The 56,901-nt window shown below is 61.3% G+C and carries 52 protein-coding genes (2 of these 52 only partly in view); 28 read left to right on the forward strand and 24 right to left on the reverse strand.

Going from position 1 to position 56,901, the window contains the following annotated elements:
• Together nagZ and psrA are read right to left on the reverse strand one after the other, a co-directional pair.
• Positions 1-892: the 5' portion of a beta-N-acetylhexosaminidase gene (nagZ, locus tag HX801_RS24355; protein WP_003218962.1), read on the reverse strand. Its footprint begins 119 nt before the window's first position; only the first 892 of its 1,011 coding nucleotides appear in the window; it begins with the start codon at positions 890-892; the stop codon falls past the left edge of the window.
• 170 nt (positions 893-1,062) lie between these two features.
• Entirely contained in the window at positions 1,063-1,770 is a 708-nt protein-coding gene (gene psrA / locus HX801_RS24360; protein ID WP_003218964.1) for a transcriptional regulator PsrA, read from the reverse strand.
• A gap of 262 nt (positions 1,771-2,032) precedes the next feature.
• Between psrA and lexA the strand changes: the two genes are divergently transcribed.
• Together lexA and sulA are read left to right on the forward strand one after the other, a co-directional pair.
• Entirely contained in the window at positions 2,033-2,641 is a 609-nt protein-coding gene (lexA, locus tag HX801_RS24365; protein WP_003172575.1) for a transcriptional repressor LexA, read from the forward strand.
• 10 nt (positions 2,642-2,651) lie between these two features.
• Positions 2,652-3,125: an SOS-induced cell division inhibitor SulA gene (sulA, locus tag HX801_RS24370; RefSeq protein ID WP_003218967.1), complete on the forward strand. Its 474-nt coding sequence runs from the start codon at positions 2,652-2,654 to the stop codon at positions 3,123-3,125.
• Positions 3,126-3,237: 112 nt separating this feature from the next.
• On the opposite strand, the gene HX801_RS24375 is transcribed toward sulA, so the two are convergent.
• The 7 genes from HX801_RS24375 to HX801_RS24405 form a co-directional block, all read right to left on the reverse strand.
• Entirely contained in the window at positions 3,238-3,471 is a 234-nt protein-coding gene (locus tag HX801_RS24375; RefSeq protein ID WP_003218969.1) for a hypothetical protein, read from the reverse strand.
• A gap of 188 nt (positions 3,472-3,659) precedes the next feature.
• Entirely contained in the window at positions 3,660-4,181 is a 522-nt protein-coding gene (locus tag HX801_RS24380) for a DUF6586 family protein (RefSeq protein WP_003218971.1), read from the reverse strand.
• Positions 4,182-4,307: 126 nt separating this feature from the next.
• Positions 4,308-6,929, reverse strand: coding sequence for a type I DNA topoisomerase (gene topA / locus HX801_RS24385; protein ID WP_003218973.1), 2,622 nt, complete (start codon positions 6,927-6,929; stop codon positions 4,308-4,310).
• A gap of 114 nt (positions 6,930-7,043) precedes the next feature.
• Complete coding sequence (locus tag HX801_RS24390) at positions 7,044-7,280, reverse strand: DUF1653 domain-containing protein (RefSeq protein WP_008437597.1); 237 nt, start codon at positions 7,278-7,280, stop codon at positions 7,044-7,046.
• Between the two features lie 96 nt (positions 7,281-7,376).
• Positions 7,377-8,552: an acetyl-CoA C-acyltransferase FadA gene (fadA, locus tag HX801_RS24395; RefSeq protein WP_003218978.1), complete on the reverse strand. Its 1,176-nt coding sequence runs from the start codon at positions 8,550-8,552 to the stop codon at positions 7,377-7,379.
• Between the two features lie 29 nt (positions 8,553-8,581).
• Positions 8,582-10,729 (reverse strand): fatty acid oxidation complex subunit alpha FadB, encoded by a 2,148-nt coding sequence (fadB, locus tag HX801_RS24400; protein ID WP_003218979.1) that lies wholly within the window; start codon positions 10,727-10,729, stop codon positions 8,582-8,584.
• Between the two features lie 452 nt (positions 10,730-11,181).
• On the reverse strand, positions 11,182-11,619 hold the full coding sequence (locus HX801_RS24405; protein WP_003218981.1) for a hypothetical protein: 438 nt from the start codon (positions 11,617-11,619) through the stop codon (positions 11,182-11,184).
• Between the two features lie 104 nt (positions 11,620-11,723).
• On the opposite strand from HX801_RS24405, the gene HX801_RS24410 reads away from it, so the two are divergent.
• The gene (locus tag HX801_RS24410) at positions 11,724-12,161 is read left to right on the forward strand and encodes a universal stress protein (RefSeq protein WP_003218985.1); all 438 of its coding nucleotides are present in this window, start codon (positions 11,724-11,726) and stop codon (positions 12,159-12,161) included.
• 198 nt (positions 12,162-12,359) lie between these two features.
• Here the strand turns inward: HX801_RS24410 and HX801_RS24415 are convergent, their stop codons facing one another.
• The gene (locus tag HX801_RS24415) at positions 12,360-14,279 is read right to left on the reverse strand and encodes an ATP-binding cassette domain-containing protein (RefSeq protein WP_003218986.1); all 1,920 of its coding nucleotides are present in this window, start codon (positions 14,277-14,279) and stop codon (positions 12,360-12,362) included.
• Positions 14,280-14,491: 212 nt separating this feature from the next.
• On the opposite strand from HX801_RS24415, the gene HX801_RS24420 reads away from it, so the two are divergent.
• Positions 14,492-16,420, forward strand: coding sequence for a transglycosylase SLT domain-containing protein (locus HX801_RS24420; protein ID WP_008437594.1), 1,929 nt, complete (start codon positions 14,492-14,494; stop codon positions 16,418-16,420).
• Positions 16,421-16,483: 63 nt separating this feature from the next.
• Here the strand turns inward: HX801_RS24420 and HX801_RS24425 are convergent, their stop codons facing one another.
• The gene (locus HX801_RS24425; RefSeq protein ID WP_177008120.1) at positions 16,484-18,292 is read right to left on the reverse strand and encodes an ABC transporter transmembrane domain-containing protein; all 1,809 of its coding nucleotides are present in this window, start codon (positions 18,290-18,292) and stop codon (positions 16,484-16,486) included.
• A 216-nt stretch (positions 18,293-18,508) separates the two neighbouring features.
• Between HX801_RS24425 and HX801_RS24430 the strand changes: the two genes are divergently transcribed.
• Positions 18,509-18,682: a PA1571 family protein gene (locus HX801_RS24430; RefSeq protein ID WP_003218992.1), complete on the forward strand. Its 174-nt coding sequence runs from the start codon at positions 18,509-18,511 to the stop codon at positions 18,680-18,682.
• A 51-nt stretch (positions 18,683-18,733) separates the two neighbouring features.
• On the opposite strand, the gene pdxB is transcribed toward HX801_RS24430, so the two are convergent.
• Positions 18,734-19,876, reverse strand: coding sequence for a 4-phosphoerythronate dehydrogenase PdxB (pdxB, locus tag HX801_RS24435; protein ID WP_008437589.1), 1,143 nt, complete (start codon positions 19,874-19,876; stop codon positions 18,734-18,736).
• Between the two features lie 327 nt (positions 19,877-20,203).
• Here pdxB and HX801_RS24440 point away from each other — a divergent pair, with 327 nt between their 5' ends.
• Positions 20,204-21,592, forward strand: coding sequence for an MATE family efflux transporter (locus tag HX801_RS24440; RefSeq protein ID WP_102368386.1), 1,389 nt, complete (start codon positions 20,204-20,206; stop codon positions 21,590-21,592).
• Here HX801_RS24440 and tusA read toward each other — a convergent pair.
• Positions 21,589-21,840, reverse strand: coding sequence for a sulfurtransferase TusA (tusA, locus tag HX801_RS24445; RefSeq protein ID WP_003218998.1), 252 nt, complete (start codon positions 21,838-21,840; stop codon positions 21,589-21,591). The two genes, HX801_RS24440 and tusA, sit on opposite strands and share 4 nt — an antisense overlap.
• A gap of 108 nt (positions 21,841-21,948) precedes the next feature.
• Positions 21,949-23,022: a 23S rRNA (cytidine(2498)-2'-O)-methyltransferase RlmM gene (rlmM, locus tag HX801_RS24450; protein ID WP_003219000.1), complete on the reverse strand. Its 1,074-nt coding sequence runs from the start codon at positions 23,020-23,022 to the stop codon at positions 21,949-21,951.
• Positions 23,023-23,213: 191 nt separating this feature from the next.
• Here rlmM and acnA point away from each other — a divergent pair, with 191 nt between their 5' ends.
• The 3 genes from acnA to HX801_RS24465 all read left to right on the forward strand — a co-directional run bounded on the left by acnA (position 23,214) and on the right by HX801_RS24465 (position 28,509).
• Positions 23,214-25,955: an aconitate hydratase AcnA gene (gene acnA / locus HX801_RS24455; RefSeq protein ID WP_177022898.1), complete on the forward strand. Its 2,742-nt coding sequence runs from the start codon at positions 23,214-23,216 to the stop codon at positions 25,953-25,955.
• A 111-nt stretch (positions 25,956-26,066) separates the two neighbouring features.
• The gene (locus tag HX801_RS24460; RefSeq protein WP_003219003.1) at positions 26,067-26,858 is read left to right on the forward strand and encodes a CPBP family intramembrane glutamic endopeptidase; all 792 of its coding nucleotides are present in this window, start codon (positions 26,067-26,069) and stop codon (positions 26,856-26,858) included.
• A gap of 85 nt (positions 26,859-26,943) precedes the next feature.
• Positions 26,944-28,509, forward strand: a complete 1,566-nt coding sequence (locus tag HX801_RS24465; RefSeq protein ID WP_003219005.1) for a PAS domain-containing methyl-accepting chemotaxis protein — start codon at positions 26,944-26,946, stop codon at positions 28,507-28,509.
• Positions 28,510-28,590: 81 nt separating this feature from the next.
• On the opposite strand, the gene HX801_RS24470 is transcribed toward HX801_RS24465, so the two are convergent.
• Complete coding sequence (locus HX801_RS24470) at positions 28,591-29,280, reverse strand: alpha/beta family hydrolase (protein WP_177022899.1); 690 nt, start codon at positions 29,278-29,280, stop codon at positions 28,591-28,593.
• A gap of 79 nt (positions 29,281-29,359) precedes the next feature.
• Here HX801_RS24470 and ccoN (HX801_RS24475) point away from each other — a divergent pair, with 79 nt between their 5' ends.
• From ccoN (HX801_RS24475) to ccoP (HX801_RS24510), 8 genes are all read left to right on the forward strand, one after another.
• Positions 29,360-30,784, forward strand: a complete 1,425-nt coding sequence (ccoN, locus tag HX801_RS24475; protein ID WP_003219009.1) for a cytochrome-c oxidase, cbb3-type subunit I — start codon at positions 29,360-29,362, stop codon at positions 30,782-30,784.
• A gap of 10 nt (positions 30,785-30,794) precedes the next feature.
• Positions 30,795-31,403 (forward strand): cytochrome-c oxidase, cbb3-type subunit II, encoded by a 609-nt coding sequence (ccoO, locus tag HX801_RS24480; RefSeq protein ID WP_003219010.1) that lies wholly within the window; start codon positions 30,795-30,797, stop codon positions 31,401-31,403.
• 3 nt (positions 31,404-31,406) lie between these two features.
• Positions 31,407-31,613 (forward strand): cbb3-type cytochrome c oxidase subunit 3, encoded by a 207-nt coding sequence (locus tag HX801_RS24485; RefSeq protein WP_003219012.1) that lies wholly within the window; start codon positions 31,407-31,409, stop codon positions 31,611-31,613.
• Entirely contained in the window at positions 31,610-32,557 is a 948-nt protein-coding gene (ccoP, locus tag HX801_RS24490; protein WP_003219014.1) for a cytochrome-c oxidase, cbb3-type subunit III, read from the forward strand. Before HX801_RS24485 ends, ccoP (HX801_RS24490) begins: the two co-directional genes overlap by 4 nt.
• A 472-nt stretch (positions 32,558-33,029) precedes the next feature.
• Positions 33,030-34,472 (forward strand): cytochrome-c oxidase, cbb3-type subunit I, encoded by a 1,443-nt coding sequence (gene ccoN, locus HX801_RS24495; RefSeq protein ID WP_003219015.1) that lies wholly within the window; start codon positions 33,030-33,032, stop codon positions 34,470-34,472.
• Complete coding sequence (gene ccoO, locus HX801_RS24500) at positions 34,472-35,080, forward strand: cytochrome-c oxidase, cbb3-type subunit II (RefSeq protein ID WP_003193167.1); 609 nt, start codon at positions 34,472-34,474, stop codon at positions 35,078-35,080. Before ccoN (HX801_RS24495) ends, ccoO (HX801_RS24500) begins: the two co-directional genes overlap by 1 nt.
• Before the next feature lie 5 nt (positions 35,081-35,085).
• A complete protein-coding gene (locus HX801_RS24505) occupies positions 35,086-35,271 on the forward strand; it encodes a CcoQ/FixQ family Cbb3-type cytochrome c oxidase assembly chaperone (RefSeq protein WP_008437575.1) in 186 nt (61 codons plus the stop codon).
• Positions 35,268-36,245 carry a cytochrome-c oxidase, cbb3-type subunit III gene (gene ccoP, locus HX801_RS24510; protein WP_003219020.1) on the forward strand — a complete coding sequence of 326 codons (978 nt, stop codon included), beginning with the start codon at positions 35,268-35,270 and terminating at the stop codon, positions 36,243-36,245. The genes HX801_RS24505 and ccoP (HX801_RS24510) overlap by 4 nt, the downstream gene beginning before the upstream one ends.
• A 93-nt stretch (positions 36,246-36,338) precedes the next feature.
• Here the strand turns inward: ccoP (HX801_RS24510) and HX801_RS24515 are convergent, their stop codons facing one another.
• A complete protein-coding gene (locus HX801_RS24515; protein ID WP_023659084.1) occupies positions 36,339-37,019 on the reverse strand; it encodes a hypothetical protein in 681 nt (226 codons plus the stop codon).
• A gap of 632 nt (positions 37,020-37,651) precedes the next feature.
• Here HX801_RS24515 and HX801_RS24520 point away from each other — a divergent pair.
• The 8 genes from HX801_RS24520 to hemN all read left to right on the forward strand — a co-directional run bounded on the left by HX801_RS24520 (position 37,652) and on the right by hemN (position 45,482).
• Positions 37,652-37,906 (forward strand): type II toxin-antitoxin system Phd/YefM family antitoxin, encoded by a 255-nt coding sequence (locus tag HX801_RS24520; protein WP_003219024.1) that lies wholly within the window; start codon positions 37,652-37,654, stop codon positions 37,904-37,906.
• Entirely contained in the window at positions 37,906-38,316 is a 411-nt protein-coding gene (locus HX801_RS24525) for a type II toxin-antitoxin system VapC family toxin (protein WP_102368383.1), read from the forward strand. The genes HX801_RS24520 and HX801_RS24525 overlap by 1 nt, the downstream gene beginning before the upstream one ends.
• A gap of 207 nt (positions 38,317-38,523) precedes the next feature.
• A complete protein-coding gene (gene ccoG / locus HX801_RS24530) occupies positions 38,524-39,939 on the forward strand; it encodes a cytochrome c oxidase accessory protein CcoG (protein WP_003219028.1) in 1,416 nt (471 codons plus the stop codon).
• Positions 39,940-39,953: 14 nt separating this feature from the next.
• A complete protein-coding gene (locus tag HX801_RS24535) occupies positions 39,954-40,493 on the forward strand; it encodes a FixH family protein (RefSeq protein WP_008437568.1) in 540 nt (179 codons plus the stop codon).
• 135 nt (positions 40,494-40,628) lie between these two features.
• A complete protein-coding gene (locus HX801_RS24540; protein ID WP_177022900.1) occupies positions 40,629-43,079 on the forward strand; it encodes a heavy metal translocating P-type ATPase in 2,451 nt (816 codons plus the stop codon).
• Between the two features lie 22 nt (positions 43,080-43,101).
• Positions 43,102-43,320 (forward strand): cbb3-type cytochrome oxidase assembly protein CcoS, encoded by a 219-nt coding sequence (gene ccoS / locus HX801_RS24545; RefSeq protein ID WP_003219033.1) that lies wholly within the window; start codon positions 43,102-43,104, stop codon positions 43,318-43,320.
• Positions 43,313-43,996 (forward strand): sulfite exporter TauE/SafE family protein, encoded by a 684-nt coding sequence (locus HX801_RS24550; protein WP_003219035.1) that lies wholly within the window; start codon positions 43,313-43,315, stop codon positions 43,994-43,996. The genes ccoS and HX801_RS24550 overlap by 8 nt, the downstream gene beginning before the upstream one ends.
• 103 nt (positions 43,997-44,099) lie before the next feature.
• Positions 44,100-45,482, forward strand: coding sequence for an oxygen-independent coproporphyrinogen III oxidase (gene hemN / locus HX801_RS24555; protein ID WP_003219038.1), 1,383 nt, complete (start codon positions 44,100-44,102; stop codon positions 45,480-45,482).
• 7 nt (positions 45,483-45,489) lie between these two features.
• Here hemN and HX801_RS24560 read toward each other — a convergent pair whose 3' ends face one another.
• Positions 45,490-45,966, reverse strand: coding sequence for a hypothetical protein (locus HX801_RS24560; protein ID WP_177022901.1), 477 nt, complete (start codon positions 45,964-45,966; stop codon positions 45,490-45,492).
• A 154-nt stretch (positions 45,967-46,120) separates the two neighbouring features.
• Here HX801_RS24560 and fnr point away from each other — a divergent pair, with 154 nt between their 5' ends.
• Both fnr and HX801_RS24570 read left to right on the forward strand, forming a co-directional pair.
• On the forward strand, positions 46,121-46,855 hold the full coding sequence (fnr, locus tag HX801_RS24565; RefSeq protein WP_003219044.1) for a fumarate/nitrate reduction transcriptional regulator Fnr: 735 nt from the start codon (positions 46,121-46,123) through the stop codon (positions 46,853-46,855).
• A gap of 80 nt (positions 46,856-46,935) precedes the next feature.
• Positions 46,936-47,484, forward strand: a complete 549-nt coding sequence (locus HX801_RS24570; protein WP_003219046.1) for an adenine phosphoribosyltransferase — start codon at positions 46,936-46,938, stop codon at positions 47,482-47,484.
• Between the two features lie 164 nt (positions 47,485-47,648).
• Here the strand turns inward: HX801_RS24570 and HX801_RS24575 are convergent, their stop codons facing one another.
• From HX801_RS24575 to dnaX, 5 genes are all read right to left on the reverse strand, one after another.
• On the reverse strand, positions 47,649-48,797 hold the full coding sequence (locus HX801_RS24575) for an acyl-CoA dehydrogenase family protein (protein ID WP_177022902.1): 1,149 nt from the start codon (positions 48,795-48,797) through the stop codon (positions 47,649-47,651).
• A gap of 200 nt (positions 48,798-48,997) precedes the next feature.
• Positions 48,998-49,600 carry a recombination mediator RecR gene (gene recR, locus HX801_RS24580; RefSeq protein ID WP_003219049.1) on the reverse strand — a complete coding sequence of 201 codons (603 nt, stop codon included), beginning with the start codon at positions 49,598-49,600 and terminating at the stop codon, positions 48,998-49,000.
• 65 nt (positions 49,601-49,665) lie between these two features.
• Positions 49,666-50,700, reverse strand: coding sequence for an NADP-dependent oxidoreductase (locus tag HX801_RS24585; RefSeq protein ID WP_003219050.1), 1,035 nt, complete (start codon positions 50,698-50,700; stop codon positions 49,666-49,668).
• Positions 50,701-50,887: 187 nt separating this feature from the next.
• On the reverse strand, positions 50,888-51,226 hold the full coding sequence (locus HX801_RS24590) for a YbaB/EbfC family nucleoid-associated protein (protein WP_003193199.1): 339 nt from the start codon (positions 51,224-51,226) through the stop codon (positions 50,888-50,890).
• A gap of 43 nt (positions 51,227-51,269) precedes the next feature.
• A complete protein-coding gene (dnaX, locus tag HX801_RS24595; RefSeq protein ID WP_177022903.1) occupies positions 51,270-53,333 on the reverse strand; it encodes a DNA polymerase III subunit gamma/tau in 2,064 nt (687 codons plus the stop codon).
• 133 nt (positions 53,334-53,466) lie between these two features.
• On the opposite strand from dnaX, the gene HX801_RS24600 reads away from it, so the two are divergent.
• Entirely contained in the window at positions 53,467-54,216 is a 750-nt protein-coding gene (locus HX801_RS24600) for an ABC transporter substrate-binding protein (protein WP_087694838.1), read from the forward strand.
• Between the two features lie 84 nt (positions 54,217-54,300).
• On the opposite strand, the gene HX801_RS24605 is transcribed toward HX801_RS24600, so the two are convergent.
• Both HX801_RS24605 and HX801_RS24610 read right to left on the reverse strand, forming a co-directional pair.
• Positions 54,301-55,992 (reverse strand): bifunctional diguanylate cyclase/phosphodiesterase, encoded by a 1,692-nt coding sequence (locus HX801_RS24605; protein ID WP_003219057.1) that lies wholly within the window; start codon positions 55,990-55,992, stop codon positions 54,301-54,303.
• Positions 55,993-56,010: 18 nt separating this feature from the next.
• Positions 56,011-56,901: the 3' portion of a PAS domain-containing methyl-accepting chemotaxis protein gene (locus HX801_RS24610; protein WP_177022904.1), read on the reverse strand. 675 nt of this gene lie beyond the right edge of the window; the window shows 891 of its 1,566 coding nt (coding positions 676-1,566); the start codon falls outside the window, past its right edge; it ends in the stop codon at positions 56,011-56,013.

A 56,901-nucleotide genomic window follows, 5' to 3' on the forward strand; every position in this document is an offset into this window, starting at 1 on the left:
TGACCTTCATGCGCTGGGCAGCACTCAGGGCCAGCTCGGCGGCGGCGCGGTCGTTGCACACCAGGCCCATGTCGCAACCGGCAGTCAACGCCGCTTCGATACGACTGGCAGCATCACCGACCACATGAGCCCCCGCCATCGACAGGTCGTCACTGAAGATCACCCCGTCGAACTGCAACTCGCCACGCAGGATGTCCTGCAACCAGCGCCGGGAGAAGCCGGCTGGTTGCGCGTCGACCTGTGGATAAATCACGTGGGCCGGCATGACGGCCGCCAACTGCTTGCTCAGGCGCGCGAAAGGCACCAGGTCATTGGCGCGAATCTGTTCCAGGCTGCGCTCGTCGTTGGGAATGGCGACGTGGGAATCGGCTTCGGCCCAGCCGTGGCCGGGGAAGTGCTTGCCGGTGGCCGCCATACCGGCGCTATTCATGCCACGGATGAAGGCGCCCGCGAGCACGGCGGCGCGCTCGGGGTCGCCTTCGAAGGCGCGAGTGCCCACAACGGCGCTGCGCTGGTAATCGAGGTCCAGCACCGGGGCGAAGCTCAGGTCCAGGCCAACCGCCAGCACTTCGGTTGCCATGATCCAACCGCACTGCTCGGCCAGTTGCTCCGCATTCGGGTTGTCGGCCAAGGCACGCATCGCCGGCAGGCGCACAAACCCCTGACGCAAGCGTTGCACTCGGCCGCCTTCCTGATCGACCGCCAGCAACAGGTCCGGGCGCACGGCGCGAATCGCCGCGCTCAATTCACGCACCTGCCGAGGATGCTCGATATTGCGTGCAAAAATGATCAGGCCGCCCACCTCGGGCTGACGCAACAAGTGGCGATCCTCAGCCGTCAGCCAGGTGCCGGCAACGTCCACCATCAAAGAGCCTTGCAGGGCTTGGGTCATATAGCTTCCTTAAATAACGCACGCAGCCCGAAGCCCCCGCGAGATCGCATCGCCAGGATTGAATCTGGAGACGGACGCTCAGCGAGCGCAACGGGCTGTGGATAGATAGCTGAAATCGGCATGGGCGGCTAGCTTAGCGGATGCAAGCGGCCGCGCACACCCGGGAGGGGTTAAACCTTGGCCGGGACCGGTACTGACTTGCTGCGCGGGCGCAATTGGGCGGCGGCCATGGCCTGGTCGGTGACGCCGGTTTCGGCACGCATGCCGGCGGCGAGAAACGGCACCATCAGGCGCATGACCTGCTCGATGGAGGTGTTGACGCCGAAGTCGGTCTCGGCAATCGCACGCAGTGCCTTGATCCCGGACATGCTGAATGCCGCGGCACCGAGCATGAAGTGCACGCGCCAGAACAGTTCGATTGGCGGGATACGCGGGGCGGCTTCGTTGACCAGCAACATATAGCGGCGGAACACCTTGCCGTACATGTCTTCCAGATAGCGGCGCAGGTGGCCCTGGCTCTGGCTGAACGCCAGGCCCAACAGGCGCATGAAGATCGACAGGTCGTTGCCGCTGCGTGGCTGAACCACCAGGGCTTGTTCGACGAGGATCTCCAGCAGGTCTTCCAGGCTTGGCTTGTTTTCAGGCTTGGCCTGGCGACGTTCCAGCTCACGGTCGAGGCTGATGCAGAAAGGCCCCAGGAAACGTGAGAACACGGCCTGGATCAGCGCCTTCTTGGAGCCGAAATGGTAGTTCACTGCCGCCAGGTTGACCCCGGCCTTGCTGGTAATCAGCCGCAATGAAGTTTCAGCAAATCCTTTTTCCGCGAACAACTGCTCGGCAGCATCGAGAATGCGTTCAACGGTTTCCGACTGGGCCATGGCTACTCCGCCTGACAAACACTTGTTTGAAACATACGTTTCAAGCTATGTCTTGTCAAGCCTGCAGGTCGGTTTGCGGCTGGCCGGTCAGCTATTTCATGGCCATTTAATCACATTCGCCAAGGTCTGTAGGCAGCGCTGTCTCCAGTGTGTAGGACAGGTGATAAATGACCGTCCAGCGGAGTGACTGAAAACGGTGATTGCCAAGCGCAGTCCACTGTATATAATCCCAGTCACTGTATAAAAAGACAGAGCGATCAACATGCTAAAACTGACGCCACGCCAAGCTGAGATTCTGGCTTTTATCAAGCGCTGCCTCGATGACAACGGCTACCCGCCGACCCGGGCGGAAATTGCGCTGGAACTGGGATTCAAGTCACCCAACGCCGCTGAAGAACACCTCAAGGCCCTCGCCCGCAAAGGCGCGATCGAGATGACCCCGGGTGCTTCCCGCGGTATTCGTATCCCTGGCTTCGAAGCCAAGGCCGACGAGTCGACACTGCCGATCATCGGCCGCGTCGCAGCCGGTGCGCCGATCCTGGCGCAACAGCACGTCGAGGAATCCTGCAACATCAACCCGACCTTCTTCCATCCCCGTGCCGACTACCTGTTGCGGGTCCATGGCATGAGCATGAAGGACGTGGGCATTTTCGACGGCGACCTGCTGGCCGTCCACACCACACGTGAAGCTCGCAATGGCCAGATCGTCGTCGCCCGTATCGGCGATGAAGTGACGGTCAAACGCTTCAAGCGCGAAGGCAGCAAGGTCTGGCTCCTGGCCGAGAACCCCGAATTCGCGCCGATTGAAGTGAACCTGAAGGATCAGGACCTGGTGATTGAAGGCTTGAGCGTCGGCGTTATTCGCCGCTAACGGAGGCATCATGCAGTTCCTACAGACCCCACAACACACTCAACTGTCGCTGTTTGAGGCCTTTATGGCCCAGCCCCTTGCGCCCATCCTCAAGGAAGTGGTCGAAGCGCCCTGGAGCGCCGAACCCGAGGCGTTCAGTGAACTGTCGTTGCGCGGTGCTGCCGGGAACTGCCTGAGCCTGTTGGCGCCGATCCTTCGCGAATTGAGCGAGGAACAGGACGCCCGCTGGCTGACGCTGATCGCCCCGCCGTCCAGCCTGACCCAGGCCTGGTTGCGGGATGCCGGCCTGAACCGCGAACGCATCCTGTTGCTGCAACCCCGTGGTGCTCAAAGCGCCCAGCAGTTGACCTGCGAAGCCTTGCGCCTGGGCCGTAGCCATACGGTGGTCAGCTGGCTGAACCCGCTGACCACAGCGGCCAGGCAGCAACTGATCAGCGCCGCCCGCACAGGTGATGCGCAAAGCTTGAACATTCGGTTGGGATAAAACGATACGCGGGTAACTGACAGCTGTCAGGATCCGCCATGACGCGAGGCTTCTTCAGAATTGAGAAGCCGATCTGCACAATTGAAGCCTGTAAAAAAGTCGACAGACGGATTCAGTGAAGAATCCGCGGGCCGTCTTCCTTTTCCGGTTCGCCTTCAGCCAGGCGCCCCGCCATCTGCACACCTACGCTCAACATGGCTTTTGCCACTTCCACGTGCTGGCCCTGCAGGAACGCTTTTGCGTCCTCGGAAAAATCCAAGATCACCAGAGAACCCTCGTCCTCAGCCCGGCGCAGCTCGATTCGGCCGTCGGGCAACTCAACAATTTCCAGAAAGGACGTTGGCATAAAAGTCTGTTCTCCACGAAAGGCCGGCATTATATCAGTCTTGTGGCGAGCGGGCTTGCCCGCATTGGGCTGAGCCGCGGCCCTCCGACAGCTGACACTGCCAGGCCTGAAAAGCCTTGGGGCTGCTTCGCAACCCAGCGGGAGCAAGCTCCCTCGCCACAAGAGCGGTAGTTGTCAGCGAAAAGCCTTCAGCACTCGTTCAATCCATCCCGAAACCGAATGGCCAACTTCTTCAGCTCCTGCCGCCAGCTTTCCAGCTCTTCCCGGCTCAACGGCTCGGGTCCTTCTTCGTCCAGGCTTACGGCCACGATCAGCGGCTGGGTCACATCGCCTTTGGGCGTGTGCTTCACCCGTGGAGGTTGGAACATCTCCGCGTGGGCTACCAGCAAGCGCGCCAGCCAACTGTCCGGGCTTTGCGCCATCTCCACCAGTTCGGCCAACTCCGGGATGGCCATGGACTCCAGCACATCCCGGTGGATGATCATTTCCGCACGCGGCGAGCCGGCCTGCGGCAGACGGTAGAACCCGGCGATCTCATGGCACAAGCCAAGCAAGGCGCCATAGAGGTGGAACAGCGCGGCTTCACGCCCGGCCTGTACCAGCGCGATAGCGTTCATCTCCTTCCCTTCCTCGGCACGGCCAAGGGCTTCCAGGGACAAACCCGCGAAGTAAATTTTCTGGTTGGTACGGGTATAGAGTTCGTTGGCCATGAAGGCAGTCTCCACAACGAATAAAGCGTGATGCTGGCTGAACAGTGTCACGGATCAGCCAAGGCCACTGCAAGCGCAAAAAAAGGCCGCCTATCAAGGCGGCCTTTGTGCATGTAGCTGATCGTATCAAGCGCCCTGGCGCTTGTCCTCGACCTTCCACTTGCCACCGTCGTAGAACGCTTTCCAGCCGGTAGGCTTGCCTTCCACTTCGGTCTGCACGTACTGCTCCTTGGTCTTGCGGCTGTAGCGGATTACGGACGGGCGACCGTCCGGGTCCTTCTTCGGCGCTTCGCAGAGGAAGTGGTACTTCGGATCGATCTCGTCCTTGTGGGGCACGATCTCCATCACCAGCGGTGCACGGGTCTCACGGTTTTTCGGGAACTGGCTGGCAGCCAGGAACAGCCCCGAAGCACCATCACGCAGGATGTAGGTGTCGTTGACCTTCTCGCACTTGAGCTCAGGCATCTTCACCGGGTCCATCTTCGGCGGCGCCGCGTCACCGCTTTTCAGCAGTTTGCGGGTGTTCTTGCACGTCGGGTTGGTGCAACCGAAGAACTTGCCGAAACGGCCGGTCTTGAGCTGCATCTCGCTGCCGCACTTGTCGCATTCCAGGCTCGGGCCTTCGTAGCCCTTGATGCGGTAAGTGCCTTCTTCGATCTCGTAGCCGTTGCAATCCGGGTTGTTACCGCAGATGTGCAGCTTGTGCTTCTCGTCCAGCAGGTAGGCATCCATTGCCGTGCTGCAGATCGGGCAACGGTGCTTGCCACGCAATACCAGAGACTCGGATTCACCCTCGTCATCGGCCGCGATTTCATCGCCCGGCACCAGGTTGACGGTGGCCTTGCAGCGCTCTTTCGGCGGCAGGCTGTAACCCGAGCAACCGAGGAATACACCGGTGGAGGCGGTACGAATCTGCATCGGGCGACCGCAAGTGAGGCACGGAATGTCCGTCATCACCGGCTGGTTGGCCCGCATGCCGTTCTCGGCGCTTTCAGCCACTTCAAGTTTCTTCTTGAAGTCGCCGTAGAACTCGTCGAGCACGTTTTTCCAGTCGCGTTCGCCCTGGGCCACGTCATCGAGGTTCTCTTCCATGCCGGCGGTGAAGCCGTAGTCCATCAGGTTGGAGAAGCTCTCGGACAGGCGCTCCGTGACGATGTCGCCCATCTTTTCCGAGTAGAAACGACGGTTGTGCAAGGCCACGTAGCCGCGGTCCTGGATGGTGGAGATGATCGCCGCATAGGTCGAAGGACGACCGATACCGCGCTTTTCCATCTCCTTGACCAGGCTGGCTTCCGAATAACGCGCCGGCGGCTTGGTGAAGTGCTGGGACGGGTCGAGCTTGATCAGCTTCAACACATCGCCCTGAGCCATGTCAGGCAGTACATCGTCGTCGCCCGGCTTGGCGATTTGCGGCATCACGCGGGTGTAACCGTCGAACTTGAGGATACGGCCCTTGGCACGCAGCTCGAAGTCACCAGCACCCACGCTGACAGTCGTCGACAGGTATTGCGCCGGCAGCATCTGGCACGCCAGGAACTGGCGCCAGATCAGCTCGTAGAGGCGCTCAGCGTCGCGCTCCATGCCGCTCAGCTTGCTTGGCTCGGTGTTGGCGTCGGAGGGACGAATCGCTTCGTGAGCCTCTTGTGCGCCTTCCTTGCTGCTGTAGACGTTCGGCTTCTCCGGCAGGTACTTCTTGCCGAATTCGCTTTCAATATAAGTGCGCGCCATCGCCACCGCGTCTTGCGACAGGTTGGTGGAGTCGGTACGCATATACGTGATGTAGCCCGCTTCATACAGGCGCTGGGCCATCATCATGGTCTTCTTCACCCCGAAGCCCAGGCGGTTGCTCGCAGCCTGTTGCAGGGTGGAGGTGATGAACGGCGCCGACGGCTTGCTGCTGGTGGGCTTGTCTTCACGCTTGACGATGCTGTAGCTGGAAGCCTTGAGCTTCTCCAGCGCGGCCATGGCCTGGGCTTCGTTGAGCGGCTTGAAGGCCTCGCCTTTCTCGCGGGCCACTTCAAAGCGTACGTTGTTGCCCTTGGCAGTGCCCAGGTCAGCGTGCACTTCCCAATATTCTTCAGGGTTGAACGCACGAATCTCGCGCTCACGCTCCACCACCAGCTTTACCGCAACCGATTGCACACGGCCGGCGGACAGGCCACGAGCGATTTTCGCCCACAGCAGCGGCGAGACCATGTAACCCACGACGCGGTCGAGGAAGCGACGGGCCTGCTGGGCATTGACGCGGTCAATGTCCAGTTCGCCCGGCTTGGAGAAGGCTTCCTGGATCGCCTTCTTGGTAATTTCGTTGAACACCACGCGCTTGTAGCGGCTGTCGTCACCCCCGATGGCTTCCCGCAGGTGCCAGGCAATAGCCTCCCCTTCGCGGTCCAAGTCGGTTGCGAGATAGATGGTGTCAGCATCCTTGGCGAGCCGGCGCAGCTCTTCGATGACCTTTTCCTTGCCCGGGAGGATCTCGTACTTGGCTTTCCAGCCATGATCGGGATCGACACCCATGCGCGAGACCAGCTGCTTGCGCGCTTTCTCTTTAGGCGTGAGCACCGGACCTTCGCCCGCAGCCGCCTTGCCACGCTTGGCGGCAGGCTCCTTGCTGGCGCTAGCCGAACCGCTGGTGGGCAGGTCTCGGATATGGCCGATACTCGACTTCACCACGTACTCGTTACCCAAGTACTTGTTGATGGTCTTGGCCTTAGCCGGGGATTCCACAATGACCAGCGATTTGCCCATGGATCGGAAAATTCCTGAATTCGAGAAGTGAAAGGCGGTTGGCGCCTGACGCGGCAACGCTATATATAGTGGCAACAAGGTGAGGTCAAGCGCAGCATTCTGCGCGGCCTGCCTTTATTGCACGGAAAAAAGGCTGGGTTCGGCCTGCATCAAAGCAAAGCGCGGGACCTGTTCGCCGTCAACTTCGACGGTCTCAAGGAACATGCTCAAGGGACGCACCCAAAAGCCGTAATCGCCATACAGTGCTTGGTAGAACACCACTTCCTCTTCGGTCTCGGAATGCCGCGCCACATTAAAAACGCGGTACTGCGGACCTTTATAATGCTGGTAGAGCCCTGGTTCGACTTTCATGCTCTGGCCCTCTTACAAAATTTGTTAAAAAAAATATAAAAAATTCCAAAAAACAAAAACCGGGGCACTGGGCCCCGGCTTCCGTCAACGAAACGTTTAGATACGTTCGAAGACGGTGGAGATGCCTTGGCCGAGGCCAATGCACATGGTTGCAACCCCAAGGTTGCCGCCATTTTGCTTCATCACGTTAAGCAACGTGCCGGAGATACGAGCGCCGGAACACCCAAACGGGTGACCCAAGGCAATCGCGCCGCCGTGCAGGTTAACCTTCTCGTTCATCTTGTCGAGCACTTTCAAATCTTTCAGCACTGGCAGGGCCTGTGCGGCGAAAGCTTCGTTGAGCTCGAAGAAGTCGATGTCGGAGATAGTCAGGCCTGCGCGCTTCAATGCTTTTTGTGTGGCCGGTACTGGACCATAGCCCATGATTGCCGGGTCCACACCTGCGACTGCCATCGAACGAATCACGGCCATCGGCTGGATACCCAGGTCCTGGGCACGCTGGGCCGACATCACGATCATGCACGAAGCACCGTCAGTGATCTGCGACGAAGTACCGGCTGTCACGGTGCCGCCCTTTGGATTGAAGGCCGGCTTCAGGGCCGCCAGGCTTTCCAGGGTGGTGTCCGGACGAATGGTTTCGTCGTAGTCGAACAGTTTCAGGAAACCGTTCTCGTCGTAGCCGTTCATCGGGATGATTTCATCCTTGAACTTGCCTTCCACGGTTGCCTTGTGGGCCAACTGGTGGGAACGCAGGCCGAATGCATCCTGGGCTTCGCGGGTAATGCCGTGCATTTTGCCGAGCATTTCAGCGGTGAGGCCCATCATGCCCGAGGCTTTCGCCGCGTACAGGGACATGTGCGGGTTCGGATCCACACCGTGCATCATGCTGACGTGGCCCATGTGCTCCACGCCGCCAACCACGAACACATCACCGTTACCGGTCATGATCGCTTGGGCAGCGGTGTGCAGCGCGCTCATGGACGAGCCACACAGGCGGCTGACGGTCTGGCCGGCAGCGGTGTGCGGGATCTGCGTCATCAGGGAAGCCATGCGGGCGATGTTCCAGCCCTGCTCCAGGGTCTGGTTGACGCAGCCCCAGATCACGTCTTCGACTTCGTTCGGGTCGACCTTGACGTTGCGTTCCAGCAATTTGCTGATCAGGTGCGCCGACATGTCTTCGGCACGGGTGTTGCGGTGCATGCCGCCCTTGGAGCGGCCCATCGGAGTACGACCGAAGTCGACAATCACGACGTCTCTTGGATTCAAGCTCATAAATATTCTCGCTCTAGTCGTCTGGGCACTTAACCGAAGAAGCTCTGGCCGTTCTTGGCCATCTCGCGCAGCTTCGCAGTCGGGTGGTACAGCGGGCCCAGATCAGCGTATTGATCAGCCAGGGCAACGAACTCGGCCACACCGATGGAATCGATGTAACGCAGCGCACCACCACGGAATGGAGGGAAACCAATACCGTAGACCAGGCCCATGTCGGCCTCGGCTGCGGTTTCAACGATGCCGTCTTCCAGGCAGCGCACGGTTTCCAGGCACAGGGCGATCATCATCCAGTTGACGATGTCCTCGTCGGACACTTCACGCTGTTCGTAGATGACCGGCGCGAGTACTTCGTGAACCGATGGGTCGGCCACTTTCTTCTGCTTGCCCTTCTTGTCGGTCTCGTAGGCGTAGAAGCCCTTGCCATTTTTCTGGCCCAGGCGCTTGGCTTCGTAGAGCGCGTCGATCGCCGAGCGGCGGTCGTCTTTCATGCGGTCCGGGAAGCCTTCAGCCATTACGTCGCGACCGTGGTGGCCGGTGTCGATGCCGACCACGTCCATCAGGTACGCCGGGCCCATTGGCCAGCCGAATTTTTCCATGACCTTGTCGATGCGCACGAAGTCCACACCGGCGCTGACCAGCTTGGCGAAACCGCCGAAGTACGGAAACAGTACGCGGTTGACCAGGAAGCCCGGGCAGTCATTGACGACGATCGGGTTCTTGCCCATTTTCTTGGCGTAGGCAACGGTGGTGGCAACGGCCAGCTCGCTGGACTTCTCGCCACGGATCACTTCCACCAGCGGCATCATGTGCACCGGGTTGAAGAAGTGCATGCCGACGAAGTTTTCCGGACGCTTGAGGGCCTTGGCCAGCAAGGTGATGGAAATGGTCGAGGTGTTGGACGCCAGGATCGTGTCTTCTTTCACCTGGGCTTCAACTTCAGCCAGTACCGCCTGCTTGACCTTCGGGTTCTCGACAACCGCTTCGACCACCAGGTCGACGTGGCCGAAATCACCGTAGGACAGGGTCGGACGAATGCCGTTAAGCACTTCAGCCATTTTCGCTGCAGTCATGCGGCCTTTATCAACGCGGCCTACCAGCAGCTTCGCGGCTTCTGCCAGACCCTGCTCGATGCCGTGCTCGTTGATGTCTTTCATCAGGATCGGCGTGCCTTTGGACGCCGACTGATAGGCGATACCGCCGCCCATGATACCGGCGCCGAGTACGGCAGCCTGTTTCACGTCGCGAGCGATTTCGTCGTAGGCCTTGGCCTTTTTCTTCAGTTCCTGATCGTTCAGGAACAGACCGATCAAGCTCTGCGCGGCAGAGGTCTTGGCCAGTTTGACGAAACCAGCGGCTTCGACTTCCAGGGCTTTGTCGCGACCGAAGTTCGCGGCCTTCTGGATGGTCTTGATCGCTTCAACCGGCGCCGGGTAGTTCGGGCCGGCCTGGCCAGCCACGAAACCCTTGGCGGTTTCGAACGACATCATCTGTTCGATGGCGTTGAGCTTGAGTTTTTCCAGCTTTGGCTGACGCTTGGCCTTGTAGTCAAATTCGCCGCTGATGGCGCCCTTGATCAGGTTCAGCGCGGCTTCTGCCAGCTTGTCGGGAGCCACCACAGCATCCACGGCGCCGACTTTCAGCGCGTCTTCAGCACGGTTTTCCTTGCCGGCGGCAATCCACTCGATGGCATTGTCGGCACCGATGATGCGCGGCAGGCGCACGGTACCGCCGAAGCCTGGGTAGATGCCCAGCTTGACTTCCGGCAGGCCGATTTTCGCGGTGGCCGACATCACGCGGAAGTCGGCGGCCAGGCACATTTCCAGACCGCCGCCCAGGGCGATGCCATTGATCGCGGCAACGGTCGGCACGTTGAGGTCTTCGAAATCGCTGAAAATCTTGTTGGCTTCGAGGTTGCCAGCCACAAGCTCGGCATCGGGCAGCTTGAAGTTGTCGACGAATTCGGTGATGTCAGCGCCGACGATGAACACGTCCTTGCCGCTGGAGACGATCACGCCCTTGACCGAAGCATCTGCTTTGATGGTGTCTACGGCCTGACGCAATTCATTCAGGGTTAGACGGTTGAACTTGTTGACGGACTCACCCTTGAGGTCGAATTTCAATTCGACGATGCCACTTTCAAGAGCCTTAACCGTGATGGCTTTACCTTCGTAAATCATCAACTGATCTCCACGATATGGAAGCTGAACAGTACACGTCGGACGCAGGATTCAGCGTAGGCACTGACGTTACCGTCGATGCTAACGCCAATTTGCCAGGCACACCCGCCAACGCGATAGTCGGGATTCTGTACGAACGGTCTGAAAGACAAACGCTCAATTCATACGCCCGTTTGATTTGGGTACGTCACCTTCAGCCAAATCCGAAGAATTGTCAATCGCTCGAAAGGGCCGCAAAAATGCGACTTTTCAGTCATTTCAGAACCCGGGGCAGCCGGCATCGCCCCGCCAATGTTTAATCATTCGCGAAATCAATAATGTGAATTTTGATTTAAAGGGCTGTACAGAACCGAATATGCGGCTAGGCTAGCGGCACGTAAAACGAATTACCGGCCTGCCTGGCCAACTCCAGCCCGATGATGCTTTCGGGCTTTTTAATGCCCGCAGGAATCTCAGGCCAGCGCCTTGAGCACCGCGTCAATGTCCTGCAACACGCTCAACTCGCCCTTCTCGCCCCAGTACAGGGTGATCATTTGCTTGTCGGCTTCGACTTTGTAGACGTTCGCAGGCAGCGTCGCAAAATGTGGCAACAACTTTTCATCGACGCAGGTTTCCTGCCACTGATTGACCCAAACCCCCGGCTCCAACTGCCAGTAACTCCAGGTCACCCGCGTGGTGCCACGCCGTGGCCGGTGATACTGGGCACACGGGCTTGGCGGCTCGTGCTTGAGCCAGTGCGGCCATTCCTGGGGCGTCAGTTGCATGGCCAGGCCAATGCGCCGCGCCTCCATGCGCAAAGCCATGCGCCCGCTCGAATGGCGCGAAGGACGCAGCCACGCCAGGGGGCTTAAAACCAGCGCAAGGATTGACACCACTATCCAGACCGTCATATGTGTACTCCCGAATTTCTTGATGAGCGGATTTGACCTGACGCAACCCCATCCGCTTGAAACCAGCCATACTGAACTTATCGCTTTCCCTTGGAGGACTCCTCATGCCCTACGAACATATTCTGGTCGCCGTGGACCTGACCGAAGAATGCGACCCCGTGATCAAGCGGGCCGTAGGCCTTGCAGGCGACTCGGTGAAGCTGTCCCTGGTGCATATCGTCGAACCGATGGCCATGGCCTTTGGCGGCGATGTGCCGATGGACCTTTCCCAACTGCAACAGCAGCAGTTCGACCAGGCCAAGGAACGCCTTGACCGGCTGATCAACAAATACCCTGCCCTGAAAAAAGACCAGAGCCACCTGACCTACGGCCAGCCGCGCCAGGAAATCCACCACCTGGCCAAGGAGCAAGGTTGCGACCTGATCGTGGTCGGCAGCCACGGCCGTCACGGCCTGGCCTTGCTGCTGGGCTCCACCGCCAATGACGTGCTGCACGGCGCACCTTGCGATGTGCTGGCCGTGAAACTGGTCAAGAGCTCGTAAGACCAACGGCAATCCAATGTGGGAGCGGGCTTGTGTGGGAGCGGGCTTGCTCGCGAAAGCGGTGGATCAGTCGACAAATATATGGACTGACACACCGCATTCGCGAGCAAGCCCGCTCCCACATCTGAACCGCGTTTCATACAAAAAACCCGGCGCTCATACAAATGAGCGCCGGGTTTTTTATTGCGCTTGAATCACTCAGGCATCCAGCTCGGCCCAGCGTTCAACCAGGGCTTCAAGCTCGCTGTTAAGCTGCTCGAGGGATGCAATCACCTTGGCGGTTTCTGCAGCCGGACGCAGGTAGAAACCCGCGTCAGCCATTTCAGCTTCAACGGCAGCAATCTGCTGTTCCTTGGCGTCGATATCACCCGGCAGTGCTTCCAGCTCACGTTGCAGCTTGTAGCTGAGCTTCTTCTTCGCAGCAGGTGCTTCCTGGGCTGGTGCCGGAGCAGCAGCCACTGGAGCAACCACGGCCGAGGTCAAGTCAGCCTTGCCGGACTTGCTCTCGGTCACGCCCAGCAGGCGCGGCGAGCCGCCCTGGCGCAGCCAGTCCTGGTAACCACCGACGTATTCACGCACCTTGCCTTCACCTTCGAAGACCAGGGTGCTGGTGACCACGTTATCGAGGAATGCCCGGTCGTGACTGACCATCAGCACGGTGCCGTTGAAGGTCAGCAGGACCTCTTCCAGCAGTTCCAGGGTTTCCACGTCGAGGTCGTTGGTCGGTTCGTCGAGTACCAGCAGGTTGGCTGGCTTGCTGAACAACTTGGCCAGCAGCAGGCGCGCACGCTCACCACCGGACAAGGCCTTGACCGGCGTACGTGCACGCTGCGGGCTGAACAGGAAGTCGCCCAGGTAGCTCAGCACGTGGCGGCTCTGGCCGTCGATGTCGATAAAGTCGCGACCTTCGGCGACGTTGTCGATCACGGTTTTTTCCAGGTCCAACTGGTGGCGCAACTGGTCGAAGTAGGCCACGTCGATGCGCGTGCCCTCTTCCACGGTACCGCTGGTGGGTTGCAGGCCGTTGAGCATCAGCTTGAGCAAGGTGGTCTTGCCGGTACCGTTGGCGCCGAGCAGGCCGATACGGTCGCCGCGCTGCAGGACCATGGAGAAGTCCTTGATCAGGAACGGGCCGTCCGGGTGATGGAAGCTGACGTTTTCCAGCACCATCACTTGCTTGCCCGACTTGTCGGCGGTGTCCAGCTGGATATTGGCCTTGCCGGTGCGTTCACGGCGCTCGCTGCGCTCGACACGCAGGGCTTTCAGGGCACGTACGCGGCCTTCGTTACGGGTGCGGCGGGCCTTGATGCCCTGGCGGATCCAGACTTCTTCCTGGGCCAATTTTTTGTCAAACAGCGCATTGGCGGTTTCTTCGGCGGACAGTGCAGCTTCTTTATGCACAAGGAAGCTGGCGTAGTCGCCATTCCAGTCGATCAGGCCGCCACGATCCAGTTCGAGGATGCGGGTTGCCAGGTTCTGCAGGAAGGAACGGTCGTGCGTGATGAACAGCACGGCGCCCTGGAAATCCTTGAGGGCTTCTTCAAGCCAGGCGATTGCGCCGATGTCCAGGTGGTTGGTCGGTTCGTCGAGCAGCAACAGATCCGGTTCGGAAACCAGGGCCTGGGCCAGCAGGACGCGGCGACGCCAGCCGCCGGACAATTCGGCGAGGGTCTTGTCGGCGGGCAGTTGCAGGCGGCTCAGGGTGCTGTCGACCAATTGCTGCAAGCGCCAGCCGTCGCGGGCTTCGAGGTCTTGCTGGACGTGCATCAGCTTGTCCAGGTCGGCTTCGGTGACGCAGTTCTGCGCCAGGTGATGGTATTCGGCGAGCAGTGCGCCCACGCCGTCGAGGCCTTCGGCAACCACGTCGAACACTGTCCGTCCGTCGGCCACCGGCAATTCTTGCGGCAATTCGCCAATCTTGAGGCCCGGGGCGCGCCAGACAGAGCCGTCATCGGGCTTCTGGTCGCCTTTTACCAGCTTCATCATGCTGGACTTGCCGGTGCCGTTGCGGCCGATGATGCACACCCGCTCACCACGGGCGATCTGCCAGGACACCTTGTCCAACAACGGCATAGCGCCGAAAGCAAGGGACACATCGCTGAATTTGAGCAGGGTCATACGCTTCTCCAAAAACTGGGCGCGCATTCTACCTGACTTAGGGCTCGAGGCGGCCGGCATTTTCGCCGCTGACACGTTCTGTTGGACATTTCAGATGAACTTGAACGAAGCGACCGGCAAAGCTTTCACCGGTTGCGGGCAAAAGGCTAAGCTAGGGGCAATCAGTGTCGGCGACGTCGGCACTAGTCCAGATTCCTCTGCACGGACGTCTCATGCGCAGTCGCCTTTTCAGCTTTTTATCTTGTCTGCTTCTTTCTGCCACCGCCGTTCAATCCGCCCAGGCCGTGGACCTCACCACCCAACGTCAATATTACGATGAAGCCAAACGAGCCCTCGCCAAAGGCGACAGCGGCCCGTATTTCCAATACAGCCAGGCCCTGGCCGACTACCCGTTGACGCCGTACCTCGCCTACGACGAGCTCACGGCGCGACTGAAAACCGCCAGCAACGAGGAGATCGAACAATTCCTCGCCAAGAACGGCGACCTGCCCCAGGCCAACTGGATGAAACTGCGCTGGTTGCGCTGGCTGGCCGACCGTGGCGACTGGCAAACCTTTGAAAAGTACTACGACGCCAAACTCAATTTCGTCGAACTGGACTGCCTCCATGGCCAATTCCAGCTGACCCACAACCAAAAAGCCGAAGGTTATAAAACCACCGAGAAGCTGTGGCTGACCGGTAAATCCCAGCCTGCGGCCTGTGATGCCACCTTTGGCCAGTGGGCCGCCGACGGCCAACTGACCGAACAGAAGATATGGGACCGCGCCAAGCTGGCCGCCGAAGCCCGCAACTATCCGTTGGCCAACAGCCTGGTGAAGACCCTGCCGACCCTCGGCGCCCAGGGCCGCCTGATGGTGGACGTGGCGCAGAAGCCCGACATGCTCGGCGACCCATCGCGCTTCCTGCCGGCCAACGAAGCCATGTCCGATGCCGTAGGCCTGGGCCTGCGCCGCCTGGCACGCCAGGACCCGGACAAGGCCATGGCCCTGCTCGACGGTTATGCCAGCAGCATGCACTTCTCTCGTGACGAAAAAGTGTCGATCGCCCGGGAAATCGGCCTGACCCTGGCGCGTCGCTACGACCCGCGCGCCCTCGACGTGATGACCAAATACGATCCGGAACTGCGGGACAACACCGTTTCCGAATGGCGCCTGCGCCTGCTGTTGCGCCTGGCCCGCTGGGAAGACGCCTACCAGTTGACCCGCAAGCTGCCCCAGGACCTGGCCACCACCAACCGCTGGCGCTACTGGCAGGCCCGCAGCCTGGAACTGGCAGAGCCGAAGAACCCGCAAGCCCTGGTGATGTACAAGGGCCTGGCCAAGGAACGAGACTTTTACGGTTTCCTGGCGGCGGATCGCTCCCAGTCCCCGTACCAACTGAACAACAAGCCACTGGTGATGAGCCAGGCGCTGATGAACAAGGTACGCAACACACCGGGCGTGCGCCGCGCCCTGGAGTTCTACGCCCGTGGCCAGATCGTTGATGGCCGCCGCGAGTGGTACCACGTCAGCCGGCATTTCAACCGCGACGAAATGGTCGCCCAGGCCAAGTTGGCCTACGACATGAAGTGGTACTTCCCGGCGATCCGCACCATCAGCCAGGCGCAGTACTGGGACGACCTGGACATCCGCTTCCCGATGGCCCACCGCGACACCCTGGTGCGCGAAGCCAAGGTCCGCGGCGTGCATTCCAGCTGGGTATTTGCGATCACCCGCCAGGAAAGCGCCTTCATGGACGACGCGCGCTCCGGCGTCGGCGCCACCGGCCTGATGCAACTGATGCCCGGCACCGCCAAGGAGACTGCGCGCAAGTTCAGCATCCCGCTGGCTTCGCAACAGCAGGTGCTCGACCCGGACAAGAACATCCAGCTCGGCGCCGCCTACCTGAGCCAGGTCCACGCCCAGTTCAACGGCAACCGCGTGCTCGCCACCGCCGCCTACAACGCCGGCCCGGGCCGTGTACGCCAATGGCTGCGCGGCGCCGATCACCTGAGTTTCGATGTGTGGGTGGAAAGCATCCCGTTCGACGAAACCCGCCAGTATGTGCAGAACGTGCTGTCTTATTCGGTGATCTACGGGCAGAAGCTCAATGCACCGCAGCCGCTGGTGGACTGGCATGAGCGGTATTTTGATGATCAGTAAGTAACGCTATCCCATAAAAAATGCCCGCATTGAGAGATGCGGGCATTTTTTGTGGGCGGTGAATCAGTGGGTGGTCGACTCACCATCACTGAACTGCAACGCCGCCAGCCGTGCATACAGCGGATTGCTGGCGATCAGTTGCTGATGCGTCCCCACCGCCACCAGCTTGCCCTGGTCCATCACGGCAATCCGGTCGGCATTCTTCACGGTGGCCAGCCGGTGGGCGATGACCAGGGTGGTGCGCCCTTCCATCAACTGCGGCAGCGCCTGCTGGATCAGGTGTTCGCTCTGGGCGTCCAGCGCGCTGGTGGCTTCGTCCAGCAGCAGGATCGGTGCATCCACCAACAAGGCCCGGGCGATGGCCAGGCGTTGGCGCTGGCCGCCGGAGAGGCCCATGCCGCCGTCGCCCAGGTGGGTCTGGTAGCCGTCGGGCATTTGCAAAATGAAGTCGTGAGCGTGGGCGATGCGCGCCGCCTCCTCGACCTGGGCAAAGGTGGCCGTCGGATTGCCGTAGCGGATGTTCTCCTCAACGCTGCCGAAAAACAGCGCCGGGCTCTGGGACACCAGGGCGAAACAGCGGCGCAGGTCCAGCGGATCCAGCTCGGTCAGCGGGTGGCCTTCAAGCAGGATGCGGCCTTGCTGGGGATCGTAGAAACGCAGCAACAGATCGAACATCGTCGATTTACCCGCACCGGACGGACCGACCAGGGCCAGGGTTTCGCCTGCATTGATGCTCAGGCTCAAGCCGTCGATAGCAAAACGATCCGGGCGCGACGGATAGGAGAAGCGCAAATCCTGGATTTCCAGGCGGCCGCTGACCCGCTCCGGCAACTTGATCACGTTGGCTTCGGGCGCCTTGATCTCATTGCTCGACTGCAGCAATTCGCCAATCCGCTCCGCCGCACCGGCGGCGCGCTGCAACTCGCCCAACACTTCACTCAAGGTACCGACGGCACTGCCGACGATCAGGCTGTAGAACACGAACGCCGCCAGCTCACCACCGGAAATGCGCCCGCCGATCACGTCCATGCCGCCGACCCAGAGCATCACGCCCACGGCGCCCAGCACCAGCATGATCACCAGGGTAATCAGCCAGGCGCGCTGCACGATGCGTTTGCGGGCGGTGGTGAACGCCTCTTCCACCGTCAGCGCGAAGCGCTGTTCGTCCTGGACCTGGTGGTTGTAGGCCTGCACGGTCTTGATCTGGCCGAGGGTCTCGGACACATAGCTGCCGACATCGGCGATGCGATCCTGGCTCTGGCGCGACAGGCTGCGCACCCGGCGGCCGAAGATCAGGATCGGCGCCAGCACCAGTGGCAGCGCTATCACGACGATGCTGGTGAGCTTGGGGTTGGTGACAAACAGCAGCACGATCCCGCCGATCACCATCAAGGCGTTGCGCAGGAATAGCGACAGCGAGGAGCCGATCACCGATTGCAGCAAGGTGGTGTCGGTGGTCAGCCGGGACTGGATTTCCGAGCTGCGATTGTTTTCGTAGAAGCCCGGATGCAGGTAGATCAAGTGGTTGAACACCTGCCGCCGGATGTCCGCCACCACCCGCTCGCCGATCCACGACACCAGGTAAAACCGCGCAAAGGTGCCCACCGCCAGGCCCAGCACCAGGATCATGAACAGACCGATGGATTGGTTGAGCAGGTGCGGCGACTGGGTCATGAACCCCTGGTCCACCAGCAGGCGAATACCCTGGCCCATGGACAAGGTAATGCCGGCGGTGACGATCAGCGCCAACAAGGCGCCCAGGGCCTGCCAGCGGTAGGGAGCGACGAAGCGACTGGCCAGGCGAATCGCGCGGCGTTGACGGGCTGAGAGCATGGAGGGTTTCACCTGAAGGTTGGAGACGGGAACCTGCATAGCTACATGGGGGGAACTTGAGCGAATCACAATGAGTCAGGTTAATTATGCTCACCGAACCTAGGCCCTAGAGGCTATCGGTCTAAGGACCGGCTGGAAATTTGTATCGGTTTCTGCTGGACTGGGCATTCGATCTGCGGGCCGCGCAAGGAGTTGTAACAACGCGGTCACGCGGGGGTTTTAAAGTAGGTACACAACCTGATGAGGAGACGGGCCATGTCCTTGCAAAACAGCAGCAACGCCAAAATTCAAGTGATCCGCCAACCGCAGCAATTGCCTTGCTCGTATATCGACGCTCAGGGCCGCGAAGTGCAAATCACCGAAGAAATGATCCAGAGCGCGTGCGCCGAACTGGAACAGAAATTGGTCAAGCCTGCCAAGCGAGGCTGATTCGCCCACGCTCTCTTAAACCCGGCCTTGATGGCCGGGTTTTTTGTGCCTTCAGATTGCCTGTGCGCCCAATGCTGCCACGATGCTCGACAAGGCGGCAGACTCGCCGTTGATCCGCACTTTCAAGCCGTCAATCTCACGCCGCTCGGGGTAGTGCTTGCGCAATAGGTCGAAGGCCTTGCGCTGCTCATCCACTGTGCCTACCAGGCTGCGGCGGAAATCCGCGTCATCACGGCGCGGGTCGTACACGCTGCGGCACAGGGTCGCCAGGGCCCAGGCCGGATCGGTATTGGCATTGAGGCTGACTTCGGCCAGCCACGGCTCCGGCAGCAAGTCGCTCAATTGAATCGTCGGGTCCTGACCAAGATGCCGGCAAAACGCCTGATAGATCTGCGCCGTGCCGCGCTGCTTGCCGTCCAGGCTGTAGCCGGCGATATGCGGGGTGGCCAGCACACACAGGTCGGCCAGGTCGACGTCCACCTGCGGCTCGCCTTCCCACACATCCAGCACGGCCTGCAGGTCTTCGCGCTCCAGCAGCACCTCCTTGAGGGCGGCGTTGTCCACCACCGGGCCGCGGCTGGCGTTGATCAGCCAGGCACCGGGCTTCAGCTGGTTGAGGCGCTCGCGGTCGAACAAGTGCCAGGTGGAGCCGTTGCCGGATTTGTTCAGCGGCGTGTGCAGACTGATCACATCGCACTGCTCGACGATCTGCTCCAGGCTGACGTAATCACCGTCCTCGGCGATCTGCCGGGGCGGGTCGCACACCAGCACGTTCCAGCCCAACGCCTTGAGCACCTTGACCAGACGCCCGCCGACTTCACCGGCACCCACCACACCGTAGGTGCGCTGGGCCAGGTCGGCGCCTTCGATCTCGGCCAGGGTCAGCAGGCTGCCCAGTACATAGTCGACCACGCCACGGGCATTGCAGCCGGGGGCGCTGGACCACTGGATGCCGGCGCGCTGGAAGTAATCGAGGTCGAGGTGATCAGTGCCGATGGTGCAGGTGCCGACAAACCGCACCGGCGTGCCTTCGAGCAAGGCCCGGTTGACGTTGGTCACTGAACGCACCAGCAGCACATCGGCCTGCTCGATCGTCGCGCGGTCAATGGACCGGCCCGGAACCCGGCGAATCTCGCCGAATCCTTCGAAGAATGCATCGAGCAGCGGGATATTTTCGTCGGCAACAATCAGCATGGCAGGCTCCTTTCACGGATCAGCAGTGTACAGCGGTTTTCCTTGTGGCGAGGGAGCTTGCTCCCGCTGGAGTGCGCAGCGCTCCCAAATGCAGCACCGTATTTTTTCAGGTACACATCGGTTGCCCGTTCTGGGGCTGCTGCGCAGCCCAGCGGGAGCAAGCTCCCTCGCCACAGCAAGCTCCCTCACCACAGCAAGCGCCCTCGCCACAAAACGCTGCATTTGCGCGGGGATGTGTTTACAAATCCACAACACAGGTTTTTTCCTGACCAACACGTCAAGGCGTAGAATGCGCCGTCCTGCGCTCCCCCTATCGGACATCCGTACGTGAACACTGCCACAACCACCACCGCCCTCTCCCGCCCCGCCCGCGTCAGCCTTGAAGTGCGCAATCTGCTGGCCCTGGCCCTGCCGATCATGATCGGGCAACTGGCGACCACCGCCATGGGGTTCGTCGATGCCGTGATGGCCGGGCGTGTCAGCTCCCGAGACCTGGCGGCAGTCGCCCTGGGCAACTCCATCTGGATCCCGGTGTACCTGCTGATGACCGGCACCCTGCTGGCCACCACGCCGAAAGTCGCCCAACGCTTCGGCGCCGGCACCCACGGTGAAATCGGCCCGCTGGTGCGCCAGTCGATGTGGCTGGCGCTGGTGGTGGGGATTACCGCGCTGCTGTTGCTGATCAGTGCCGAACCGATCCTGCATGTGATGAAGGTCGATCCCGAGCTGATCAAGCCGTGCATGGGCTACCTGCACGGCATCGCTTCGGGCATGCCGGCCATTGCGTTGTATTACGTGCTGCGCTGCTTCAGCGACGGGCTGGGCCGAACGCGGCCGAGCATGGTCATGGGCCTGTGCGGGCTGGCGCTGAATATTCCGTTGAACTATGTGTTCATCTACGGCCACTTCGGCGTGCCGGCCATGGGCGGCATCGGTTGCGGCTGGGCCACGGCGATCGTGATGTGGGTGATGATGCTCGGCCTGGCCGCCTGGACCCGCTGGGCGCCGGTGTATCAGAGCAGCGAGCTGTTCAAGCGCTTTGACTGGCCGCAATGGTCGGTGATCAAGCGTGTGTTGAGCATTGGCTTGCCCATCGGGATCGCGGTGTTCGCCGAGTCGAGCATTTTTGCGGTGATCGCGCTGCTGATCGGCAGCCTCGGCGCCACGGTGGTGGCCGGGCACCAGATCGCGCTGAACTTCAGTTCGCTGGTGTTCATGATTCCCTATTCCCTGAGCATGGCGGTCACCGTGCGCGTGGGCCAGGCCCTGGGCCGTGGCGAACCCCGTGAGGCGCGCTTTGCCGCAGGTGTCGGAATGGGCACCGCGTTGGTGTATGCCTGCCTGTCCTGCAGCCTGATGCTGCTGTTTCGCGAACAGATCGCCACCATCTACACCCAGGACCCGCTGGTGATCCAGGTGGCGGCGATGCTGATTGTGTTTGCGGCGCTGTTTCAGTTCTCGGACGCGATCCAGGTCACGGCCGCCGGCGCACTACGTGGTTACCAGGATACTCGGGTGACCATGGTGCTGACGTTGTTTGCGTATTGGGGCGTGGGCTTGCCGGTGGGCTACGCGCTGGGGCTGACCGAGTGGCTGGGCGACGCCCGCGGCCCGAGCGGCTTGTGGCAGGGGCTGATCGTGGGCCTGAGCTGTGCCGCGGCGATGTTGGTGATCCGCCTGGTGCGCAGCGCACGCAAGCGGATTCGCCGGGCTTAAGCCGATTTCTTGCGGATCCAGTATAGGTACGTACCGGCCTGCTCCTGCTGGTCCACCAGTTCATGGTCGAGAAACACGCAGAACTTGGGGATGTCGCGACGGGTCGACGGATCGGTCGCGATCACCTTGAGCAAGCCACCGGGCGCCAGGTCGCGGATGTGCTGGTGCAGCATCATCACCGGTTCCGGGCAGTTGAGGCCGGTGGCGTCGAGGACGGCATCGACGGGTAAATCAGGGGTCAGGCTCATGGTTTACTCCTAAACAGGCCGGCATTTTAACGGTAACGCGGGGCGCCAGGTAGCCAGCGGCGCCCTCGGTTTTTTCGCGAGCAAGCTCGCTCCTACATTGAGCAGCGTTTACCGGGCCTTTGGCTTCTTCACATCCAACCGGCGCAAATGGCAGGTCACTTCTTCACGGTCGTGGTACAGCTGCTTGCAGCCGATCTCCACCCGGATGCCACGTTCCTTGAAGCCTTCCGCGATGCGTTCAAGCAGGCGCTTCACTTCGGCATAACGCTGCTTCATCGGCAACTTCAGGTTGACCACTGCTTCGCGGCAATGTCCCTCGCCGATCCAGGTTTCCAACAGGGCCGCATTGCGCGCCGGTTTCTCGACGATGTCGCAGACCATCCAGTCCACCGGCTGCTTGGGGGTGTAGATGAAGCCGTCGGCCATCAAGTGCTGCACCAGCCCGGTGTCCATCAGGCTTTCGGCCATCGGGCCGTTGTCGATGGCGGTCACCAGCATGCCGCGGTTGACCAGTTGCCAGGTCCAGCCGCCAGGCGCTGCGCCGAGGTCGACGCCGGTCATGTCGCTGTGCAGGCGCTCGTCCCACTGATCACGGGGGATAAAGTGGTGCCAGGCCTCTTCCAGCTTCAAGGTCGAGCGGCTTGGCGCGTCCCGCGGGAATTTGAGGCGCGGGATGCCCATCGGCCACATGGCCGAGTTGTTTGACTCGGCCAGGCCCATGAACACTTCGCGGCCGCTCTTGAAGGTCAACAGCAGGCGCGGCTTGCTGGCGTCTTCCACCAGTTTGCCGGCGGCCATCAGCGCCTTGCGCAAGTGAACTTCGAATTTCTTGCAGAAGTTCGACAGCTCCTTGCCGTCATTGGTGTCGACCATTTCCAGCCACAGGCTGCCGCACACCGGGAAATCCCGCAGGTGCGCGAGGATCACGCTGATACGGTCGGTTTCCGGCAAGTCGATGAACACCCCGCGCGCCCACTGCCGCGGGAAGATCAGCTCGGCAAAGCGTTGGCCGCGCATCAGGCGCTGGGCGCCGTCTTCTTCGGTGCAGACAAATTCGGCGCAGGCGCTGCCGGTCTTGGCCTTGGCATAGCCCGAAACGTTCAGGCGTGCGGCGTGTTCCGCGATCTCGGAACAGACTTCGCCTTCAAAACCCGGGCGGCAGTGCATAAAAAGGGTGTTCATCAACTCTCCTGGATCACGGGCTTGCTATAGCGCAATGCCTGTCATGAAAACGCGCGCATGATAGCCGAGTTCGGAACCTTGGACTTATTGATAGAGTCCAGTAATTAGCCAGCTACTTAAAACAGGGCTAATTTGTAAGCTCTGTTCGTCCCGTCAGGTCCGTAGCCGTGCGGACCATAAGGAGTCATGTAATGTCATCCCTTGATAGTCTGAGAACCCTTAAAGCCTTACAGATCGACGACAAGACCTATCACTACTTCAGCCTGCCCGAAGCCGCCAAGAGCCTGGGTGATCTGGACAAGCTGCCGATGTCCCTCAAGGTGCTGCTGGAAAACCTGCTGCGCTGGGAGGACGAAAAGACCGTCACCGGCGCCGACCTCAAGGCCATTGCCGCCTGGCTCAAGGAGCGCCGCTCCGACCGCGAGATCCAATACCGCCCCGCCCGTGTGCTGATGCAAGACTTTACCGGCGTGCCCGCCGTGGTCGACCTGGCCGCCATGCGCGCCGCCGTGGCCAAGGCCGGCGGTGACCCGCAACGCATCAACCCGCTGTCACCGGTGGACCTGGTGATCGACCACTCGGTGATGGTCGACAAGTTCGCCACCACCGGCGCCTTCCAGGAAAACGTCGACATCGAAATGCAGCGCAACGGCGAACGCTACGCCTTCCTGCGCTGGGGCCAGAGCGCCTTCGACAACTTCAGCGTAGTGCCACCGGGCACCGGCATCTGTCACCAGGTCAACCTGGAATACCTCGGCCGCACCGTGTGGACCAAGGATGAAGACGGCCGCACCTACGCCTTCCCCGACACATTGGTAGGCACCGACTCCCACACCACCATGATCAACGGCCTTGGCGTACTGGGCTGGGGCGTGGGCGGGATCGAAGCAGAAGCCGCGATGCTCGGGCAGCCGGTGTCGATGCTGATCCCGGAAGTGATCGGCTTCAAGCTCACCGGCAAGCTGAAAGAAGGCATCACCGCCACCGACCTGGTGCTGACCGTCACCCAGATGTTGCGCAAAAAAGGCGTGGTCGGGAAATTCGTCGAATTCTATGGTGATGGCCTGGCTGACCTGCCCCTGGCAGACCGCGCCACCATCGCCAACATGGCCCCGGAATACGGCGCCACTTGCGGCTTCTTCCCGGTGGACGACGTGACTCTGGACTACCTGCGCCTGTCGGGCCGTCCTGCAGAAACCGTCAAACTGGTGGAGGCCTACACCAAGGCCCAGGGCCTGTGGCGCAATGCAGGTCAGGAGCCGATCTTTACCGACAGCCTGGCGCTGGACATGGCCAGCGTCGAAGCCAGCCTGGCCGGGCCTAAACGTCCGCAAGACCGTGTCTCACTGCCTAACGTCGGCCAGGCCTTCAGCGATTTCCTCGACCTGCAATTCAAACCCACCAACAAGGAAGAGGGCCGCCTGGAGAGCGAAGGCGGCGGCGGTGTTGCGGTGGGCAACGCCGACCTGATCGGTGAAGCCGACTACGACTTCGAAGGCCAGACCTATCGCCTGAAAAACGGCGCGGTGGTGATCGCGGCGATTACCTCCTGCACCAACACCTCCAACCCCAGCGTGATGATGGCGGCGGGCCTGGTGGCGAAAAAGGCCGTGGAGAAAGGACTGAAGAGCAAGCCCTGGGTGAAAACCTCCCTGGCGCCGGGCTCCAAAGTCGTGACTGATTACTACAAAGCGGCAGGCTTGACCCACTACCTCGACAAGCTGGGCTTCGACCTGGTGGGTTATGGCTGCACCACCTGTATCGGCAACTCCGGGCCGCTGCCCGAGCCGATCGAAAAAGCCATCCAGAAAGCCGACCTGGCCGTGGCCTCGGTGCTCTCGGGCAACCGTAACTTCGAAGGCCGGGTGCACCCCCTGGTGAAAACCAACTGGCTGGCCTCCCCGCCCCTCGTGGTGGCCTATGCCCTGGCCGGCACCGTGCGCATGGACATCAGCAGCGAACCACTGGGCACCGGCTCTGACGGAAAACCGGTGTACCTGCGGGACATCTGGCCCAGCAGCAAGGAAATCGCCGACGCCGTTGCACAAGTCAGCACCGGGATGTTCCACAAGGAATACGCCGAGGTGTTTGCCGGTGATGAACAGTGGCAGGCCATTGAAGTGCCGCAGGCTGCAACCTACGTGTGGCAGAAGGACTCCACCTACATCCAGCACCCACCGTTCTTCGACGACATCGGCGGCCCGCTGCCGGTGATCGAAGACGTCAAGGGCGCCAACGTGCTGGCATTGCTGGGGGACTCGGTGACCACCGACCACATCTCCCCTGCCGGCAACATCAAGACCGACAGCCCGGCCGGCAAATACCTGCGCGAGCAAGGCGTCGAACCGCGGGACTTCAACTCCTACGGCTCGCGTCGCGGCAACCATGAAGTGATGATGCGCGGCACCTTCGCCAACATCCGCATCCGCAACGAAATGCTCGGCGGCGAGGAAGGCGGCAATACGATCTACATCCCTACCGGCGAGAAAATGCCGATCTACGACGCGGCCATGAAGTACCAGGCCTCGGGCACCCCGCTGGTGGTGATCGCCGGCCAGGAATACGGCACCGGCTCAAGCCGTGACTGGGCGGCCAAGGGCACCAACCTGCTGGGGGTCAAGGCGGTGATCGCCGAGAGTTTCGAGCGGATTCACCGTTCCAACCTGGTGGGCATGGGCGTGCTGCCCCTGCAGTTCAAGCTGGACCAGAACCGCAAGGCACTCAAGCTGACCGGCAAGGAGAAGATCGACATCCTCGGGCTGACCAACGCCGAGATCGAGCCACGCATGAACCTGACGCTGGTGATCACCCGTGAGGATGGCAGCAGCGAGAAGGTCGAAGTGCTGTGCCGCATCGACACCCTCAATGAGGTCGAGTACTTCAAGGCCGGCGGGATCCTGCACTACGTGTTGCGGCAGTTGATTGCCTCGTAACTGACACGCGCTACCCAAAACACCGCCTTCCCTGGCGGTGTTTTCATTTTTACCGTCGGTGACGCTCGGTATACTGCCGCCCTCAGATTTTGACTGTCACAAGGATTCCCCATGCTTGCATTGCCATGGCTGTACCTGGCGCTTCTTTCCATCGGCTATGTACTTGCCTTGAGCTACGGGCAATTGGGGTTGATGGCGGCGCTTTCCGTCGCCATGCTGCTGTTGGCCGGGTTTGCCGTGCGGCAACAGCGAAACCCGTGGGTACGCTATCTGGGCCACGGGCTGTTTATCGTGCTGGCGCTGGGGCTGGCGATGCATTGGCTGCCGGGGTTCTACAACGGTCGCGGGATCGCCCCGCAGCGCTTTACGGACGACGCCGTGCCTTTCTCGATGTACCTGAACCAGGACAAACCGCTGATTGGCTTCTGGCTGCTGCTGGCCTGCCCGTGGATTGTTGCGCGCCGGTCCCTGCGCCTGTCGATCTACGCCACCGCCCTGGCGTTGACACTGACGGCGATTGCCGCCCTGGGCGGCGCTGCGTTGCTGGGCGTCATCAGTTGGGCCCCGAAGTGGCCGGAGCAGGCCTGGCTGTGGGTGTTGAATAACCTGCTGCTGGTGACCCTGGTGGAGGAAGCGCTGTTCCGCGGTTATATCCAGGGCGGCCTGAGCCGACGGTTCAAGCAATTGCCCTATGGTGAAAACCTCGCATTGCTGTTGGCCGCCCTGTTGTTCGGCCTGGTACACCTGGGCGCAGGCTGGCAGTGGACCCTGCTGGCGACCATCGCAGGCCTGGGCTACGGCCTGGCGTATCGCTTTGGCGGATTGGGCGCGGCGATCGTTACGCACTTCGGGCTGAACCTGCTGCATTTCGGGTTGTTTACCTATCCGATGCTGGCGGGCTGAGGCTGCGCCGATTGTTGCAAAAAATAAGTTAAATAAAACCCCGCGACGGTCGACAACCTGTCAAAGCCTTGCGGATTGAACAATCATGCGTAATAACCAACCCGTTACCCAGCGCGAACGTACCTTCCCCGCTCAGCAACGGTTGATCTCCACCACGGATGCCAAAGGCGTGATCACCTACTGCAACGACGCCTTCGTCGAGATCAGTGGGTTTTCCCATGACGAACTGCTGCGTGCCCCGCACAACCTGGTTCGTCATCCGGATGTGCCGGCGGCAGTGTTCGCACACATGTGGTCCACGCTCAAACAAGGCTTGCCATGGATGGGCATCGTCAAGAACCGCTGCAAGAGCGGTGATCACTATTGGGTCAACGCCTATGTGACACCGGTCTTCGACGGCAACCAGGTGATCGGCTACGAGTCGGTGCGGGTCAAGCCCACCGCCGAGCAGATCCGCCGTGCCGAAGCGCTTTACCAGCGCATCAACCAGGGCAAGCCGGCCATCCCGCGCCGCGACAAGTGGCTGCCGGTGTTGCAGGACTGGCTGCCGTTTATCCTGGTCAGCCAGTTGAGCTTCCTGATTGGCGTGTGGCTCAATTCCCACTGGGGCTTTGCCCTGGCAGCGGCGCTGTCGGTACCGCTGGGCCTGTTGGGCCTGAGCTGGCAACAACGCGGGCTCAAGCGCTTGCTGCGCCTGGCCGAACAGACCACCTCAGACCCGCTGATCGCGCAGATGTACACCGACAGCCGCGGCGCCCAGGCGCGCCTGGAAATGTCGATCCTCAGCCAGGAGGCGCGCCTGAAGACGTGCCTTACCCGTTTGCAGGACACGGCTGAACACCTCAACTCCCAGGCGGCGCAGTCCAATACCCTGGCGCATAACAGCTCCAGCGGTCTTGAACGCCAGCGCGTGGAAACCGAACAGGTGGCCACCGCGGTCAACCAGATGGCCGCGACGACTCAGGAAGTCGCCAGCCATGTGCAACGCACCGCCGATGCCACCCAGGAAGCCAATCGCCTGACCGGGCGTGGCCGTGATATCGCCGGCGAAACCCGCGAGGCGATTCAGCGCCTGTCGGTGGCCGTGGGCGAGACCGGCGTGACCGTGACCCAACTGGCCAAGGACAGTGACGAAATCGGTGGCGTGGTGGATGTGATCAAAGGCATCGCCGACCAGACCAACCTGCTGGCGCTGAACGCGGCCATCGAAGCGGCCCGTGCCGGGGAGATGGGTCGCGGCTTTGCGGTGGTGGCCGACGAAGTGCGGCAACTGGCCCAGCGCACCAGCGAGTCCACCGGGCAGATTCATGCGCTGATCGCCAAGCTGCAACAGACCGCCAGCGCGGCCGTACAAACCATGGACGCCGGGCATCGCCAGGCGGAAGAAGGTGTGGCACGGGTGATGGAAGCGGATCAGGCGCTGATCGGGATCAGCGAGGCGGTGGCGCACATCACTGATATGACGGCGCAGATTGCGGCGGCGACCGAAGAGCAGAGCTCGGTGGCGGAAGAGATCAGCCGTAACATCAGCACCATTGCGCTGCTGGCGGACCAGACGTCGGAACAGGCGTTGAATTCGGCGCAGTTGAGTGAAGAGCTGACGCATACCGCCAATACTCAGTATTCGCTGGTAGAACGCTTTAACCGGTAAACCGCTTTCGCGAGCAAGCCCGCTCCCACATTTGGAATGCATTTCAAATGTGGGAGCGGGCTTGCTCGCGAAAGGGCCCTATCAGGCGCCGAGAAACCCGGCCACCTTCACCGCCGCAGCCTCCAGATGCTGCTCATGACTAAACCCCGAAGCCTTCAACGGCTTCAAATCATGATCCCCCGCCACCAGCCACATCACCTCGATGCTCGGCGACAACACATACCCTTCCACCGCCGCCCGATTGCCCAACGCATCCCGCTCGCCCTGCACAATCAACGTCGGCGTCTTCAGTCCGGCCAGATGCTCGGTCCGGGGTTTCTCCGGTTTGCCCACCGCATAGAACGGATAACCCAGGCACACCAGCGCGTCCGAGCCCAATTCATCCGCCAATAGACTGGCCATCCGCCCGCCCATCGACTTGCCGCCCACCGCCAGTTTCCCAGCGACATGACGTCGCACCTCGGCATACACCTCACGCCAGCATTCCAGCAGCTTCGGCGCCGGGTTCGGCGGACGTTTACCGCCATCCACACGGCGCTGGGCCATGTACGGAAACTCGAAGCGCAACACGTTCACGCCATGCCCGGCAAGGCGTGCAGCCATGTCGCTCATGAAGCCCGAGTCCATCGGCGCGCCCGCGCCGTGGGCCAGGATCAGCGTCGCGGGCGTACGCGCGATAGACCCTGTCGCGGCATTCCACAACCAGCCGCGTTCCCGCACACACTGCGCCCATTGATCCCCGTCAATACTGGCCTTGTGCTCTTTGCCCATGCTTGCCTCGCTTTTTAGTCTGCCTATAACTCCAGCCCAAGTGCCGCATTTGCTTGGGTTGAACCGTGGATGGGGAACCATGAACACTACTTTAAGTACCGCCTATAACTACAAGGTGGTCCGCCAATTCGCCATTATGACGGTGGTGTGGGGCATCGTCGGCATGGGGCTCGGGGTTTTTCTCGCTGCCCAGTTGGTATGGCCCGAACTCAACTTCAATTTGCCCTGGACCAGTTTCGGCCGCTTGCGCCCGCTGCACACCAACGCGGTGATCTTTGCCTTTGGCGGTTGCGCGCTGTTTGCCAGCTCCTTCTACTCGGTGCAACGCACCTGCCAGACCCAATTGTTCGCGCCAAAGATCGCGCAGTTCTGCTTCTGGGGCTGGCAGCTGGTGATTGTGCTGGCCGCGATCACCTTGCCGCTGGGCTACACCAGCTCCAAGGAATACGCCGAGCTGGAATGGCCGATCGACATCCTGATCACCATCGTCTGGGTGGCCTATGCCATCGTGTTCTTCGGCACGGTGATGAAGCGCAACACCAAGCATATCTACGTCGGTAACTGGTTCTTCGGTGCGTTCATCATCACTGTGGCCATCCTGCATATCGTCAACAACCTGGAAATCCCGGTCAGCCTGACCAAGTCCTACTCGCTGTACGGCGGTGCGACGGATGCCATGGTGCAGTGGTGGTACGGGCATAACGCGGTAGGCTTTTTCCTCACCGCCGGCTTCCTCGGGATGATGTACTACTTCGTGCCGAAACAGGCCGAACGTCCGGTGTATTCCTATCGCCTGTCCATCGTGCACTTCTGGGCCCTGATCACCCTGTACATCTGGGCCGGCCCGCACCACTTGCACTACACCGCGCTGCCGGACTGGGCACAGTCCCTGGGCATGGTGATGTCGCTGGTACTGCTGGCACCGAGTTGGGGCGGGATGATCAACGGGATGATGACCCTGTCGGGCGCCTGGCATAAGTTGCGCAGCGACCCGATCCTGCGATTCCTGGTGGTTTCCCTGGCCTTCTACGGCATGTCGACCTTCGAAGGGCCGATGATGGCGATCAAGACGGTCAATGCCCTCTCCCACTACACCGACTGGACCATCGGCCACGTACACGCCGGGGCGCTGGGTTGGGTAGCGATGATCTCCATCGGCGCGCTGTATCACATGATCCCGAAAATCTTCGGTCGCGAGCAGATGTACAGCCTCGGCCTGATCAACGCGCACTTCTGGCTGGCCACCATCGGCACCGTGCTCTACATCGCCTCGATGTGGGTCAACGGCATCGCCCAGGGCCTGATGTGGCGTGCAGTCAACGAAGACGGCACCTTGACCTACTCCTTCGTCGAAACCCTGGTGGCCAGCCACCCAGGCTTCATCGTGCGACTGGTGGGCGGGGCGATCTTCCTCAGCGGCATGTTCCTGATGGCTTACAACACTTGGCGCACCGTGCGTTCGGCACAACCCGCCGAAGTCGCCGCTGCGGCGCAGATGGCCTGAGGAGTCGATGATGAAACACGAAACCATTGAAAAGAACGTCGGCCTGCTGATGCTGCTGATGGTGCTCGCCGTGAGTATCGGCGGCCTGACCCAGATTGTGCCGCTGTTCTTCCAGGATGTGACCAACAAGCCGGTGGAAGGCATGAAGCCCTACACCGCGCTGCAACTGGAAGGTCGCGACATCTATATCCGCGAAGGCTGCGTACAGTGCCATTCGCAGATGATCCGCCCGTTCCGCGCCGAAACCGAGCGTTATGGCCACTACTCGGTGGCCGGTGAAAGCGTGTGGGATCACCCGTTCCTGTGGGGCTCCAAGCGTACCGGGCCGGACCTGGCCCGCGTCGGCGCGCGCTACTCGGACGACTGGCACCGCGCGCACTTGTACAACCCGCGCAACGTGGTACCGGAATCGAAGATGCCGGCGTACCCATGGCTGGTCACCGCCCCGGTCGACAGCAGCCACACCGAGACCAAGCTCAAGGTGATGCGCACCCTCGGCGTGCCGTACACCGACGACGACATCGCCGGGGCCGTGGCCTCCCTCAAGGGCAAGACCGAGATGGACGCGCTGGTTTCGTACCTGCAAGTGCTCGGCACTGCCATCAAGAGCAAGAGGTGAGCCATGGGATTTGAATTCGATGCTGGAACCATCCGCGGCCTTGGCACGCTGGTCGTGGCCATCGCCTTCATCGGCCTGTCGCTGTGGGTGTTCAACTCCCGGCGCAACGCAGAGTTCGCCGAAGCCTGCCTGCTGCCGTTTGCCGATGAACCGCTACCGCCAACCCCCGACGCTCAAGAAGAGCCTGCAACAAGGAGCAACCGGCCATGACTACCTTCTGGAGTACATGGATCTGTGTACTGACCCTCGGCAGCCTGATCGGCCTGACCTGGCTGTTGATCGGCACCCGCAAGGGCGAGACCAAGGGCAGCGTGGACCAGACCATGGGCCACGCCTTCGACGGGATCGAGGAGTACGACAACCCGCTGCCGCAATGGTGGTTCATGCTGTTCGCCGGCACCCTGGTGTTTGCCGTCGGCTACCTGATCCTCTACCCGGGCCTGGGCAACTGGAAAGGCGTATTGCCGGGCTATGAAGATGGCTGGACCCAGACCAAGGAATGGGACAAGGAGATGGCCAAGGCCGACGCCAAATTCGGGCCGATCTTCGCCAAATTCGCGGCCATGCCGGTGGAAGAAGTCGCCAAGGACCCACAGGCGCTGAAAATGGGCGGCCGCCTGTTCGCCTCCAACTGCGCGGTGTGCCATGGCTCGGACGCCAAGGGCGCCTACGGCTTCCCGAACCTTGCAGACAACATCTGGCGCTGGGGCGGTTCGGCGGATGCAATCAAGATGACCATCATGAATGGCCGTCATGCCGCGATGCCGGCCTGGGGTGAAGTGCTGGGTGAGGACGGTGTGAAGAACGTCGCAGCCTATGTGCGCCATGAATTGGCAGGCCTGCCGCTGCCGGCGGACAGCACCGCGGATGTCGCCGCGGGCCAAGTGGCATTCAGCACCACCTGTGTCGCCTGCCACGGGCCGGAAGGCCATGGCGTGGAAGCCATGGGCGCGCCGAACCTGACGCAGCCAGGTGGCTTTATCTACGGCACCAGCCTGGCGCAGTTGCAGCAGACCATTCGCCACGGCCGCCAGGGCCAGATGCCTGCGCAGGAAGTACTGCAAGGCAATGACAAGGTGCACCTGCTGGCCGCCTATGTTTACAGCCTGTCCCACAATGCTGATGGCGCAACGCCTGACAGCCAACCCGAGTAATCCTGCACCACCCAAAAGCCGCGCCTGATTCAGGCGCGGCTTTTTTGCGACCCATTGTCGCACCCTTCCGATCGCTGACTTTCCCCTCCTGCCATTCGGGTCTACGCTTGTTTGCACAGTGGACTGGCATTGGCCGGTCGACGGCCGACTTGCACTCGATGGGTTGAAACATTTCTGCTCGATGACAGGCGCAAAGGCTGGTACCTACCGGCTGTCGTGCCACTGGCCATTCGTCACCCGAGCTGCTTGTTTACACACACTCAGTTACAAGTACCTTCGACCCGTTTAAAATCCTGTCCAAGTCGTCAGCTTTTAACCCTGAATTTTGTCCTTACGCCAAACATGGAAAGGGCGCAGAATCTGGTTTGGAACGCATTGACGCAGGTCACCTTGCGTTGCAATGGAATCTTGCTTTCTCCATACTTGCGACCGATTTTTACCCTATAAAAAAACTAAACCGTGGAACCTTAGAATGAGCACAGCAATCAGTCCGACTGCTTATAACTATAAGGTAGTCCGCCAGTTCGCCATCATGACGGTGGTCTGGGGGATCCTTGGCATGGGGCTCGGCGTTTTCATTGCCTCGCAACTGGTTTGGCCAGAGTTGAATTTTGGCCTGCCATGGACGACATTTGGACGCCTGCGCCCGTTGCACACCAACCTGGTGATTTTCGCCTTCGGTGGATGTGCACTGTTTGCCACTTCTTACTACGTCGTGCAGCGAACCTGCCAAACGCGACTGATTTCCGATGCACTGGCGGCCTTTACCTTCTGGGGTTGGCAAGCGGTCATCGTGGGCGCGATCGTCACCCTGCCGCTGGGCTACACCACCACCAAGGAATACGCCGAGCTGGAATGGCCGATCGCCATTTTGCTGGCGATTGTCTGGGTGACCTACGCAGTGGTGTTCTTCGGCACCATCGTCAAGCGCAAGACCAAGCACATCTATGTCGGCAACTGGTTCTACGGGGCATTTATCCTGGTGACGGCGATGCTGCATATCGTCAACCATGCGTCCTTGCCGGTCAGCTTCTTCAAGTCCTACTCGGCCTACGCCGGTGCGACGGACGCAATGATCCAGTGGTGGTACGGCCACAACGCCGTAGGTTTCTTCCTCACCACCGGCTTCCTGGGGATGATGTACTACTTCGTGCCGAAACAGGCCGAGCGTCCGATCTACTCCTATCGCCTGTCCATCGTGCACTTCTGGGCCCTGATCACCCTGTACATCTGGGCAGGTCCGCACCACCTGCACTACACCGCATTGCCGGACTGGGCCCAGTCCCTGGGCATGGCGATGTCGATCATCCTGCTCGCGCCAAGCTGGGGCGGCATGATCAACGGCATGATGACCCTGTCGGGCGCCTGGCATAAATTGCGCACCGACCCGATCCTGCGGTTCCTGGTGGTTTCCCTGGCGTTCTACGGCATGTCGACCTTCGAAGGCCCGATGATGGCCATCAAGACGGTCAACTCGCTGTCCCACTACACCGACTGGACCATCGGCCACGTACACGCCGGCGCCCTCGGTTGGGTAGCGATGATTTCCATCGGCGCGCTGTACCACATGATCCCGAAACTGTTCGGCCGTGCGCAGATGCACAGCGTCAGCCTGATCAACACCCACTTCTGGCTGGCCACCATCGGTACCGTGCTCTACATCGCCTCGATGTGGGTCAACGGCATCACCCAGGGCCTGATGTGGCGTGCAATCAACGATGACGGCACCCTTACCTACTCCTTCGTCGAAGGGCTGCAAGCCAGCCATCCGGGTTACATCGTGCGCGCCCTGGGCGGTGCGATCTTTGCCAGCGGCATGCTGTTCATGGCCTACAACGTGTGGCGCACCGTGCGTGCCTCCGACCCTGTAGAAGCCGAAGCCGCTACCAAGATCGCCGTTGTGGGAGCTCACTGATGAAGCATGAAGTAGTCGAGAAGAATATCGGCCTGCTGGCCTTCTTCATGGTCATCGCCGTGAGTATCGGCGGCCTGACCCAGATCGTTCCGCTGTTTTTCCAGGACGTGACCAACAAGCCGGTGGAAGGCATGAAGCCGCGCACCGCCCTTGAACTGGAAGGCCGCGACGTCTACATCGCCAACGGTTGTGTCGGCTGCCACTCGCAGATGATCCGCCCGTTCCGTGCCGAAACCGAACGCTACGGCCACTACTCGGTCGCCGGTGAAAGCGTGTGGGACCACCCATTCCTGTGGGGTTCCAAGCGTACCGGCCCGGACCTGGCCCGGGTCGGCGGTCGTTACTCCGATGACTGGCAGCGTGCGCACTTGTACAACCCGCGCAACGTGGTGCCCGAATCGAAAATGCCGGCGTACCCGTTCCTGGTCGAAAACAAACTCGACGGCAAGGACACCGCCAAGAAGATGGAAGTCTTGCGCACCCTGGGCGTGCCCTACACCGACGAAGACATCGCCGGCGCGGCAGCGGCCGTGAAGGGCAAGACCGAAATGGACGCACTGGTGGCCTACTTGCAAGGCCTTGGCACCATCATCAAAAGCAAACGGTGATCTGGATGGATATCGGGATGATTCGAGGCCTGGGCACCGTTGTCGTGATGGTGGCCTTTATCGGCCTGGCCTTGTGGGTGTTCAGCCCCAAGCGCAAGTCGGAGTTTGAAGACGCGACGTTGCTGCCCTTCGCGGATGATCCCGAAGCCATCAAGCACGTCGTGGAAGCGTCTAGGAGTAACAAAGAATGACTACGTTCTGGAGTCTGTACGTCACAGTCCTCAGTCTGGGTACCATTTTCGCCCTGACCTGGCTGCTGCTGTCGACCCGCAAGGGCCAGCGCGCCGAGCAAACCGATGAAACCGTCGGCCACTCGTTCGACGGCATCGAGGAGTACGACAACCCGCTGCCCAAATGGTGGTTCATGCTGTTCGTCGGCACCATCATCTTCGCCCTCGGTTACCTGGCGCTGTACCCTGGCCTGGGCAACTGGAAAGGCCTGCTGCCGGGCTACAACTACCTCGACAACGACAAGCAAACCCCGTTTGCCAATGGCCAGACCGGCTGGACCGGCGTGCACGAATGGGAAAAGGAAATGGCCAAGTCGGACGCCCGGTTCGGGCCGATCTTCGCCAAGTTCGCCGCCATGCCGATCGAAGAAGTGGCCAAGGACCCGCAAGCCTTGAAGATGGGTGGCCGCCTGTTCGCCTCCAACTGCTCGGTGTGCCACGGTTCCGACGCCAAGGGTGCCTACGGCTTCCCCAACCTGACCGACGCCGACTGGCGCTGGGGCGGCGACCCGGCCACCATCAAGGAAACCATCATGAAGGGCCGCCACGCGGTGATGCCGGCGTGGGCCGAAGTCATTGGCGAGCAAGGCGTGGCCGATGTGGCCGGCTTTGTGGTGACCAACCTCGATGGCCGCAAATTGCCGGAAGGCGCGAAGGCAGACGTGGCCAACGGCGAGAAACTCTTCGCCGCCAACTGCGTGGCGTGCCACGGTCCCGCCGGTAAAGGTACACCCGCCATGGGCGCGCCTGACCTGACCCACCCTGGCGCGTTCATCTACGGTTCAAGCTTCGCGCAACTGCAGCAGACCATCCGTTATGGCCGTCAAGGCCAGATGCCTGCGCAGGAGCAGTTGCAGGGCAATGACAAGGTGCACTTGCTGGCGGCCTATGTTTACAGCCTGTCCCATGGAGACAAGGCAGCTGAGGAGCAGTAAGCATTAAAACCAAAAAGCCCCGCGCAGCCAATGATGCGCGGGGCTTTGGTAATGGGGCATTGGTGGAACTCAACTTACCCCGAGGACGAGGCGTTACCGTTCTTCATGCACTTGGTCCATTCTTTTAATAGCAGCGTTGATCGCCCCCCGATCAGCCGATTTAGACCAATCCGTCAGTCCTAACTGTGCCACTAACTCAGGACGACTCAAGATTTCCCGCGCGACCATCGCTTCATCTGGGCCGCGATCATGACGCGTCCCATCCGCGATGTTCTTCAGTGAAGCGTAAGTCACACCCTCCCTGCGATCAATTCCACCCCAACCGCGCTCCGGGTAATAGGTGTCATATTCATTCAGGAGCTTTTGCGCCAGTTCTTTATCACTCATCGTGGCCAGGGGAAACCCCATATTCTGACCCACGGTTATGATACTTTCACGATCGATTTTGCCATCGTGCTTATGCTTTCCGTACCCATCGAGTTTCTCCATGAGTACAGGATTTTCCAGCAGCGAACGGGCAAAATTCATGTCGTCACTGCTGTAGCCACTCTGCGCAGAGGCATACGCAACCTGTCGTAGAGAGTCGCGGGTGATGTAGTCTGGTTGCGCAGGGTCGGCATACTTATCAAAGTTTCTGAGTAGACGGTCGGCCACCCGATAATCATTCCAACTACTGAATTGCTCTACGCTGATGCCAGAGGATACTGGCAGCGTCGAAGCCGATGGTGGAACGGCTCCAACATTATGCGTGTCATTAGCACGTTGAATGGTCATTGGTTTCCTCGATTTGAATAACGTCAAAACAAAATAAATTTATCGGCGCGCAAGAGACCTAGGCATAACGTTCAACAATTGCTCATCAAAGGTTTCATCGTGGTAAGCCGCGCGCTGCTACAAAACATTGCCGAACACTGATCCAGACTTGATCTCAACGTCGGCATTTCCTGCGTGGCAATAACGCGATCAGCGTTCCTACAACAAACGTTTCATTCTGTGTAAACAAAGGCTCGTTTGGGCCTAAGAACTGTTATCGCAGAAGCGTCAGCTTCCTAACCAATCGTTGTAGGTTATTTAACAGCGCAAAAAGCAGTTATAAAAACGCCACCACACCGGCCCGTAGACCACTCCTGATTTACTTACTCACCACCAGGAAGTCGCAAGGGAAACGGCAAGGTGCACTTGCTGGCGGCGTATGTTTCGGACTGTCCCATGGGAACAAGCCGCCAGACGTCGTGTGAGGAAAAGCGATAAAAAAAACGGCCCCGCCAGTGGAGATTGGCGGGGCCGTTTTGTTTTCAAGTCGAAAAAGTCGTCACCGCCAGCAACGCATCTACATTTGAGATTGATCAAGAAAACCGCAGGTAGTAACGTGACTACATTCGTACTCCATACGGAGGTTAGCCCCCATGACTATCACCACCATTTCCAGCCGTGAATTCAATCAAGACACAAGCGGTGCCAAAAAAGCCGCCCGCCAAGGCCCGGTTTTTATCACTGACCGGGGCAAGCCTGCCCATGTACTGCTAAGTATTGAGGACTACCAAAAACTGACAGGCCTCAATGCCGACATCGTTGACCTGTTGGTGATGCCTGAAGCGGCAGATATCGAGTTCGAAACCGAACGCGCCGTGATCACTCATCGACCCGTGGACTTCACTTGATGTATCTACTCGACACCAACGTCATCTCTGAACTGCGCAAACCCCAGGCCGATGCCAAGGTCGTCGCCTGGGCCAAAAGTGTCATCGCGCCACGGATGTATATTTCAGCCATTACCTTGAAGGAACTGGAAACAGGAGTCCTGCGAATGGAGCGGCGTGATCCCGCCCAGGGGAAGGTTTTGCGCACATGGCTCAAGCGCCATGTCATGCCGGCGTTTGATGCCAGAATCCTGCCGATTGATGCAGCAGTTGCCCTGCGCTGTGCCAGCTTGCATGTGCCAGACCAAGCCAACGAAAGTGACGCGCTGATCGCTGCAACCGCGCTGGTTCATGGGCTGACAGTGGTCACCCGCAACATCGGCGACTTTCAATCCAGCGGCGTCGCGCTGATCAATCCATGGGACGAATGACCGGTAAGGCTGCGAAAACCGTCCATACTTCACAAGTCAATTGACCCAGATCACGTACACCATCAATTGATTTCCCCCAACGCGACCAAAGGTCGCACCCGTCGAAGGGTATCAGGGGCGTATCATTAGGCCACTGCAACACCCCTATTTTGACCCCGGCTGGCACGTACTGGCCGAGGCAAATCTCCACTGCCGTGGGATGCAATGATGAGCAACCAGATTCCGGTACATGACGTTACTCCGCCTGCCAAAAATTCGAATAACACCGTCGATCTCTACGCATCGCGGGAGAAAATCTACACCCGTGCCTTCACCGGCTTGTTCCGCAATCTGCGGATGCTCGGGGGTGCCGGTTTGTTCCTGCTCTACTTCGGCACCGTGTGGCTGAACTGGGGTGGCCACCAGGCTGTCTGGTGGAACCTGCCGGAACGTAAATTCTTCATTTTTGGCGCGACTTTCTGGCCCCAGGATTTCATCCTGCTGTCGGGCATCCTGATCGTGGCGGCGTTTGGCCTGTTCTTCATCACCGTGTATGCCGGCCGCGTCTGGTGCGGCTACACCTGCCCGCAAAGCGTGTGGACCTGGATCTTCATGTGGTGCGAAAAGGTCACCGAAGGCGACCGCAACCAGCGCATCAAGCTGGACAAGGCGCCGATGAGCGCCAACAAGTTCCTGCGCAAGTTCGGCAAGCACAGCCTGTGGCTGATCATCGGCTTCGTCACCGGCATGACCTTTGTCGGCTACTTCTCGCCGATCCGTGAACTGGTGTTCGATTTCTTCACCGGCCAGGCGGATGGCTGGTCGTATTTCTGGGTCGGCTTCTTCACCCTCGCCACCTACGGCAACGCCGGCTGGCTGCGCGAGCAGGTGTGCATCTACATGTGCCCGTATGCGCGTTTCCAGAGCGTGATGTTCGACAAGGACACGATGATCGTTTCCTACGACCCGCGCCGTGGCGAAGTCCGTGGGCCGCGCAAAAAAGGTATCGACTACAAGGCCCAGGGCTTGGGGGACTGCATCGATTGCACGATGTGCGTGCAGGTGTGCCCTACCGGCATCGACATCCGTGACGGCCTGCAGATTGAATGCATCGGCTGCGCGGCCTGCATCGACGCCTGCGACAACATCATGGACAAGATGGAATACCCGCGCGGGCTGATCAGCTACACCACCGAGCACAACCTGTCCGGGCAGAAAACCCATAAGCTGCGCCCGCGCCTGATCGGTTATGCCCTGGTGCTGCTGGCGATGATCAGCCTGTTGGTGGCCGCCTTCTTCGTGCGCTCGCTGGTGGGTTTCGATGTCAGCAAGGACCGCGTGCTGTACCGCGAAAACGCCGAGGGCCGGATCGAAAACGTCTACAGCCTGAAGATCATGAACAAGGACCAGCGCGACCACACCTACGTGCTTGACGCCGCAGGCCTGCCAGACCTCAAGCTGCAAGGCCGGCGCGAGATCAAGGTAGCGGCCGGGGAAATCTTCAGCATGCCGGTGGAGTTGTCGAGCGCACCGGAACAACTGCCGTCGAGCACCAACGAGGTGAAATTCATCCTCAGGGATGCCGATGACGACAGCGTCCACATTGAAGCCAAGAGCCGATTCATCGGCCCACAAGTCCGTTAATAGAGAGCCGAACAATGCCCGCAGCTACTGCCGCAAGCCCCTGGTACAAGCACCTCTGGCCCTGGATCATCATTGGGATCCTGACCTGCTCGGTGACATTGACCTTGTCCATGGTGACCATCGCGGTGAACAACCCCGACAACCTGGTCAACGACAACTATTACGAGGCCGGCAAAGGCATCAACCGTTCCCTGGACCGCGAACTGCTGGCCCAGACTCTGCAACTGCGGGCCAAGGTGCACCTGGACGAGTTGACCGGCGAAGTCGAATTGCACCTGACCGGCAACAGCGGGCCCGGCACCCTGGAGCTGAACCTGATTTCGCCGACCCAGCCGGAGAAGGATCGCAAGATCATCCTGACCCGCAGCGACAGCGAACCCGGCCGCTACATCGGCCAGGTGACCGACAAGGTCGAAGGCCGCCGCTTCGTCGAGCTGCTGGGGGTGGAAGGCGACCGGACCTGGCGTATGTTTGAAGAAGAACAGGTCAGCCATGACAAGGACTTGCTGCTGGGCGACGAGCCGCTGCAGGGTGCTGAAGACCTGAAAAAATAGAGCGTCACCTGTTTGATCGTTCCCACGCTCTGCGTGGGAATGCATCCCGTGACGCTCCGCGTCACAAGAGCGGACGCGGAGCGTCCAGCGAAGCGTTCCCACGCAGAGCGTGGGAACGATCATCGGAACTGAGCCATGACCACCCCAATCCCCTGCTACCACTGCGCCCTGCCCGTGCCGCCCGGCAGCCGGTTCACTGCCGTGATCCTCGGCGAGCCCCGCGAGCTGTGCTGCCCGGGCTGCCAGGCGGTGGCCGAGGCGATTGTCGCCGGTGGCCTGGAAAGCTATTACCAGCACCGCAGCGAAGCCTCGGCCAACCCCGAGGCGCTGCCGGTGCAACTGGTGGACGAGCTGGCGCTGTATGACCGTGCCGATGTGCAAAAGCCTTTCGTGCGCCACGACGGTGACCTGTCGCAAGCCACACTGTTGATGGAAGGCATCAGTTGCGCCGCCTGTGGCTGGCTGATCGAAAAACACCTGCGCAGCCTGCCCGCCGTGGCCGAGGCGCGGCTGAACCTGTCCAACCACCGCCTGCACGTGCGTTGGGCCGATGGGCAACTGCCACTGAGCCAACTGCTCGGCGAGTTGCGCTACATCGGCTACGCCGCCCACCCGTATCAAGCCGACCGTGCCGCTGAACAACTGGCCAGCGAAAACCGCCTGGCCCTGCGTCAACTGGGGGTGGCCGGGCTGCTGTGGTTCCAGGCGATGATGGCGACGATGGCCACCTGGCCGGAATTCAATATCGACCTGAGCCCGGAGCTGCACGTGATCCTGCGCTGGGTCGCGATGTTTCTGACAACGCCCATCGTGTTCTACAGCTGCGCACCGTTTTTCAAGGGGGCGATGCGCGACCTGCGCACCCGCCACCTGACCATGGATGTTTCGGTGTCCCTGGCCATTGGCGGTGCCTACCTGGCCGGAATCTGGACCGCCATCACCGGCACCGGCGAACTGTATTTCGATGCAGTCGGCATGTTTGCCCTGTTCCTGCTGGCTGGGCGCTACCTGGAGCGTCGCGCCCGGGAACGTACGGCGGCAGCCACCGCGCAGTTGGTCAACCTGTTGCCAGCCTCGTGCCTGCGCATGAGTGCCGACGGGCAAAGTGAACGGATCCTGCTCAGCGAACTGGCCCTGGGCGACCGGGTACTGGTGCATCCGGGGGCGGTGCTGCCGGCAGACGGCATCATCCTCGACGGCCAGTCGAGCATCGACGAATCGCTGCTGACCGGCGAGTACCTGCCGCAACCACGCCAGGTCGGCGATGCCGTCACTGCCGGCACCCTCAACGTCGAAGGTGCGCTGACCGTCGAAGTCCGCGCCCTGGGCCACGACACGCGCCTGTCGGCCATCGTGCGCCTGCTGGAGCGGGCCCAGGCGGAGAAACCCCGGCTGGCGGAGATCGCCGACCGCGCCGCCCAATGGTTCCTGTTGTGCTCGTTGGTCGCCGCTGCGGTCATCGGCCTGGTGTGGTGGGAGCTGGATTCGTCACGGGCGTTCTGGATCGTCCTGGCGATGCTGGTTGCGACCTGCCCTTGCGCCCTCTCACTGGCAACACCCACCGCCCTGACGGCAGCCACCGGCACCCTGCACAAACTCGGGCTGCTGCTGACCCGCGGCCACGTGCTGGAAGGCCTGAACCAGATCGACACGGTGATTTTCGACAAGACCGGCACCCTTACCGAAGGTCGCCTGGCGTTGCGCGCGATCCGCCCGTTGAGCCTGCTGGGCAGCGACGAGTGCCTGAGCCTTGCGGCGGCGCTGGAGCAACGTTCGGAACATCCGATCGCCCGCGCATTCGGCCGCGCGCCGTTGGCGGCGGATGAAGTGCTCAGCACGCCGGGCCTGGGCCTGGAAGGCCGCGTCGGTGACCGCCGGTTGCGCATTGGCCAGCCGGGTTTTGTCTGCGAACTGAGCGGCTGCGCCCTCCCCGCCTCGCCGAAGGAAGCCGGCCAATGGCTGCTGCTGGGCGACACCGGCGGCGCCCTGGCCTGGTTTGTCCTGGATGACCGCCTGCGCAGCGACGCGCCCGCCTTGCTCGCCGCCTGCAAGGCACGCGGCTGGCGCACGTTGCTGCTGTCGGGAGACAGCTCGCCGATGGTTGCCAGTGTCGCCGCCGAGCTGGGCATCGACGAAGCCCATGGCGGCCTGCGCCCCGATGACAAGCTGCAAATGCTGCAACAGCTGCACAAGGAAGGCCGCAAGGTGCTGATGCTCGGCGATGGCGTCAACGATGTGCCGGTGCTGGCCGCCGCCGATATCAGCGTGGCCATGGGCTCGGCCACCGACCTGGCCAAGACCAGCGCCGACGCGGTGTTGCTGTCGAACCGCCTCGACGCCCTGGTACAAGCCTTTACCCTGGCCCGGCGCACCCGCCGGGTAATCATTGAAAACCTGCTGTGGGCCGGGCTGTACAATGGCCTGATGTTGCCGTTTGCCGCCCTCGGCTGGATCACTCCCATCTGGGCGGCGATCGGCATGTCCCTCAGTTCGTTGACCGTGGTGCTCAATGCCCTGCGCCTGACTCGCATGCCGAGCACGCCAGCCGTGAGCCCCGCCCCCGTAACCCGCCCGCTGCCGGCATGAGCCGCGCGGGCATGGAGTGCAGATGCCAGCTCTTTACGTGATGATCCCGGCGGCGCTGTTGATCGTGGCCATCGCCATTTACATCTTCTTCTGGGCGGTGGACAGCGGCCAGTACGACGACCTCGATGGCCCGGCCCACAGCGTGCTGTTCGATGACCAGGACCCGAACCACCTGGCGGCCGTCGATGAAGCCAACGGCCCTGAACAACCGCCCAAGCCGAAAGATCCGCCCCATGCTTGAACTGGCGCCCCTGCTGGTCTCGGCGGTGATCCTCGGCCTGCTGGGCGGCGGCCATTGCCTGGGTATGTGTGGCGGCCTGATGGGCGCGCTGACCCTGGCGATTCCCAAGGAGCAACGCAGTCGGCGCTTTCGCCTGCTGCTGGCCTACAACCTGGGGCGCATCCTCAGCTACGCCACCGCCGGCTTGCTGATCGGCCTGGCCGGCTGGGCCGTGGCCAACAGTCCGGCAGCGATGTTCATGCGCATCCTCGCCGGGCTGTTGCTGATCTGCATGGGCTTGTACCTGGCCGGCTGGTGGAGCGGCCTGACCCGTATCGAAAGCCTCGGGCGCGGCCTGTGGCGGCATATCCAGCCGGTTGCCAACCGTTTGCTGCCGGTGTCCAGCCTGCCCCGGGCGTTGCTGCTGGGTGCGCTCTGGGGCTGGTTGCCGTGCGGGTTGGTCTACAGCACGTTGCTGTGGGCGGCCAGCCAGGGCAATGCGCTGGACAGTGCGGTGCTGATGCTCGCGTTTGGCCTTGGCACCTGGCCGGTACTGCTGGCCACGGGCTTAGCCGCTGATCGAGTCACCGCGTTATTGCGCAAACGCAGCGTGCGGATGGCCGGTGGCCTGCTGGTCATGCTGTTCGGCATCTGGACCTTGCCCGGGCCGCACCAGCACTGGCTGATGGGCCACTAGATCGCCATGTGGCATAGCGCCGCTCCCCGTTGATGCAAATCAAGATGGCTTCCCCACCCAGCCCCTAGACTCGGCCCACTAGCCTATCCGGGGGAACGCCCGCATGCTCGACGCCATTCGTTGGGACACTGATCTGATTCACCGCTACGACCTGGCGGGGCCACGCTATACCTCGTACCCCACCGCCGTACAATTCGACAGCCAGGTCGGCACCTTCGACCTGCTCCACGCCCTGCGCGACAGCCGCAAGGCCGTACGGCCCCTGTCGCTGTATGTGCATGTGCCGTTTTGCGCCAACATTTGCTACTACTGCGCCTGCAACAAGGTCATCACCAAGGATCGCGGCCGGGCTCACGCCTATCTGCAACGCCTGGAGCAGGAAATCCAGTTGGTGGCGTGCCACCTCGACCCCAAACAGCCGGTGGAGCAGCTGCACTTCGGCGGCGGCACCCCGACCTTTCTCAGCCATGACGAGCTGCGTCAGGTCATGGGCCGCCTGCGCCAGCACTTCAACCTGCTGGACGATGACTCCGGCGACTACGGGATTGAAATCGACCCGCGGGAAGCCGATTGGGCGACCATGGGCCTGCTGCGTGAACTGGGGTTCAACCGCGTCAGTATCGGCCTGCAGGACCTGGACCCCGAAGTGCAGCGTGCGGTGAACCGCCTGCAAAGCCTGGAAGAAACCCGCGCAGTGATCGACGCAGCGCGCACCCTGCAGTTTCGTTCGATCAATATCGACCTGATCTACGGTTTGCCCAAGCAGACACCGCTGAATTTCGCACGCACCGTGGAAGAAGTCATCAGCCTGCAACCGGACCGCCTCTCGGTGTTCAACTACGCACACCTGCCGGAACGGTTCATGCCCCAGCGACGGATCAACACCGACGACCTGCCCTCCCCGGCGGAAAAACTGCTGATGCTGCAAACCACCATCGAGCAGTTGACCCGGGCGGGCTACCGCTACATCGGCATGGACCACTTTGCCCTGCCGGACGACGAATTGGCCGTCGCCCAGGAAGAAGGCACGCTGCAACGCAACTTCCAGGGCTACACCACCCATGGGCATTGCGATTTGATCGGGCTTGGGGTGTCGGCGATCAGCCAGATCGGCGACCTGTACTGCCAGAACAGCAGCGACCTGAACCACTACCAGAACGCCCTCGCCGGCGCGCAACTGGCCACCAGCCGTGGGTTGTTATGCACCACGGATGACCGGCTGCGACGGGAAGTGATCCAGCAGTTGATCTGCACGTTCAGCCTGAATTTCGAGAAGATCGAACAGGCTTTCAACATCGATTTTCGCGGCTATTTCGACGAACTCTGGCCGCAACTGGAGGCGATGACCGAGGACGGACTGATCGAACTCGACCCACAGGGCATCCGCGTATTGCCGGCGGGGCGCCTGCTGGTACGCTCGGTGTGCATGGTGTTCGATGCCTATCTGGAGCACCAGAATCGGCAACGATTTTCGCGGGTAATCTGAACCTGTCCTACTTCGCCAGCAGGGCCATCGCTTCCAGCTGCGACTCGGGAGACTCGTCCTTCAAGGCCTTGGTCAACTGCGATTGGGCCGTCATCAAGCCGGCCTGCAATGTCGCGATATCACTCTGCAAGGCGGCCACTCTGGCCTGCCTTGCCTGCGGGGTCTTTGAGGCGTCGGACATGGCAGCTGAGAGCTGAGCCATCTTCTCGGCGAGCTGTTTTCTCATCTCGCGAATCATTTTCAACAACTGCTTGATGTTGTCTTTCAGGTTGCTGTCGTCAATGTCCTTGTTGGAGTTGGTGCTGGCCTTGGAGGCTTTCAGCCCCGCCCCCGAGATATCCACCACCAGTCCTTGGGGCTTGGTGTCAGTGGTCCGATCGGTCGAAGACGCTTGGTCTTTATCGTCTGCAGCGGGGTCTTTTTTCGCATCAGGCACGGTTAGCGAAGAAACAATGGCAGGGTTGGTTGCGCCAATGGAAAGCATGATCTGAGCCTCCAGCTCTAGGAGTGACAATCTTGTATCGACCTCGATACAAAATTCTTTATACCGCTGCTGCTTTTTTGTACACGCTGGCCTGATTGCCCCCCGGTGCGTTACCCTTACGTCTTATGTGTGTTTTCCCACAAGGATTTAAGAAATGTCCGAGCCAGTTAAACTGCGCGCTCATAGCCAGGCTCATTGCAAGGATTGCAGCCTGGCCCCCCTCTGCCTGCCACTTTCGTTGAATCTGGAAGACATGGAAGCGCTGGACGAGATCGTTAAACGCGGTCGCCCACTGAAAAAAGGCGAGTTCCTGTTTCGCCAGGGCGACAAGTTTGACTCCGTTTATGCAGTACGTTCTGGCGCGCTGAAAACCTTCAGCCTGAGCGATGGCGGCGAAGAACAGATCACCGGCTTCCACCTGCCGAGCGAACTGGTTGGACTGTCGGGCATGGACACTGAGATTCACCCCGTGTCGGCCCAGGCCCTGGAAACCACATCGGTGTGTGAAATCCCGTTCGAACGCCTGGATGAACTGGCCCTGCAGCTGCCGCAATTGCGTCGCCAGCTGATGCGCGTGATGAGCCGGGAAATCCGCGACGACCAACAGATGATGCTGCTGTTGTCGAAGAAAACCGCCGACGAGCGTATTGCCACTTTCCTGGTCAACCTCTCCGCACGTTTCCGCGCGCGGGGTTTCTCGGCCAACCAGTTCCGCCTGAGCATGTCGCGCAACGAAATCGGCAACTACCTGGGCCTGGCGGTGGAAACCGTGTCCCGGGTATTCACCCGCTTCCAGCAGAACGAGTTGATTGCGGCCGAAGGCAAGGAAGTGCATATCCTCGACCCGATCCAGCTCTGCGCATTGGCTGGCGGTTCGCTCGACGGTTGATCCAGACGCTTGCGGCCGAGCCAATCGGCTGGGCCGCAGGTATACTTCGAGTCCGCTTTCCTCCCCAGGACTCCTCGACGATGGTCTTCGATTCGTTCGACATCAAATCCCTGATTCGCCCAGTCATCGACTTCCCCAAGCCTGGGGTGATCTTTCGCGATATCACGCCGCTGTTCCAGTCGCCCAAGGCCTTGCGCCTGGTGGCCGACACCTTCGTACACCGCTACGTCGAAGCCGACTTCACCCACATCGGCGCGATGGATGCCCGAGGCTTCTTGATCGGTTCGATCATCGCCTATCAGCTGAACAAACCGCTGATCCTGTTCCGCAAGCAAGGCAAATTGCCGGCCGACGTGCTGGCCGAGAGTTACCAGACCGAATACGGCGAAGCCTTCCTGGAAGTGCACGCCGACAGCCTGTGTGAAGGTGATTCGGTGCTGATGTTCGATGACCTGATCGCCACCGGCGGCACGCTGATCGCGGCGGCCAACCTGGCCCGGCGCATGGGCGCACGGATTTTCGAAGCGGCGGCGATCATTGACCTGCCGGAGCTGGGTGGGTCCCAGCGCCTGGAAGACATGGGCATTGCGACGTTCTGCCTGACGCAGTTTGCCCTGACAGACCAATAACCCGGGATTCGTGTGGCGAGTGAGCTTGTGTGGCAGGGAGCTTGCTGTGGCGAGGGAGCTTGCTCCCGCTGGAGTGCGCAGCGCTCCCAAAGATCTTGGGGCCGCTACGCAGCCCAGCGGGAGCAAGCTCCCTCGCCACAGCTCCCTCGCCACAAAAGCGCTTTCTACAAGCCCATCTGCTTGCTGATGATTTCGTTCATCACTTCCCGAGTCCCGCCACCGATGGACAGGATGCGGTTGTCGCGATACAGCCGCTCCACCAGGTTGCCGCGCATGTAGCCCTGGCCGCCGAGGATCTGCACGGCATCAAAGGTCACGCGGTCGGCGGTGTCGGTGGCGAGGTTCTTGGCCATCGAGATCTCCTTGATCACACTCTTGCCCGCGGCCATCTTGGCGGCCTGGCGGTAGGTGAATTCCCGCGAGACCTCCACCTCCGTGGCCATTTCCGCCAGGCGATGCTTGAGCACCTGGAACTTGCCGATGGGTTTGCCGAAGGCCTCGCGCTGGGCCGCCCACTTCAGGCTTTCCTCCAGGGCCATCTGCGCAGTCATATTGGCCATCAGGGCCAGGGCTAGGCGCTCGCTCTGGAAGTTGCCCATGATGCAGGCGAAACCCATGTTCTCGGCGCCGATCAGATTGCCTACGGGTACGCGGCAATCATCGAAGAATAATTCGGCAGTGTCCGACGCCCACCAGCCCATTTTCTTCAGCGGTGTACCGGTGGTGAAACCAGGCGTGCCCTTTTCGATCAACAACAGGCTGATGCCGGCAAAGCCCGGCCCACCGGTACGCACGGCGACGGTGTAGAAGTCGGCACGCTGGCCGCTGGTGATAAAGGTTTTGCTGCCGCTGACCCGGTAATGGTCGCCGTCGCGCACAGCACGGGTCTGCAGGCTGGCGACATCGGAGCCGCCACCGGGCTCGGTGACGGCCAGGGCGGCGATCTTCTCGCCGGATAACACCTGCGGCGCCACACGATCGCGCACCTCGGGCCGGGCCCATTTGACGATGGGCGGCAAGCCGATATCCAGCGAGCCCAACCCTGCCACTACCCCGCCGGAGCCGCAGCGCATCAGTTCTTCGCTGGCGGCGACCTTGGCGAACAGGTCACCTTCGTGGCTGCCTCCAAGGGCTTCGGGGTAACCGATGCCCAGGATCCCCGCCGCGCCGGCCTTGAGGTACAGCTCCCGGGGGAAGCTTTCAGCTTCCTCCCACTGCTCGATGCCCGGCAACATCTCGCGCTCGACGAAACGACGCACGCTGTCGCGGACCAATTGGTGGCTGGGGTCGAAGTATTCCTGATAGGCAGACATCGGCAAGCTCCACGGGACGGTAGAGCGAACTTACCAAGCGCTTGCTTGGTTATCAAGCAAGAGGAAAGACTCGTGAACGCCACAAAACAAATGTGGGAGCGGGCTTGCTCGCGAATGCGGTGTATCAGTCGCCACATGCATTGACTGAACCACCGCATTCGCGAGCAAGCCCGCTCCCACATTTTGTTCTGCGGTGTTTGTTATAGGGCGATCGGCTTACGTCCGGCAAACGAATGCGCCAGGGTCCCGCCATCCACCAGTTCCAGCTCGCCACCCAGCGGCACGCCGTGGGCGATGCGCGAGGTAATCAGGCCTTTGTTGGTCAGCAGCTGGGCGATGTAATGGGCCGTCGCTTCGCCTTCCACCGTCGGGTTGGTGGCCAGGATCACCTCGACGAACGTGCCCTGCTCCTCGATTCGCGTCACCAGTTGCGGAATACCAATCGCCTCCGGCCCCAGCCCGTCCAGCGGCGACAGGTGGCCCTTGAGCACAAAGTAGCGCCCGCGGTAACCGGTCTGCTCCACCGCGTAGACATCCATCGGCCCTTCGACCACGCACAGCAGCGTGTCGTCGCGACGCGGGTCGGCGCATTGCGGGCACAGCTCTTCCTCGGTCAGGGTGCGGCACTGGCGGCAGTGGCCAACCCCTTCCATCGCCTGGCTCAGGGCCTGGGCCAGTCGGGAGCCGCCGCTGCGATCACGCTCCAGCAGTTGCAGCGCCATGCGCTGGGCGGTTTTCTGACCCACACCTGGCAAAGTGCGCAGGGCGTCGATCAGTTGACGAATCAGGGGGCTGAAGCTCATGGGGAAAGGTCCGACAAAACAACGAGACGCGGTTTATACCCGCGCCTCGGATTAGCGTCAAATGCTCAATCTTGTGCGACCCGCACCACCAACTTGCCGAAGTTGCGCCCCTCCAGCAAACCGATAAAGGCTTCAGGTGCCTGCTCCAGGCCTTCCACCACGTCCTCGCGGAACTTGATCTTGCCATCCCGCACCCACGGCGCCATGGCACTAAGGAATTCCGGTTGGCGGTCGCCATAGTCGTCGAACACGATAAAGCCCTGGATCCGCACACGCTTGGTCAGCAAGGTACGTTGCAACGCCGGCAGCCGGTCGGGACCGCTGGGCGCTTCGTGGGCGTTATAGCCGGCGATCAGGCCACACAAGGGAATGCGCGCCTTGGCATTCAGCAGCGGCACGACCGCGTCGAATACCTTGCCGCCGACGTTTTCAAAGTAGATATCGATGCCCTTGGGGCAGGCCTGGGCAAGCTCCTCGGCAAAGTTGTCGCTCTTGTGATCGACACAGGCATCAAAGCCCAGCTCGTCCACCACATAGCGGCACTTGTCGGCGCCACCCGCCACACCGACCACCCGCAGGCCCTTGATCTTCGCCACCTGGCCCACCACCGAGCCCACCGCACCGGAAGCGGCCGCCACCACCAGGGTTTCCCCGGACTTGGGCTGGCCGATATCGGTGAGGCCCATATAGGCGGTCATGCCGGGCATACCCAGCACACCCAGGGCCATGGACGGGCTGGCCAGTCCCTTCGGTACCGGGATCAGGTTGCGCCCATCGGAGATGCTGTGGCTCTGCCAGCCGGTGGAACCGACCACCAGGTCACCCACCTCGAACTTCGGATTGCGGGACTGTTCGATGCGGCTGACAGCGCCACCGGTCATCACTTCGTCGATTTCTACCGGCGCAGCATAGGACGGCGCATCACTCATGCGCCCGCGCATGTAGGGATCCAGGGACAGGTAAAGGGTCTTCAGCAAAACCTGGCCGTCGGCCAGTTCCGGCAGCGCGACGCGCTCCAGGCGAAAGTTTTCCGGCACCGGTGCGCCGTGGGGGCGTGAGACCAGCACAATGCGCTGGTTGAGGGTCAATGCTTCGGACATCAGCGAGGCTCCTTCTATCGGTGATTGAATTCAACGGTATAGGGTGCAGACCCCAACACAGGGTCCAGGGTTCGACAAAACTCTCGCAGTAGCCGTTGTCGAGCGCCAGCTGCTACGGGTATGGAAAATAGCCGGCCAAAAAAATGCCAGGCGCGGGGCCTGGCATTTTCGGTGCTGCGCTTGCCGATCAGAACGGCAGCTTCATGCCCGGTGGCAGTTGCATGCCAGCGGTCACGCCGGACATCTTGTCCTGGCTGTTAGCTTCGATCTTGCGCACGGCGTCGTTGACGGCCGCGGCAAACAGCGCCTCGAGCATTTCCAGGTCGTCTTCGCCGACGCCCGGCAATACGCTTGGGTCGATGCTCACGCGCTTGATGTCGTGACGACCGGTCATCACCACGCTGACCATATCGCCACCGGCTTTACCGGTGACTTCGGCGTTGGCCAGTTCTTCCTGCATCTTGGCCATCTTTTCCTGCATCTGCTGCGCCTGCTTCATCAGGCCGGCCATGCCACCTTTCATCATGGGAATCACCTCAAAAGTACGTGGATCAATTATTGGCCCCGGGTTATGACGCTTGGGGTACCGGGGCTTCTACAGGTTCAATAGTATCGTGCCGCACCACCGCGCCAAACTGCTGCATCATCTGCTGGATGAGCGGATCACCGTGGATCGACTCTTCAGCCTCGCGCTGGCGGTTGACCCGGCGACGGGACGCCGCCTGGGCCGGGGTTTCCTGCTCGGGCTTGATCAGCTCGATGCTGATGGTCAGCGTGCGCCCGTGGAACTGGTTCAGGGCATCGTTGAGCCGGCGCTGCTGGGTCGCGTTGAACAGGGCGCTGTGGGCCGGGTCCAGGTGCAGCAGCCAGTGGTCGCCATCAACGGCAATCAGGGTGCAGTTGGCGGCGATGCTGCCGGTCATGCCGGAGATCGGCAGTTTCGGGAACAGCTCCAGCCATTGCAACGCCAGGCCGGTGGCCGGCATCGCGGCAGGTTCGGGTTCAGGCTCCGGGGCAGGCTCGGCGGTATGTTCGCTGGCCAGGTCGTCCAGGTAGCTGTAGGCCGAATCCATGTCCGGCTCGATGTAATCTTCGTCCAGCGGCGGCTCGTCGTCGAGGTCGGTGCCCGGGGTGGCGGCGTCCACTTGCGCAACGGTCGGCTCCGGCACCGGGGCCGAAACCCACTCGGGGGCGTCCGGCACCACGCTGTCCGGGGTCGGCGCGGGCATGGGTGTCAGTTCAGGCTGCTCGCTGGTGGTTTCCAGCACCGGCTCGACGGCAGGCTGCAGCTCGACCTCGGCTTCGGCCTCTACCGGGTCGTTCCACGGCAGATCGACTTCAGGCACGGGCGCAGGCTCAACCACCGGCTCCGGCACCACCACAGGCGCCACGGGCTCGGCGACAACCGGGGCGGCGGCCTGTGCAACCGGCGCAGGCGGCGCAACCACTGGCGCGACAACAGCCGGGCCAGCCACTGGTTTGGCGGAATCAACTGTGGCCTGGCTGATCCCCACTGGCTTTAGCGGCTGTCTCGGCGCATCCGCCGTGTCGGCGGGCCTGAAGGCCAGCATCCGCAGCAGGACCATTTCGAAGCCGCCCCGCGGATCGGGTGCCAACGGCAGGTCACGTCGCCCAATCAGGCCCATCTGGTAGTAGAACTGTACGTCTTCGGCCGGTAACGCCTGGGCCAGGGCCAACACGCGGTCGCGGTCGCCGTGGCCGTTGTCGACACCTTCGGGCAGGGCCTGGGCGATGGCGACGCGGTGCAGCACATTGAGGATTTCCGACAGCACGCCATTCCAGTCCGGGCCTTGCTCGGACAGATGGCGCACGGCTTCGAGCAACGCCTTGGCGTCGCCTTCGATCAGCGCGTGCAGCACGTCGAACACCTGGCCGTGGTCCAGGGTGCCGAGCATCGCCCGCACGTCGGCGGCCAGCACTTTACCTTCACCGAAGGCGATGGCCTGGTCGGTAAGGCTCATGGCATCACGCATCGAGCCGTCGGCGGCACGACCCAGCAACCACAGGGCGTCGTCTTCGAACGGTACGTTCTCGACACCCAGCACGTGGGTCAAATGCTCGACCACACGCTCCGGGGTCATGTTTTTCAGGGAGAACTGCAGGCACCGCGACAAAATCGTTGCAGGAAGTTTCTGCGGGTCGGTGGTGGCCAGGATGAATTTGACGTAGGGCGGCGGCTCTTCCAGGGTCTTCAACAAGGCGTTGAAGGAGTGGCTGGACAGCATGTGCACTTCGTCGATCAGGTAGACCTTGAAGCGGCCACGGCTCGGTGCGTACTGCACGTTGTCGAGCAGCTCGCGGGTGTCTTCGACCTTGGTGCGGCTCGCGGCGTCGATCTCGATCAGGTCGACAAAACGCCCTTCGTCGATTTCCCGGCACACCGAGCAGGTACCACACGGCGTCGAGGTGATGCCGGTTTCACAGTTCAGGCACTTGGCAATGATGCGGGCAATGGTGGTCTTGCCCACCCCGCGGGTACCGGTGAACAGGTAGGCGTGGTGCAGCCGTTGGCTGTCCAAGGCATTGATCAGAGCCTTGAGCACATGGGTCTGGCCGACCATTTCGCGGAACGAGCGCGGACGCCATTTACGTGCAAGAACCTGATAACTCATCGAAAACCGTCGCAACTGGGAAGCGGAAGCGGGTAATGCTAGCGGAGCAAGGGGGAAATTGCATCCGGCACGCTCGTCTAATCTGACTAAGCTGGTCTGACCAAGCCTGTAAAAGGCTGAACCCGGAGAATTTATGCGCGCAGTCCTGGGCGCCTTGTGGATGATTGCCACGGTCAGCCTGGCGGCACCCGCACCTCTGCGATTCTCCATTTCCGACAGCTGGACCATGCCCATGGTGCAACTTGACCAGGGCCAGCCCACCCAAGGGATTTTGTATGACCTGATGTTGAGCCTGGCCACCCAGGTCGGCCGTCCTGCGAAATTCCATGTGCTGCCCCGTGCGCGCATCGACACCGCCATGGAGCGCGGGGATGTGGACGTGCGCTGCTACGTGACACCGGCGTGGCTGAACAACCTGTCGGGGGACTACACCTGGAGCATCCCGCTGCTGGTCCAGCGCAATGTGCTGGCCGCCGGGCGCGTGCCCTCAACGTCAGTGGCACTGGACAGCCTTGCGCCGCAACACATCGGCACGGTACTCGGCTACAGCTACCCGACCCTGGAGGCGCGCTTCGCCAGCGGCCAGTTCAGCCGCGACGACAGCCGCAGTGAAGAGCAAGTGCTGCAAAAACTGGTGGCCGGACGCTTCAACTATGCAGTGATCAACGAATGGATCCTTGACCGCTTCAATCAGCAATTACCGCCCACACAGCGCCTGCATACGGTGGCCGTGATTGAGGAGCAACGCCTGGGCTGCTATGTGCGCAACGACCCGCAGGTGCCGGGGCAGCAGATCCTGCGCACGTTGCTGCGGATGAAAATGTCCGGGGAGATTGATGAAATCATCCAGCTGTATATCGGGAACAGCGCTCCCGCCCCTTAAGATCACCTGATTGTCCTTGTGGCCAGGGAGCTTGCTGGCCAGGGAGCTCCCTCGCCACAGCAAGCTCCCTCGCCACAGTAAACATCACTCGAGCTTTTGCCACTGCGGCGGCGGTGCAAATCCCTCGACCCAACCCGGCACGTCGTCCGCAGGCATCGGCCGGGCGATGAAATAGCCTTGGGCCACTTCGCAGCCCATGCGCATCAACAGCTGGCCGTGCTCCAGGGTTTCCAGGCCTTCGGCAATCACTTCGCGGCCAAACGCGCGGGCCAGGCCGATCACGGCCTTGGTCAGCGCCAGGTCGTCCTTGTCGTGCAGGATGTCGCGCACGAACGACTTGTCGATCTTGATGGTCTGGGTCGGCAGGCGCTTGAGGTAGCTCAGGGAGGAATAGCCGGTGCCAAAATCATCCAGGGAGAACTGCACGCCCAAGGCCTGGCAGGCCTCCAGGTGCTGGGTGACACGCTGGATATTGTCGATGGCCACCGACTCGGCGATCTCCAGGTCCAGCCGGTGCGGCTCCACCTGCGGGTATTGCGCCAGCAAGTCTTGCAGGCGCTCGACAAAATCCTCGCGCTGGAAGTGCCGCGCCGCGATGTTCACGCTCACCGACCACCAATGCCCATGCACCTGCCAGCGATGCATCTGGCCCAACACCTGGGCGATCACCCATTCGCCGATATCGACAATCAGGTCGGTCTGCTCGATCAGTGGCAGGAAATCCCCCGGCTTCACCAGGCCACGCTCGGGGTGCTGCCAGCGTAACAACGCTTCGAACCCCACCACCGTGCCGCAGCGCAAGTTGACCTTGGGCTGGTAATGCAGGCACAACTGGCCCGCCGCCAGGGCCTGGCGGATCTGCTCCACGGTCTGGTGGCTGGCCTTGACCTCCTGTTCCAGGGATACATCAAACAACTGGTAGCGGTTGCGCCCGCTCTGCTTGGCCACATACATCGCCTGGTCGGCATGGCGCAGCAAGGTGTCGGCGTCCTCGTCATCCAGGGGGAACAGCGTGACGCCGATGCTGGCGAACACATTCAGCTCCGCCCCCTGGATCGAGTACGGCTCGGAAATCGCCTTGAGGATGCGCAGCAAGGCGCCGTTCAGCTCGTCGATATCGCGCACATAACGCAGGATCAGCACAAATTCGTCACCGGCGAGCCGGGCGACCACGTCCTCGCCGCGGATGATCTCCCGCAACCGAGTGGCCACTTCCACCAACAACAGATCCCCACAGGCATGCCCATACCCGTCGTTGACCGCCTTGAAGCCGTCCAGGTCGAGCATGCACAACGCCAACGGGATGTCTTCGCTGCGGGAGAACTCCAGGGACTGGTTAAGCAACTCCGACAGATAGGCGCGGTTCGGCAAGCCGGTCAGCACATCGTGGCCGACCCGCCATTGCAGGGTGTGCAACAGCTGGCGCTTTTCGCTGACATCAAAGCGGATCGACACGTACTTCTGCACGCGCCCGGTCTTCTCATCGAGCAGCGGCACCATGGTGCTGTCCACCCAATACAACGTCCCATCCTTGGCCCGGTTGCAGATTTCCCCACGCCACACCCGGCCTTCGCTGATGGCTTGCCACATGCCCTGGAAGAACCCCGCAGGGTGCAGTCCCGAGCTCAGAATGCGGTGATTTTGCCCCAGCAACTCGTCACGCCCGTAGCCGGACATGCCGCAGAACTGGTCATTGACGTAAGTGATGCAGCCCGCCAGGTCAGTCTCGGAGAAAATGGCGGCTGCATCCACGGCCCTGCGGTATTTCTCGTCCATGAGTCAGGCTCACTGTGGCTAGCGGTTGAACCGCTCGACCAGGGCGCGCAACCCGGAAGAGATGCTTTCGAGTTCCCGGCCACGGGTGACTGCAGCGTTGGCATTGCCCGCTGTCTTTTGCACCGTGGCGGCAACGTTATTGATCTGCTGTGAAACTTCCTCGGCGACGTGGGATTGTTCCTGTGAGGCAGCAGCCATTTGCTGACTCATACCGGTAATACGCTCCACCGCGTGGCGAATGCCTTGCAGCGCCTGCTGCGCCTCAAGTACTTGCTGCACGCCCTGCTCGGCCTCGTGAATGCCCAGGCTCGCGATCTCGACCGCCTCATCGGCGCCCGCCCGCAGGTTCTGGATGATGCCCTGGATCTGCTGGGTCGACTCCCGCGTCTTGCCCGCCAGGGCGCGCACCTCGTCGGCCACCACGGCAAAGCCACGGCCCTGCTCGCCGGCGCGGGCCGCTTCAATGGCCGCGTTGAGGGCCAGCAGGTTGGTCTGGTCGGCGATTGCCTGGATCATGCTCGCGGCCACCTGGATTTGCTGGGTCTGCCCGGCCAGGTTGCCCACCGCCTGGTTGATCTGGGTGACGGTGCCGGCCAGCAGCTGGATCGCCTCGCGGGACGTGCCGGCCACCTGGCTGCCCTGCTCGGCGAGGGTGTTGGCGGTGTGAGCTTCGCTGGCGGTTTGCTGCACATGCATCGCCACTTCGGCGATGGACGCAGCCATCTCGGTCATGGCGGCGGCGGTCATGTCGGTCTCGGCGCGCTGTTCCAGCAACGCCGATTCGGTGGTGCTCGACAACACGCTGGAATGGGCGGCTGCTTCGGCCATCTGGTTGGCCAGGTCGCTGAGGCGCGTCAGGGCGGTTTTAAGTCGCGCTTCTTCGCTGATCAGGATCATTTCGAGCTGCGC

Source organism: Pseudomonas sp. G1002, from assembly GCF_013385455.1.
In the GTDB taxonomy this organism is placed as follows: Bacteria; Pseudomonadota; Gammaproteobacteria; order Pseudomonadales; family Pseudomonadaceae; genus Aquipseudomonas.

Excerpts from the sequence above, each read along its gene's own strand:
- psrA (WP_003218964.1), bottom strand. The coding sequence starts at position 1,770 with ATGGCCCAGTCGGAAACCGTTGAACGCATTCTCGATGCTGCCGAGCAG.
- lexA (WP_003172575.1), top strand. The coding sequence starts at position 2,033 with ATGCTAAAACTGACGCCACGCCAAGCTGAGATTCTGGCTTTTATCAAG.
- sulA (WP_003218967.1), top strand. The coding sequence starts at position 2,652 with ATGCAGTTCCTACAGACCCCACAACACACTCAACTGTCGCTGTTTGAG.
- HX801_RS24375 (WP_003218969.1), bottom strand. The coding sequence starts at position 3,471 with ATGCCAACGTCCTTTCTGGAAATTGTTGAGTTGCCCGACGGCCGAATC.
- HX801_RS24380 (WP_003218971.1), bottom strand. The coding sequence starts at position 4,181 with ATGGCCAACGAACTCTATACCCGTACCAACCAGAAAATTTACTTCGCG.
- topA (WP_003218973.1), bottom strand. The coding sequence starts at position 6,929 with ATGGGCAAATCGCTGGTCATTGTGGAATCCCCGGCTAAGGCCAAGACC.
- HX801_RS24390 (WP_008437597.1), bottom strand. The coding sequence starts at position 7,280 with ATGAAAGTCGAACCAGGGCTCTACCAGCATTATAAAGGTCCGCAGTAC.
- fadA (WP_003218978.1), bottom strand. The coding sequence starts at position 8,552 with ATGAGCTTGAATCCAAGAGACGTCGTGATTGTCGACTTCGGTCGTACT.
- fadB (WP_003218979.1), bottom strand. The coding sequence starts at position 10,729 with ATGATTTACGAAGGTAAAGCCATCACGGTTAAGGCTCTTGAAAGTGGC.
- HX801_RS24405 (WP_003218981.1), bottom strand. The coding sequence starts at position 11,619 with ATGACGGTCTGGATAGTGGTGTCAATCCTTGCGCTGGTTTTAAGCCCC.
- HX801_RS24410 (WP_003218985.1), top strand. The coding sequence starts at position 11,724 with ATGCCCTACGAACATATTCTGGTCGCCGTGGACCTGACCGAAGAATGC.
- HX801_RS24415 (WP_003218986.1), bottom strand. The coding sequence starts at position 14,279 with ATGACCCTGCTCAAATTCAGCGATGTGTCCCTTGCTTTCGGCGCTATG.
- HX801_RS24420 (WP_008437594.1), top strand. The coding sequence starts at position 14,492 with ATGCGCAGTCGCCTTTTCAGCTTTTTATCTTGTCTGCTTCTTTCTGCC.
- HX801_RS24425 (WP_177008120.1), bottom strand. The coding sequence starts at position 18,292 with ATGCAGGTTCCCGTCTCCAACCTTCAGGTGAAACCCTCCATGCTCTCA.
- HX801_RS24430 (WP_003218992.1), top strand. The coding sequence starts at position 18,509 with ATGTCCTTGCAAAACAGCAGCAACGCCAAAATTCAAGTGATCCGCCAA.
- pdxB (WP_008437589.1), bottom strand. The coding sequence starts at position 19,876 with ATGCTGATTGTTGCCGACGAAAATATCCCGCTGCTCGATGCATTCTTC.
- tusA (WP_003218998.1), bottom strand. The coding sequence starts at position 21,840 with ATGAGCCTGACCCCTGATTTACCCGTCGATGCCGTCCTCGACGCCACC.
- rlmM (WP_003219000.1), bottom strand. The coding sequence starts at position 23,022 with ATGAACACCCTTTTTATGCACTGCCGCCCGGGTTTTGAAGGCGAAGTC.
- acnA (WP_177022898.1), top strand. The coding sequence starts at position 23,214 with ATGTCATCCCTTGATAGTCTGAGAACCCTTAAAGCCTTACAGATCGAC.
- HX801_RS24460 (WP_003219003.1), top strand. The coding sequence starts at position 26,067 with ATGCTTGCATTGCCATGGCTGTACCTGGCGCTTCTTTCCATCGGCTAT.
- HX801_RS24465 (WP_003219005.1), top strand. The coding sequence starts at position 26,944 with ATGCGTAATAACCAACCCGTTACCCAGCGCGAACGTACCTTCCCCGCT.
- HX801_RS24470 (WP_177022899.1), bottom strand. The coding sequence starts at position 29,280 with ATGGGCAAAGAGCACAAGGCCAGTATTGACGGGGATCAATGGGCGCAG.
- ccoN (WP_003219009.1), top strand. The coding sequence starts at position 29,360 with ATGAACACTACTTTAAGTACCGCCTATAACTACAAGGTGGTCCGCCAA.
- ccoO (WP_003219010.1), top strand. The coding sequence starts at position 30,795 with ATGAAACACGAAACCATTGAAAAGAACGTCGGCCTGCTGATGCTGCTG.
- HX801_RS24485 (WP_003219012.1), top strand. The coding sequence starts at position 31,407 with ATGGGATTTGAATTCGATGCTGGAACCATCCGCGGCCTTGGCACGCTG.
- ccoP (WP_003219014.1), top strand. The coding sequence starts at position 31,610 with ATGACTACCTTCTGGAGTACATGGATCTGTGTACTGACCCTCGGCAGC.
- ccoN (WP_003219015.1), top strand. The coding sequence starts at position 33,030 with ATGAGCACAGCAATCAGTCCGACTGCTTATAACTATAAGGTAGTCCGC.
- ccoO (WP_003193167.1), top strand. The coding sequence starts at position 34,472 with ATGAAGCATGAAGTAGTCGAGAAGAATATCGGCCTGCTGGCCTTCTTC.
- HX801_RS24505 (WP_008437575.1), top strand. The coding sequence starts at position 35,086 with ATGGATATCGGGATGATTCGAGGCCTGGGCACCGTTGTCGTGATGGTG.
- ccoP (WP_003219020.1), top strand. The coding sequence starts at position 35,268 with ATGACTACGTTCTGGAGTCTGTACGTCACAGTCCTCAGTCTGGGTACC.
- HX801_RS24515 (WP_023659084.1), bottom strand. The coding sequence starts at position 37,019 with ATGACCATTCAACGTGCTAATGACACGCATAATGTTGGAGCCGTTCCA.
- HX801_RS24520 (WP_003219024.1), top strand. The coding sequence starts at position 37,652 with ATGACTATCACCACCATTTCCAGCCGTGAATTCAATCAAGACACAAGC.
- HX801_RS24525 (WP_102368383.1), top strand. The coding sequence starts at position 37,906 with ATGTATCTACTCGACACCAACGTCATCTCTGAACTGCGCAAACCCCAG.
- ccoG (WP_003219028.1), top strand. The coding sequence starts at position 38,524 with ATGAGCAACCAGATTCCGGTACATGACGTTACTCCGCCTGCCAAAAAT.
- HX801_RS24535 (WP_008437568.1), top strand. The coding sequence starts at position 39,954 with ATGCCCGCAGCTACTGCCGCAAGCCCCTGGTACAAGCACCTCTGGCCC.
- HX801_RS24540 (WP_177022900.1), top strand. The coding sequence starts at position 40,629 with ATGACCACCCCAATCCCCTGCTACCACTGCGCCCTGCCCGTGCCGCCC.
- ccoS (WP_003219033.1), top strand. The coding sequence starts at position 43,102 with ATGCCAGCTCTTTACGTGATGATCCCGGCGGCGCTGTTGATCGTGGCC.
- HX801_RS24550 (WP_003219035.1), top strand. The coding sequence starts at position 43,313 with ATGCTTGAACTGGCGCCCCTGCTGGTCTCGGCGGTGATCCTCGGCCTG.
- hemN (WP_003219038.1), top strand. The coding sequence starts at position 44,100 with ATGCTCGACGCCATTCGTTGGGACACTGATCTGATTCACCGCTACGAC.
- HX801_RS24560 (WP_177022901.1), bottom strand. The coding sequence starts at position 45,966 with ATGCTTTCCATTGGCGCAACCAACCCTGCCATTGTTTCTTCGCTAACC.
- fnr (WP_003219044.1), top strand. The coding sequence starts at position 46,121 with ATGTCCGAGCCAGTTAAACTGCGCGCTCATAGCCAGGCTCATTGCAAG.
- HX801_RS24570 (WP_003219046.1), top strand. The coding sequence starts at position 46,936 with ATGGTCTTCGATTCGTTCGACATCAAATCCCTGATTCGCCCAGTCATC.
- HX801_RS24575 (WP_177022902.1), bottom strand. The coding sequence starts at position 48,797 with ATGTCTGCCTATCAGGAATACTTCGACCCCAGCCACCAATTGGTCCGC.
- recR (WP_003219049.1), bottom strand. The coding sequence starts at position 49,600 with ATGAGCTTCAGCCCCCTGATTCGTCAACTGATCGACGCCCTGCGCACT.
- HX801_RS24585 (WP_003219050.1), bottom strand. The coding sequence starts at position 50,700 with ATGTCCGAAGCATTGACCCTCAACCAGCGCATTGTGCTGGTCTCACGC.
- HX801_RS24590 (WP_003193199.1), bottom strand. The coding sequence starts at position 51,226 with ATGATGAAAGGTGGCATGGCCGGCCTGATGAAGCAGGCGCAGCAGATG.
- dnaX (WP_177022903.1), bottom strand. The coding sequence starts at position 53,333 with ATGAGTTATCAGGTTCTTGCACGTAAATGGCGTCCGCGCTCGTTCCGC.
- HX801_RS24600 (WP_087694838.1), top strand. The coding sequence starts at position 53,467 with ATGCGCGCAGTCCTGGGCGCCTTGTGGATGATTGCCACGGTCAGCCTG.
- HX801_RS24605 (WP_003219057.1), bottom strand. The coding sequence starts at position 55,992 with ATGGACGAGAAATACCGCAGGGCCGTGGATGCAGCCGCCATTTTCTCC.